The following is a 56,172-nucleotide window of genomic DNA, read 5'->3' as shown; positions in this document are numbered from 1 at the left end:
ACCAGGTGCTGCAGGGCGGCGTGCAGGGCATCACCGACCTGATCACGACCCCCGGCCTCATCAACGTCGACTTCAACGACGTGAAGTCCGTGATGCAGGGAGCGGGCACCGCGCTCATGGGCGTGAGCTCCTCGCGCGGCGAGGGACGCGCGCTGTCGGCCGCTGAGGGCGCAATCTCGTCGCCCCTGCTCGAGGCCTCCATCGAGGGCGCCCACGGCGTGCTGCTGTCGATCGCGGGCGGGTCGAACCTGGGCATCAAGGAGGTCGAGATCGCGGCGCGGCTGGTCCGCGAGGCGGCCCACCCCGAGGCGAACATCATCTTCGGAACGGTCATCGACGACTCGCTGGGCGACGAGCTCCGCATCACCGTGATCGCCGCCGGCTTCGACGGCGGTTCCCCGACCGTGAGCCATGCGGCCGGCGCCTTGGGCATGGTGGACGGCGCTCGCGCGATGCGATCCTCCGCCGAGACCGATCCCGTGGACGCCCCCGTCGAGGAGTCGTCGATCCCGCAGGCGATCGAGGCCGACGTGGACGAGCCGCCCGCGCAGACCGACGCCATCGACGTCAAGCCCGTGCGCCGCGACGCCGAGGCTCTCGACGTTCCCGAGTTCCTCCGGTAGTCCCGGAACGGTCGGCCCTGCGTGATCGACCTGCAGTGATAGATGCGGCTCTGCCCGTCCGGGCCTTCTTCACCACGCGCGAGGGCGGGGTGAGCGCTGCACCATACGAGTCGCTCAACCTCGCCGTCCACGTGGGCGACGAGCCACATGCCGTCGCGACCAATCGCGCCCGCGTGGGAGATCTCGCGGGCGCGCCGGTGTCGTTCCTGGTCGCCGAGCACGGCATCGCCGTCGGGCGCGTGACGTCGCCCGGTGAGACGCCCACGACGGCCGATGCGCTGGTGACGGCGACCCCGGGCGCAGCCATCGCCGCGATCGCTGCGGACTGCGTCCCTTTGCTGTTGCACGATTCCGCCACGGGAGCGGTGGCAGCCGTCCACGCGGGACGCGAAGGCGTGTTCGCCGGCGTGGTCGACGCCGCCGTCGCCGCGCTTCTCGACCTGCGCGGAGGGACGCGATCGCACGGCAGCATGCGGGCGAGCATCGGCCCCGCCATCTGCGGACGCTGCTACGAGGTGCCGCAGGAGATGCGCGAGCGCGTCGCCGGACGCCACCCGGCGGCGTTCGCCGCCACCCGCGCTGGAACCCCGGCGCTCGACCTGCCGCGCGCGATCGAGACCCGACTCGGCGAACTGGGCTTCGCCGGCATCGTCCGCACCCACGAATGCACCGCCGAATCACCCCGCCTGTTCTCGCATCGTCGCGACGGCATCACGGGTCGTTTTGCCGGGATCGTCGTCTGCGAATGACTGAGCGGCGTGTCGCTCCGCGTCTGGCCACCGGGCCCGGCCTACCGTTCTAGCAATAGCGAGTTCACTTCAGAAGGAGCCATCCATGAGCGCAATGCGCAAGGCGATTCAGTACCTCGGCTTCGACGTGAGCCAGCACGAGGAGTACGACTACGCCGATGAGGAGCTCGCACCTGTGACGAACCTGCACGACGTGTCAGAGGTCCGCGAGAAGCACGAGTCGCGGGGAGCGCGCGCAGAGCGTCAGCGCACCCCTGGCAGCCCAGTGGCCGCGACGGACCTGCGCCGCATCCAGACCATCAAGCCGCGCACCTACAACGACGCTCGCCTCATCGGCGAGGCGTTCCGCCAGGGCGTGCCGGTCATCATGAACCTCACCGAGATGTCGGATGCGGACGCGAAGCGACTGGTCGACTTCTCTGCAGGCCTGTCCTTCGGCCTGCACGGCTCGATCGAGCGCGTCACGACATCGGTGTTCCTGCTGTCCCCGGCGCACGTCGAGATCGGCATGGACGCCGAGCCTCCCGCGCCCAAGCAGGAGAGCGAGTTCTTCAACGAGCGCTGACGTCGGTTAGGCTCACCGGGTGGAATTCGTCGCACCAGCCCTTCGCTTCGCGCTGTTCCTTTTCATGCTGGTGCTGTTCGCCCGCATGATCCTGGGCTTCGTGATGTCCTTCTCGCGCGAGTGGCGCCCTCAGGGCGCGATGCTCGTGGTGACGGAGGCGGTGTTCACGGTGACTGACCCCCCACTCAGATTCCTGAGACGGTTCATCCCCCCGCTGCAGTTCGGCCAGGTGCGGCTCGACATCGCGTTCCTGGTGCTGTTCTTCGGCTGCTCGATCCTGTACCAGGTGCTGTACTTCGTCTGATGCGGTGATGGGCGCGTCGCTTGTGTCCCGTTTGTGGCGGGTTCAGGTGGGTGCCGATACCTATTGATGAGTACAGTGACGATTATCGACGCGCTGGCCGGTTCCCCGGCTACGACTAGACACAAGGTGGTTTGCACATGGCACTGCTGACGGCAGAGGACGTGCTGAACAAGGCGTTCTCCAAGACGAAGTACCGCGAGGGCTTCGACCAGGACGAGGTCGACGACTTCCTGGACGAGGTGGCGCACACAGTTCAGTCGCTCACCGCCGAGCGTGACGACCTCGCCAAGCGCCTCGCGCAGGCCCAGGCGGGCGCACCGTCCTCGCCCGAGGCGAGCGCGGCGCCCGCATCGGAGCCGTCGACCGAGGGTGGCCTGCTGGCCGCCGCGACCGACCCGACGCCGCCCAGCGCGACCGGCATGCTCGCGATGGCACAGAAGCTTCACGACGAGTACGTCCACGCCGGCGAGGCCGAGCGCGATCGCCTGATCGATGACGCGAAGACCAAGGCGGAGTCGATCGTCGAGCAGGCCGAGACGGACGCCAAGGCGCGCATGGACGAGTTGGTGTCCGAGCGCAGCGACCTGGAGCGCAAGATCGACGACCTCCGTCGCTTCGAGCGCGACTACCGCGCTCGTCTCAAGAGCTACCTCGAGAACCTTCTCGGCGACCTCGACCACGGGGGGAAGGCCGAGCCCGCGGGCGCGGCGCCCGCCTTCGGCACAGGGTTCGGCGCAGGCGTGACGGCCTCCGACGACGCCTCCGACGGCGGCGACGCTGGCTCGCACGATGATGGCGAGCCTCAGCACTCGGTGCCCACGTTCGAGCAGTCCTCCTCCGGCGGCGCGTTCGCTCCTGCGACCGAGGCCTCCGCTCCGTCCGCCGGCGACGACGACCAGCCGCTCTCGGCTCCCTCGAGCCCGTGGGCGCAGGTGCGTCCCCAGGACGGCGGCTCCGCCGCTCAGGCCGCCGACGAGCAGCCTGCTCCGTGGGGCGCATCGGCGTACCAGCCGCTGGCCGGCCCGCCTCACGACGACGCCACGCCGACGTTCGGAGCGCCTTCCGCGCAGGACGGCGACGACAAGAACTCCTGATCCGAGCCGCCGCCGCGGCTCGAACGCTCAGCGCCACGCCATCATCTGATGGCGTGGCGCTTTGCGATGCGACGCAAAGCGGACTACTCTCACGACACTGACCAGATTCGAGGATGTGTGATGACCAGCACTGACGTGACGATCGTCGTCGTGGACCCGGCGGACCTCAAGCCCGCCGACGCCAAGAAGCTTGCCGTCCGCGAGGGCGACGAACCGTGGAAGATCGCGGAGCTTCGTGGGATCGTCAAGACGCTCAACTCCGACGTGGAGCGGCTGGTCGCGGAGTATCGCGGCGCCGAGCACGAGCTCGACGACCTGCTCCACACCTCCGAGGGCGCAGGCGACGACCAGGCCGACGCCGGCTCGACGGCGCTTGAGCGCGAGCAGGAGATGTCGATCGTCAACAACACGCGCGACATGCTCGAGCAGAGCGTCGACGCGCTGCGCCGCGTGAAGAGCGGAACGTACGGCGCATGCCAGGTGTGCGGCCAGGGGATCGGCAAGGCCCGCCTCGAAGCGTTCCCGCGTGCCACCCACTGCGTCACCTGCAAGCAGCGCGAGGAGCGTCGTTGACTTGGCGACCAGCCCTGTGGCTGGTCGCCCTCGTCGTCATCGCGCTGGATCAGCTCACCAAGCAGTGGGCGCTGACTGCCCTGGAGCCGGGGGAGAAGCACGCCGTTCTCGGTGACCTGCTGTCCTTCCAGCTCGTCTTCAACTCAGGCGCCGCATTCTCGTTGGGCGACGGCTACACCTGGGTGATGACCATCGTGGCGGTGATCGTGACGATCGGCATCGTGTACTTCGCCCGCCGCGCGCAGTCCCGTCTCGCCATCGCGCTGTTCGGCATCGGCCTTGGCGGCGCCGTGGGCAACCTCATCGACAGGCTGCTGCGCGAGCCCGGTTTCGGCCAGGGGCACGTGGTCGACATGATCAACTACAACGGCTGGTTCGTCGGCAACGTCGCGGACCTCGCGATCGTGGGCGTCGCGGCGGTGGTGCTGGTCATGAGCCTGACGAACCGTTCGCTGCTCGCTCCCGCCCCCCGCCATGAGAGCGCCGACGAGGCACAGTCCTCGGACGCGACCGTCGGCGAGGAGCCCCGTGGCTGACACCCGCTACCTTCCTGTTCCCGATGCCCTCGTGGGCGAGCGGGTCGACGCGGGACTCGCCCGCATGCTGGGGTTGAGCCGCACCAAGGCCGCCGAACTGCTGGCGGCCGGCGCCGTCGAACTGGATGGCCGCGCGCTCGGCAAGTCCGACCGGCTGGCCGAAGGCATCCTCGCGGTCGACATCCCCGACGAGCGCGAGCCGGTGGCCGAGCCGTCCGTGCCCGGTGGCCTGGTGCTGGTCTACGAAGACGACGACCTCGCGGTGGTCGACAAGCCGGTGGGCGTCGCCGCGCACCCGTCGCCCGGCTGGACGGGACCCACCGTCGTGGGCGCCCTCGCATCGGCCGGCGTCCAGCTCGCGCAGTACGGACCCGCGGAGCGCCAGGGGATCGTGCATCGGCTCGATGTCGGCACGACGGGTCTCATGGTGGTCGCGAAGTCCGACACGGCGTACACGGCGCTCAAGCGCGCCTTCAAGGAGCGCGAGGTCGAGAAGGTCTACCACGCGGTCGCGCAGGGGCACATGGATCCGACCGAGGGCACCATCGACGCGCCCATCGGGCGCCACCCCACGGCGGACTACCGGTTCGCCGTGGTGCAGGGCGGCAAGCCCTCCATCACGCACTACGTGGTGCTCGAGATGTTCCCGGCTGCCTCGCTGGTGGAGGTCCACCTCGAGACCGGCCGCACCCACCAGATCCGCGTCCACATGGCCGCGATGCGCCATCCGCTCGCGGGCGATCTGACCTACGGCGCGGACCCACGGCTCGCTCAGCGCCTCGGCATCGAGCGTCAGTGGCTCCACGCGCGGGAGCTCGCGTTCGAGCACCCCACGCGGGGCGAGGAGCTCCGGGTCGTCAGCGAGTACCCCGCCGACCTGCTGGCGGCGCTCGAGGTGCTGCGATCGTGACCGTCGAGGTCAAGGCGGTCACCACGGAGGCGGAATTCGCCGACGCTCTCGAGGTGCGCTTCGCGGTGTTCGTGCACGAGCAGGGAGTGTCCCCTGATGGCGAGCGCGATGCCCTGGATGACGACCCCCGCACGCTCCACGCCGTGGCCTACGACGCCCACGGCAGGCCGGTGGGAGCCGGTCGCCTGCTCGCGCCGCACACGGACACGGCCCACGGCCAGGGCACCTCGCACGGCGCGATGGATCCCGCGAACCCGCACATCGGCCGCCTCGCCGTCACCGAGGCTGCGCGCGGCACCGGCGCGGGCCGCGCGCTGATGGAGTTCCTGGAGGCCGCCGCACTCGAGCGGCACGGGGCTCATGGGGGAGTGCGCGTCGAGCTGTCGGCCCAGGACCAGGCGATGGCGTTCTATCAGCGGCTCGGGTACGCGCCATACGGCGACGGCTACCTGGACGAGGGCATCTGGCACCACGACGCCGCCAAGGACCTCACCGCCTGACCGTGGCCGGGCCTGGTGAGCGTCACGCCAGCAGCGCCCGGATCCGCTTCTCGCTCACCGGCTCGCTCGTGCCGAGCCCCTGCGCGAACAGCGACACCCGCAGCTCCTCGAGCATCCAGCGCGCGTGCTCGAGGCGCTCTGCACGCGTCGGGTCCGGTCGCCCGGCCTCGTAGGCCTCCTGCACGCTCGTCACCTCGTTCGTGACCTCGCGCACCTTCCACATCGTGGCCGCGTCCCGGTGCGGGTCCGACTGCGCCTTGTCCAGCCGCAGCGACGCGGCCTTGAGGTAGCGCTCCAGGTGCGGCAGGCGCGTGACGGGGGTGCGCGCCAGGAAGTCCTCGCCGACGAGTGCCTCCACCTGTGCGCGGATGTCGGTGACGACGGCGAGCAGCGCCATGCTGGTGGCGGCCGTGAGCGCCGCGTCAAGATCGCGCGACGCGTCGAGGGCCGCCGCGGCGAGACCGGCGACGCGGTGAGTCTCGTCCTCGAGACGGGCGCGCACGTGGTCACGCGCGCCCGCATAGGACGTCGCGTCGCGCACCAGCGCCGCGTCCACGTCAGGTCCTGAGGTGAGCGACCGGATCGCGGCCTCCTGGAGCGCCGTCACCAGCGCCTCGGTGCTGCGGTAGGGCGACGCCGCGAGGCTCAACGACAGTGGAGCGGCCCAGCGGGTGGTGATGCGCTTGGTGGGCAGCGCGCATTCGGTGAGGAGCAGCCGCCTCACGCCTCCGGCATGAGCGGCCTCGCGTGATGCGGCATTCGCGAGCACCCGCAGTGCGGCCTCGCCCTCGTCGACGATGGCGGGATAGCCGCGCACCGTCGCGCCCCCCACCTCGCCCGACACCTCATCCGGCAGGGCGCCGCCCGGGAGCTCGGGCCAGCTGGCCAGTCCGGTCTGCTCGGGCAGCCCTGTTTGCCCGGGCAGCGCCGTGGCGCTCGGGCGCCCCGGCGACGAAGGCGACCCAGCCCCGATGCCGGCGCCACCACCGGACGCACCGTCCCCACGCGATCCCTCAGCAGCCGCACTGGTCGCATCGGCCGCCGTGTCGCCACCACCGTGGGGGCGACGCAGCCCGCCGCCCGCCGCCGCATCGGCCGCACGCTGGACGGAGCTGCGCTGCATCGCGGCGCTGACGGCGGCCTGCGACTGCGGCGCGAGCGAGCGCTGCAGGCGTACGAGGTCGGTGGACTCGTCGAGCACGGCGCCTGACTCGTCCTCCACCCGGAAGGTGAGGCGCAAGTGGGACGGAAGACGCTCGTCGAGCCCCTCCCAGGCGTCCGCAGGCACCTCGACGCCGCGTGTGTCGCGCACCGCCCGGGTGAACGCGTCGCGGTAGCGGCCCGCCATGTCTCCCGCCCGCGCCATGTCCTCCCACGCCGGCGTCTCGCGCGCGAGCCACGCCGCGACGTCGCGCGCGGTGTCGGGAGCAGGCACCAGCAGCCGGCGCACGGTCTTGGGCAGCGCGCGGATGGTCGCTGTCGCGAGTTCGTCGGCGAGCCCGGGAACCATCCAGTCGAAGCCGTCCGGCACCACCCGTGGCAGCACCGCGACGGGGATGTGCACGGTCACGCCGTCCGCGTCGGAGCCGGGCTCGAATTGATACGTCAGCGGCAGCGCGAGGTCGCCCTGCGGCCACACCGTGGGGAAGGCATCGGTGTCCACGTCGCCGTGCTCGGGCGCCACGGTGTCGAGGGTGAGGGTGAGCAGGTCCGGATGACGCGTGCGCTCGTCCTTCCACCACCGGTCGAAGTGCCGGGCGGAGACCACGGTGTCCGGAACGCGCTCGTCATAGAAGTCGAACAGCGCCTCGTCGTCCACCAGCAGGCCGCGCGTGCGCGATCGCGCCTCGAGCTCCTCGGCCTCGGCCAGCAGCCGCTGGTTGTCCTTCCAGAAGCTGTGGTGCGTCTCCCACTCGCCCTGCACGAGCGCGTGGCGGATGAACAGATCGCGCGCTTCGATGGGTCGAATGCGGCCCCACAGCACGTCGCGATCGGCGACGATGGGCATCCCGTAGAGCAGCACCTTCTCGGTCGCGACGGCCGCGCCGCGCTTCTTGGACCAGTGCGGGTCGGCATAGGTGCGCTTTGCCAGGTCCCCCGCGAGCTCCTCGGCCCACTCGGGCTTGATCGCCGCGACGTCGCGCGCCCACAGGCGGCTGGTCTCGACGAGCTCCGCGGCCATCACGAAGGCCGGAGGCTTCTTGGACAGGGGAGAGCCGGGGAAGATCGCGAAGCGCGCTCCCCGGGCGCCCAGGTAGTCGTTCCGCGCCTGCTTCTTGGCGCGCCTGACGGCGGCTTCGCGCGCACCGCCTCGCAGGTGGGCGAACTGAGAGGCCTTGGGCTCCCCGGTCTCCTGCATGCCTAGCTGCGACAGCAGCCCCGCCAGGATCGAGCGGTGAATGTCGTCGGCGTTCCACAGATAGCGATGCGCCTGACTACCAGGACTCGACGTGGCGGCGTCGTCTTCCTTGGGAGCGACGGGCCGCGCCTCTTTGCGGGCCATCTCGATGCCGAGCGGCTTCGCGGTCTGGCGGATCTGCTCCACCACGTCCTGCCACTCGCGCACGCGCAGAAAGTTCAGGTACTCGGCGCGGCACTTGCGACGGAAGGCGCTGCTCGAGAGTTCGTGCCGCTGTTCGCGCAGGTACTCCCAGAGATTCAGGTAGGACAGGAGGTCGGATGCGGGCTCCGCGAACCTGCGGTGCAGCTGGTCGGCCTTCTCGCGCTCCTCGGCGGGGCGCTCGCGCGGGTCCTGGATGCTGAGGGCCGCGGCGATGATGGCCACCTCGCGCGCGACGCCGTGCCCCTGCGCCTCGACGATCATGCGCGCCTGGCGCGGGTCCATCGGCAGGCGGGACAGGGTGCGTCCAATCGGGGTGAGGCGGGTGCGCCCGTCGTCGCCGAGGTCGAGTGCGCCGAGCTCGGTCAGCAGCTGCACGCCATCGCGGATCGAGCGCGTGTCCGGCGGCTCGACGAATGGGAACCGCGCCATGTCCTCCGGACCGGTCACGACGCCGACCGCGATCATCTGCAGCAGCACCGACGCCAGCGACGTGCGCAGAATCTCCGGTTCGGTGAACTGCGGTCGACTGTCGAAGTCCTCCTCGGCGTACAGGCGGATCGCGATGCCGTCGGCCAGTCGACCGGCGCGCCCGGCACGCTGGTTGGCGCTGGCCTGGCTGATCGGCTCGATGGGCAGCCGCTGGACCTTGGTGGCCTTCGAGTAGCGGGAGATGCGCGCGGTGCCCGGGTCCACCACATAGTGGATGCCGGGCACGGTCAGCGAGGTCTCGGCGACGTTCGTGGCGAGCACGATGCGGCGGGTGCCGTGGCTCTCGAACACGCGGTGCTGCTCCGCAGAGCTGAGCCGCGAGTACAGCGGGATGATCTCCACCGCCTGGGGGTGGCGCGGGTCCCGGGCGCGGGGACCGAGGCTCCCGGCGAGCGCATCGGCCGCATCGCGGATCTCGCGCTCGCCCGAGAGGAACACCAGGATGTCACCCGGACCCTCGCGCATCAGTTCGTCGCACGCGTCGACGATGCCTGTCATGAGGTCGCGTTCCTCGCCACGCGTGGCGCCCTCGAGCGGGCTGTAGCGGATCTCGACGGGGTAGGTGCGGCCCGTCACCTCGATCACCGGTGCGGTGGGATTCTCGGCGGCCGATGCGGGGGCTGGGCTCTCCGCCTCGTCCAGGCTCACCGGGGGCAGCGGACCGCCGGGCGCAAAGTGCCTCGCGAACCGGTCCGAGTCGATCGTCGCCGAGGTGATGATGACCTTCAGGTCGGGGCGCCGCGGCAGCAGGTTGGTGAGGTAGCCCAGCAGGAAGTCGATGTTGAGGCTGCGCTCGTGCGCCTCGTCGATGATGAGCGTGTCGTACGCGAGCAGCTCCGGGTCGCGCTGGATCTGCGCCAGGAGGATGCCGTCCGTCATGACCTTGACGAGGGTGCGCTCCGACGACTGGTCCGTGAAGCGCACCTGGTAGCCGACAATCTCGCCGAGCGTGGTGCCGAGCTCCTCCGCGATGCGCTCCGCGACGGTGCGGGCCGCGATGCGCCGCGGCTGCGTGTGGCCGATCTGGCCCGCCCGGCCGCGGCCCAGGTCCAGCACGATCTTGGGCAGCTGCGTGGTCTTGCCGGAGCCGGTCTCGCCCGCGACGATCACCACCTGGTGGTCGCGGATCGCCGCCGAGATCTCCTCGCGGCTCGCGCTCACGGGCAGCTGCTCGGGGTAGACGATCGGGTCGAGAGGCACGTTCTCGCGCGCGCGGGCGGCGGCCTCGAGCGCGGCGCGGCTCACCGGCCGGTGCGGGTCCCCGCCCTTGCCGCGTCCGCCCTGCTTCGTGGCCGAGCGACCCCTGTGGCCGCGGTCCTTGGCGTCGCGGCCCTTGCTGCCGTGGTGCGGCTCGCCACGGCCTCGCTGCGGGGTGCCGGTGGCGTCCGTCGGCTCGCTGGCGTCAGCCGTGCCCCCGCCGGTCGTGGCCGCAGGCGTGCCGGAGCCGCGCCCACGGCGCCGTCCACGACGTCGACCTCCGCGAGTGCCGGCCTTCTCGCCGGACGCACCAGCGCGCGCATCGGCCGAGCCGTTGCCTGCCGCATCGGGCGCCTTGCCGGGACCCGCATCGGCCGTACTGCTGTCGCGACCACTGCCCTGGGGCGCACTGCTGGCAGGCGTGCTGCGGGGGGACGGGTCACTCACGCCGACCATTGTCCCAAGCCCGCGCGTCCCCGCCCACCACCCGTCTCTCCTTCACTGCGAACCCGAATCCGGAGCGACACGCCGAGCCAGCCCGCGCATCGGCCGTGGTGCCCCGGCGTGTCGCTCGAGAAGTGGTTCGCAGTGTGGGGCGATGCCTGTCGACTTCTGCACACGCCTGTGCCGCGTGGGACACCCGTGACCCGTGTGACGGCACTCTCGTCACACCTGTCGCAGCCGTCACTGCGGTGTGCAGGAGTGGCTCGTAAAGCCCAGCGCGAGCGACTCTCCCGACACTGCGAACCCCAATCCGGCGCGACACGCCGAGCCGGCCCGTGCATCGGCCGTGGTGCCCCGGCGTGTCGCCTCCAGATTGGTTCGGAGTGTCGGGGAGGTGGGGGGTGACGTCGGTCGGGACGCCTAGAATCGGTTGCCATGTCCGGCAGCGATTTTGTTCACCTCCATGTGCACACCGAATACTCGATGCTGGACGGTGCAGCGCGACTGGACGACCTGTTCTCGCACGCCAAGGAATTGGGCCAGACGGCCATCGCCACGACGGACCACGGGTACATCTTCGGGGCCTACGACTTCTGGGCCAAGGGCAAGGCTCACGGGGTCAAGCCGATCATCGGCGTCGAGGCCTACCTGACCCCCGGCACGGCCCGCCAGGACCGCTCGCGCGTGCGGTGGGGCGACCGCGGCCAGGAGTCCGACGACGTCTCGGCAGGCGGCGCGTACACGCACATGACCATGTGGGCGCAGAACACCGAGGGCATGCACAACCTGTTCCGGATGTCCTCGTACGCCTCCTTGGAGGGCAACTTCCACAAGCCCCGCATGGACCGGGACCTGCTGCAGCGGTACGGCAAGGGCATCATCGCCACCACGGGCTGCCCGTCGGGCGAGGTGCAGACCCGGCTGCGGCTCGGCCAGTACGACGAGGCGCTGCGGGCGGCGGGGGAGTTCCAGGACATCTTCGGCGCCGAGAACTTCTACGTCGAGCTCATGGACCACAACCTCGACCTCGAGAAGCGCGTGCGCGAGGACCTGCTGCGGCTCGCCCATCAGATCGGCGCCCCGCTGGTCGCGACCAACGACTCGCACTACGTCAAGAAGGAGGACTCGACGGCTCACGAGGCGCTGCTGTGCGTCCAGTCGGGATCCAACCTGAATGAGCCCACCTCCGATCAGGGCGGCAAGCGGTTCGCGTTCAGCGGCGACGGGTACTACCTCAAGAGCTCGGCTGAGATGCGTCAGCTGTGGCACGAGCTGCCCGAGGCGTGCGACTCGACGGTCGAGATCGCCGAGCGGTGCGAGGTCGAGTTCAACACCAAGGCCGACTACATGCCGGTCTACGACGTGCCCGCCGGCGAGGACGAGAACTCCTGGTTCGTCAAGGAGGTGCAGCGCGGACTGGTCGAGCGGTTCGGCGAGGCCGTGCCGACCGAGGTCCAGGAGCGCGCGAACACCGAGATCGAGGTCATCACCGACAAGGGATACCCCGGGTACTTCCTGGTGGTCGCGGACTTCATCAAGTGGGCGAAGGAGCAGGGCATCCGGGTGGGTCCCGGGCGCGGCTCGGGAGCAGGCTCGATGGCCGCCTACGCGATGCGCATCACCGACATCGACCCGCTGGTGCACCAGCTGTACTTCGAGCGGTTCCTCAACCCCGAGCGCGAGTCCAAGCCCGACTTCGACATCGACTTCGACGAGCGCAGGCGCGGCGAGGTGATCCGCTACGTCTCCGACAAGTACGGGGAGGACAAGGTCGCGATGATCGCGACCTACGGCACCATCAAGGCCAAGCAGGCGCTCAAGGACGCCTCGCGAGTCCTGGGCAAGCCGTTCAGCCTGGGTGAGCAGCTCACCAAGGCGTACCCCGAGCCGCAGCAGGGTCGCGACATGCCGCTGTCCGGGCTGTTCGACACCAAGCACCCGCGATACAACGAGGGCGGCGACCTCCGGGCCATCATCGAGGCCGATCCCGACGCTCAGCAGGTGCTGGAGCTCGCGCAGGGCCTCGAGGGGCTCAAGCGCCAGTGGGGCGTCCACGCGGCCGGCGTGATCATGTCGAGCGATCCGCTCATCGACATCATCCCCATCATGCGCCGCGAGCAGGACGGTGCCGTCATCACCCAGTTCGACTACCCCACGTGCGAAGAGCTGGGGCTGGTCAAGATGGACTTCCTGGGGCTGCGCAACCTCACGATTCTGGACGATGCGCTCTACAACATCGAGAACAACGGCAAGGAGCCGCTGGTGCTCGAGGACCTCGAGCTCGCGGACGAGGAGACGTTCAAGCTCCTGGGTCGCGGCGACACCCTCGGGGTATTCCAACTCGACGGCGTGGCCATGCGCCAGCTGCTGCGGCAGATGCGCCCGGACACGTTCGAGGACATCTCCGCCGTGCTCGCGCTGTACCGCCCAGGCCCCATGGGCGTGAACTCGCACACCAACTACGCCGAGCGCAAGAACGGCCGTCAGGCGGTGGACTACATCCACCCCGAGCTCGAGGCGCCCCTCAAGGAGGTCCTCGAGGTCACCCACGGGCTGATCGTCTACCAGGAGCAGGTCCAGAAGATCGCGCAGATCGTCGCCGGCTACACGCTGGGCGCCGCCGACCTGCTGCGGCGCGCGATGGGCAAGAAGAAGCCTGAGGTGCTGGCCAAGGAGTTCGAGCCCTTCAGCGCGGGCATGCGCGAGAACGGGTTCTCGGAAGAGGCCATCAAGAAGCTGTGGGACACGATGGTCCCGTTCGCTGACTATGCGTTCAACAAGGCGCACACCGCCGCCTATGGCGTGCTGTCGTTCTGGACCGCCTACCTCAAGGCGCACTACCCGACCGAGTTCATGGCGGCGCTGCTCACCTCGGTCGGCACCGACAAGGACAAGTCGGCGATGTACCTGGGCGAATGTCGCCGCATGGGCATCACCGTGCTGCCGCCCGACGTGAACGAGTCCATCGCGTACTTCTCCGCCGTGGGCACCGACGTGCGATTCGGCCTCACCGCCGTGCGCAACGTGGGCTCGAACGTGGTGGCCGAGATCATCAAGGCGCGCGAGGCCAAGGGGGCCTTTGAGTCCTTCCAGGACTTCCTGGACAAGGTGCCTGCGACGGTGTGCAACAAGCGCACGATCGACTCGCTCATCAAGGCCGGAGCTTTCGACTCCATGGGCTACACCCGCCGCTCCCTCAACGCGGTCCACGAGCAGGCCATCGACTCGGTGGTGGGGGTCAAGCGCCAGGAGGCCACGGGGCAGTTCGACCTGTTCGGCGGCGATGCCGAGCTGGGCGGGGGAGTGACCGTGCTCGTGCCCACTCTCGAGGAGTGGGACAAGAAGACGCTGCTCAACCTCGAGCGGGACATGCTGGGGCTGTACGTCTCGGACCACCCGTTGGCTGGGCTCGACCACATCATCCGTTCCGAGGCGACGCACCAGATCCTCGCGGCGACGCCCGCCAACGGCGTGGGAGACGGCCAGCAGGTCGTGTTCGCTGGGCTGGTCACGCGCGTCGACCGCCGGGTCGCGAAGTCGGGCAACGCCTACGCGATCGTGACCCTCGAGGACCTCACCGGCGAGGCCGAGATCTCCTTCTTCGGGCGCACCTACGAGACCTACGCCCGCGACCTCGCGGACGATGCGGTGCTCACCATCAAGGCGCGTGCCCGGGAGCGCGGCGACGGCGGACTGCAGTTCAGCGCCGTCGAGCTGCGCGTGCCCAACCTCACGGTGGTGGACAACTCGCCGGTCTCGATCACGCTGCCGGCCACGCGGGTCAACCCTGCGATGGTCGAGGAGATCAAGAGCATTCTGCGCTCGCATCCCGGCTCCGTCGAGGTGCGCATGGTGCTCACCGGCAGCGGCGAGTCGATCACCATGCGCCTCGGAGACGAGTTCCGGGTCGACCGGTCGAGCGCGCTGTTCGGAGATCTCAAGGCAGCGTTCGGTCCCAGCTGCCTCGCTCCGGCCTAGATCGGTCTGCACCCACCGCGCGTCCCGCCACAGGGACGTCCCGGTCGGGACTCAGGGGAGCGTCGGGGTGGTCGCGAGCAACACGCCGCCCTCGTGAGCGAAGGTGGCGGCGCCTGTCGTGGCGATGGCGCGTGGGACCGCGATGGTCCCCTCCATCGCGGGTTCGTAGCCAGGATTGGCGGCACCGGTGAGCGTGTTGTGAACGTGGATGGTGTCGCCGTCGCGCAGATAGGCCTGGGCGCCTCCAGCAGAGACGATGCGTGCGTCGGGGGACGCCGGAACGTCCCAGGAGGTCTCTCCGGTCTGCGCATCGACGGCCCACGCTCGTGTGCCATCCGTGGCGACGAGCGTCCCTGTGGTCGCATCCCATGCCGCACTCGTGACGTCGGTGGCGACCACGGCGCCGGTCGTGAGATCGACGATGGTCGAGCGCTCGTCGGCGGTCCTCAGCGCCAGCATGGCGCCGGCCAGGGACTGACCCGGCGGGGACTGGGCGCGGTCCACTCCCTCAGGCACGGGGATCTCCCACAAGACGCGGTCACCCTCGGTGGCTCGCAGCTGGTCGCCCTCCTGCAGCACCACGGTGCCGTGACGCTCGGCCACGACGCGAGCCGTGCCATCCCGCTCGTCCGCGATGACGCGCCCCGAGGCGGCATCAAGCGCGAGGCGAGGACCGGTCTCGCCCATCGCCTCCGCGGGCGGAGAGGCGTACACCAGGCCCGGACCCTGATGCGGTCCCGGCACGTCCACGGGTCCCCACACGCGTTCGCCGGTGCGGAGGTCGTACGCGGTGGCGGTGGTCGCCGACAGCGCGTCAGCGGTGGGCGTCGAGTCATTGAGGACGGCCAGCGGCGCACCGTCGGCCCCGAGGGTGAGGGTGAAGCCCGCGCACGCGAGCGGCCGCCTCGCCGTCCACAGCGCCGTGCCGTCCGAATCGATGGGCGTGAACGCGAGGGCCCCATCGGACTCGACCGGGGCGAGGAAGATGCCCTCCAGGTGATGCGGGTCGACCTCCCAGCCCGGGTCCACGGCGTCGGAGCCGTCGAGCTGGAGCGGCATCCGGAGGCCGGTCGTGTCGACCGGGACGGGGTCCATGGCTGGTCCGGGGCTCCCATCGAGCGGGACCCGTGGCGTCGGCTCGGCGTCGAGCTCGGGGTCTGACGGCGCACATCCGGCCAGGACCAGCGCGGCCAGGGCCAGGGCGACGGCGCGCCTCGGCGGCCGATGCGGGGGCCGAGTCACGTGTCTCTCCGGGCCCGGGCGCTGCCAGCCGCGGAGCGCCGGTCGGGTGGTGCGTCCGGCGCGGTCTCGTTCTCCGTCGCGCTTGCAGTCGCGGTCACACTCGCTGCACGGCGACGCACGACATGGCGCCACGCGAGGAGCGCGGCGGCCGTGGCGGCCACGATCAGCGCGACGTCCGCCCCCGGTCCGGTGAGGGACGATGCGGCAGCCTGGAGAGATGCCTGAGCGTCGGCTGGCACCAGGGACGGCGCGGACACGAGCCCGTTCGTGGCCCAGAACGCGGCGCCGAGTGTGATCATAAGCGCGCCGGTGATCACCGACGTCGAGTGCCACATGCGTCCGAATGCGCGGAACGCCCGGCCCCGCAGCACCGACCGTCCGCGCGTGCCCAGCCGATCCCACGTTGCGGCGAGTACGAGCATCGGCGCGACGATGCCGGCAGCGTACGCCGCGAGGAGACTGCTGGCGGCCAGCACATCGTCCTGCGCGGCCGCGACGGTGAGCACGGCACCGAGGATGGGTCCCGCGCAGAATCCCGCGACGCCGCCCACCGCGCCGAGCAGGAACGTTCGTACGATCCCGACGCTGTGCGCGGCGCGCGTCTGGACCGAGCGGGCTCCGGGAAGCACCCGGGAGACGTCGAAGCCCCACCCGGCAGCCTGGGCGATCCCGGTGATGACCAGAACCGCGGCGGTGCCGATCACCATGGCCTCGCGGTGCGTCGCGAACAGCCGTCCCAGCACGCCGGCACCCGCGCCGAGGGGCACGAGCACGGCCGCGATGCCGAGGTAGAACACGAGCCCGTGCACGAGGCGTCGGGAGCCGTGCCCCACGCGGGAGGCGAAGTAGGCCGGCAGGAGCAGCGCCCCGCAGGGGCTGAGCAGCGCCAATGCGCCCCCGAGGAAGGCTGCGACGAGTCCGATCTCCATCGGCTAGTCGCCCCGGGGTGCGGATTCGAGGGCCGCGTCGAGGAGATCGACGAACACGGCGGTCGGCTGCGCCCCGACGATCGGCTGCCCGTCGAGAACGAAGGCGGGCGTCGAGTACACGCCGAGATCGAGCCCGAGCTGCTGGTTGCGCGCCACCTCGTCCGCGGTGGCCTGCGAGCGGTAGTCCTCCTCGAACTGTGAAGCGTCGAGACCGAGGTCCGCCGCCAGCGTCAGGAGCGCGTCGTCGGTCAGCTGGGTGCCGGCACGCGCCATGCCGTCTGCGAACAGCGCATCGTGCATCGCCGTGAACTCTCCCTGCATCGCGGCGGCGTAGGCGGCACGCGAGCCCCGCACAGAGGCATCGCCGAACACGTTGACGTCGCGGAACTCGATGCGCAGGTCCCCGGCCTCGGCGTACTCGCGCAGCGTCGGGAGGGTGTCCGCGCTCCACTTGGCGCAGTAGGGGCACTGATAGTCCGAGAACACGACCAGGACGACGGGGGCATCCACGTCCCCGTAGGCGAGCAGGTCTTCCGGGTCACGACGTTCGGCCGCCGACAGGTCCGGCGCGTCCTCGCCGCCCACCGCCGTGGGGGCGTCCTCAGCCGTGGGCGGGTCCGCGACCTCCGTGGCGGTCGGGGTCGCGCTCGCCGGCGGCGGCGCGGCAGTCCCGGATGGGCTCTCGGGACGCTGGACCACGAGCACCAGCACGATGGCGACCGCGGCGATCGCCACGATCATCACGGGCACCCACCAGGCCGGGGTGCGACGGTGTGGGGACGGGGACGCGGTCATGGCTCTCCTTGCAGGGATGATGCGGCGGCACTCGGGGAGGTGTCACCGGGGTCATTACTATCTTTCTTAGTCGACTATGCCTCATAGTAATCGTGATGCATAATGGGGCGATGCTCTCCACCTCACTGCGGACTGCCCCGCTCGAGTCGATTCGGCTGGCCTCCCAGGCGCTGCGCGAGTGGACCGCACGGACATGGACAGTGGCCATCGTGGCCGGCGTGCTGGTGGCGCTCGTCGTCGGTGCCGCGACCGTGCTGATCCCGAACCCCGTCTTCGGGCGCGAGATCGCGCCGGTGTGGTGGAACTATCCGGTCTGGCTCGTCACCTCAGCGCTGTCCGGGATGCTGCTCGCCACCTACGTCCGCGGCGGCAGCGATGGAGTGGCGGAGGTCGACGATGCGCAGGCCGAGCGCACTGGGCGTCTCGGCATGGCGGGAGCCGTCATCGCCTGGTTCGCGGTGGGGTGCCCGGTCTGCAACAAGATCGCGCTCATCGCGCTCGGGTACTCGGGTGCGCTCACGTGGTTCGCTCCGTTCCAGCCGGTGCTCGCGGTCGCAGCGCTGGTGCTCACCGGCGGAGCGCTGATCGCGCGACTGCGCGGCGAGATCGCGTGCGCCGTTCCCACCGTCCGAGCGCAGGTGTCCGCATGACCGACGCCACGACCGACCCGTCCTGCGAGCCGCCGCGCCTGGGCGCCCTCGAGGCGCAGGTGATGGATGTGCTGTGGGACCAGGGGCCCGCCCGGATCCGCGACATCATCGACGTGCTGCCGCAGGACTTCGCCTATACGACGATCGCGACCGTGCTGGGCAATCTCCAGCGCAAGTGCCTGGTGGTGCCGGAGCGCTCGGGCCGCGCCGTGCACTTCGCCGCGCGTGTGGCGCGCGAGGAGCACACGGCTGCCGTCATGGCCCACGCTCTCGAGTCCAGCCCGAACAGGGCGGCATCCATGCTCCACTTCGTCGAGTCGATGAATGAGCGCGACATGGCGCTCCTGCGCGACTACCTGCAGCAGCGTGGAGGAGAGGCACAGCGATGAGCCCGATGACGGCCTCTCTCGCGCTCGCGGTCGGCCTGGCGGGCACCGCCGTCCTGGGTCCGCACCTCCTGCAGCGTTCCGCCCCTGCGCTGATGCGCACGCCCCGCACCGCCGTCGCGATCGTGGCCGGCGGCGTCGTCGCCTGGACGGCCGCGCTTCTGGCACTCGGCCCCATGGTCGCGTGGGCCGCGGCGGGCCCGGCGCTGCTCGGCGGCGGAGCAGGGGAGGTGTGCCAACGCTGCCTAGCCTCGGCCAACCCCTTCTCCGGCACCGCATCGTCCTTCGCGCTCCCCGCCGTGGTCCCGATCGTTTTCGCGGCTCTTGCTGCGCTCGCCGTCGCTGGAGCGGTCGGGGCGGAGCTCCTTCGACGTCACAGGGAGGGACGCGGCGCAGCGCAGTGGCTACAGGTGGCCGCGACTCCAGCGACCGTCGGCGGGCACCGGGTGCTGGTGGTGCAGGACGATGCGCCGTTCGCATGGACGCTCCCCTCGCGCCACGGCGGCGTGGTGGTCTCGTCAGGCGCGATCGCCGCGCTCACCGGGAGCGAGATTAGCGCGGTGCTGGCGCACGAGCACGCGCATCTGCGGCAGGGCCACCACGCGGCCGCCGCACTCGCGGCGGGGCTGCGCCGCACGCTCGGGTGGGTGCCGTACGTGCGGAGCGCGACGGAAGCCCTGCCGCATTATCTCGAGATCGCCGCGGACGCACACGCCCAACGGGTCGCAGGGACACCCGCGCTCGCGAGCGCGCTGCTGGCGCTGGGTCCGCCCGCGACCATCGCCGGGACTCCGGCGGGCCGCCCCGCGATGCCCGTCCTTCACGCGGCCGGCCCCGAGCGCATCGGCCGCCTGGTCGGCGCTGTCACCACCCGTGGGGGCGGCGTGTCGGCCGCCACGGTCGCGGGCGTGAGTGTCGCGTATGGACTGCTGGGACTCGCGATCCTCACGCCCTACGTCATCGCGGTCGCCACCGGCTGCGCGTAGGGCCCACAGCGCTCAGTACAGGCTGAGCCCGCCGTCGGACTTGATGACCTGGCCGACCACCCACGCGCCGTCGTCGGTGGCAAGCCAGCCGATCAGCCGGGCGGGGTCGGCGGGCTCGCCGAACCGTCCGAAGGGTGTGCGGCGACGCCACTCGTCGATCTCGGTGAGGTCCCGGTCGGTGCCCTCGGGGTCGAGGTAGCCGGTGTTCACCGGTCCCGGGTTGATGGTGTTGAGGATGATCCCGAGGTCGAGCAGCTCGGCCGCGACGGTCGCGGTGATGCCGGAGAGCGCCGCCTTGGAGGCTGCGTACGCCACCTCCCCGCGCATCGGCCCGTCGCCCTGGCCGGAGGTCATCCAGAACACGCGGCCCACCGGGGCCGCGAAGGGCTCGCGGTCACTGGCGCGTTCGCCGGGCCGGCTGGCCGAGGCGCCGGGGGCGGCCGCGTCATCGGGGACGGCCGCGTCATTGGGGACGGCGACGAGCGCCGCGAACGCGCGCGTGAGCAGGATCGTGGCGCGAGTGTTGGTCTCCCACATCGCGCTCAGCCGCTCCGCGGTCATGTCGAGGATCGCGCCGTCGTCCCCGCTCTTGGCGTGGTTGCACACCAGGATGTCGAGCCCGCCCGTGAGCGAGGCGGCGTCGCGCACCAATGCGGCGGGCGCATCGGCCGCTCGCAGGTCAGCGTGCGCGCTGCCCAGGCGGGCGCCCTCCGTGCGCGAGGACTCGAGTGCGGCAAGCACCGCCTCGATGTCGTCGCCGCCCCAGGGCTGGGCGGTGTCGTGGGGAGAGAAGTGCTGGACGAAGACGCTGGCGCCCAGCTCGAGCAGCCGAGTGGCCGTCGCGAAGCCGATGCCCTTGCGGCGGGAGACGCCAGTCACCAGAGCGGTCTGGCCGGCGAGCGGAAGAGAATGAGTCATGAAGAGTCCTCAGGGTGGTCGTGACGAATGAGGTCCTGGCGCGTCGGCTACCGAGGAGGGGTCGCGAACGGAGCCGCGAGCACGGGTCACAGGGTCTTCATGCGGGACAACCTATCAGCGCCGGTCGTACGATCGCCCCATGACTCCCGTGACGTGGCAGCGCCTGGAGGGAGCGGCCCTCGCCCTCGTGGCGCTGGCGGCCGCCGCGATGCTGGAGGGCTGGTGGTGGCCGCTGGCACTGTTCCTCGTGTTCGACCTCAGCGCGCTGGGGTATGTGGCCGGCACCCGCATCGGCGCCATCGCGTACAACGCCGGGCACTCGCTCGTGGGGCCGAGCCTGATGGCGGGCTGGGCGCTCGCGAGCTGGGGCTTCGGCGCGCCCGGTGGACGGGTCGCCGCCCTGGTAGCGGCGGCGTGGGCGTTCCACGTCGGCGTGGACCGGGCGCTCGGGTACGGGCTCAAGCACGCGGACTCCTTCCAGCACACCCACCTGGGGTGGATCGGCAGGTCCCGGGCGGGGGAATGACGCCCATCGCGGCACGGTTCTTCCTGGCAGGACATCGAAGGAGATCTCCATGACCATCGCCGTCACCGCCGCGTCCGGGAGCCTGGGGCCACTCGTCATCGACGAGTTGCTCGCGCGCGGCGTGCGACCCAGCCAGCTCGTCGCGGTGGTCCGCGATTTGGGCCGGGCGGAGCAGATGGCGGCCCAGGGCGTGACCGTCCGTCAGGGGAACTACGACAACCCGCCGAGCCTGGTCGCCGCGCTCGAGGGCGTGAGCCGTGTGCTGGTCATCTCGGGCACCGAGCGGGGGCGGCGGGTCGTACAGCATGCCAATGCGATCGACGCGGCGCGCGCCGCGGGCGTGGGCCTGATCGCGTACACGTCGGTCCTGCGCGCTGGGGAGGCGACCCTCAATCCGCTCCTCGAGGAGCACGTGGGGACCGAGCGATACCTCGAAGCCAGCGGCGTTCCCTTCGTCATGCTTCGCAACGGCTTCTACACAGAGAACTACGTGCCTCAGGCTCGTCGGGTGCTTGCGTCCGGCGAGCTGCTGACGAGTGCGGGGGAGGGGCGCACCGCATCGGCCTCGCGCAGGGACTTCGCCGCCGCTGCGGCCGCCGTGCTCACCACTCCGGGCCACGAGGGTCAGCGCTACGAGCTCGCAGGTGGGACGGGGTGGACCATGCATGATCTCGCCGAAGTGATCGGCCGCATCGGGGCCAGGCAGGTGCACGTGCGCCAGGTGGATGCGCCGTCGCATCTCGAGGCACTGCTGGGCGCGGGGATGGCGCAGCCCATGGCGGAACTGACGGTTGCGATCGACCAGGCCGTGCGCGCCGGGGAGCTGGACACCAAGGGCGGCGATCTCGAGCGACTGGCGGGACGCGCCACGACTCCGCTCGAGGACGGACTGCGCGCCGCGATGGCCTAGCAGCGAGGGCGCCCGGCGGGGATAGGCTGGTGGGCGTGCTGAGCCGAATCGACCTGCGTGACCGTGACCTGACTGCTCGCGAGCTGCTCGCGATCGTCCCCCGAGCCGACGTCAACGTCGCCGATGCGCGCGCCGTCGTCGAGCCGATCCTCCACGCCGTGCGCGAGCGCGGTCTCGACGCGATTCGAGAGCTCGGCGAGCGCTTCGATGGCGTCAACCCCGAGTTTCTGCGCGTTCCCGCCGAGCGCATCGAGGCTGCCGTCGCGACTCAGGACGATGCCGTGCTCGACGCGCTGCGCGAGGCGATCGCCAGGGTGCGGACGTTCCATGAGGCGACCGTGCCGCCGCCAGTCTCGGTCGAGGTGGCTCCCGGAGCGACGGTGTCGCAGCGGTGGATCCCCGTGGGACGCGTGGGGCTGTATGTCCCCGGCGGCCTCGCGGTGTACCCCAGCTCGGTCGTGATGAACGTGGTCGCCGCCCAGGCAGCTGGCGTCGAGTCCATCGCGGTCACGACTCCTCCGCAGAAGGCGTTCGGCGGCGAACCGCACCCGACGATTCTTGCGGCGTGCGCACTCCTGGGCGTGGACGAGGTCTACGCGGTGGGCGGCGCCCAGGCCATCGGCATGCTCGCGTACGGCGTCGACGGACTGTGCGACCCGGTGGACGTCATCACGGGCCCGGGCAACGTCTATGTCGCGGCTGCCAAGCGGGCGGTGAACGGCGTGGTGGGCATCGACTCCGAGGCCGGCCCCACGGAGATCGCGATCATCGCCGACGACAGCGCGGACGCCGACTTCGTGGCCGCCGACCTCCTCAGCCAGGCCGAGCACGACCCCATGGCCGGCTCCGTGCTCATCACGGATTCCGAGGACCTGGCCGAGCGGGTCGAGCAGGCGCTACAGCGAAGGGCCGATGCGACTAAGCACCTCGCGCGCGCCAAGGAGGCCCTCACGGGTCGTCAGAGCGCGGTCATCCTCACGACCGGCATCGACCAGTCGGTGCAGGCCGCGGATGCCTACGGCGCCGAGCACCTCGAGATTCACACCCGGGATGCGGCGGCGGTGGCGGAGCGCATCCGCAACGCCGGCGCGATCTTCGTGGGACCCCACAGCCCCGTGTCATTGGGCGACTACATCGCGGGGTCGAACCACGTGCTGCCCACCGGCGGCACGGCGCGCTTCGCCAGCGGGCTCAACACCGCGAGCTTCCTCAAGGCCGTCTCGACCATCCACTACACGGCCGATGCGCTCGCAGCGGTGGGGGACAGTGCGGTCGCGCTCGCGAACGCCGAGGACCTTCCGGCTCACGGCGAGGCGATCCGGGCGCGGTTCGAGGGCTGAGACCCGAAGCGGGTCAGTCCGGTGGTGGCGCGTCAGAGGCGCGATCGCCCGATGCGGGGTCGACGAGTTCCTCCGACAGCATCACGATGATGCCCTCGGGGCCGCGCACGTAGCAGAGCCGGTACGCGTCCTGGAAGGTGACGACGTCACCGACCAGTGCTATGCCGCGCGCTGTCAGCCCCGCCACGCTCGCGTCGATATCGTCGACGGCGAACGCGATGCGGCGGATCCCGAGGGTGTTCGCCGGAGCGGCGCCCTCGCCCGGGTGAGCCGTGGGTCGGGCGAACCGCATGAGTTCGAGCCGTCCGTGACCGTCGGCCGTCTGCAGCATCGCGATCTCGGAGCGCACCTGATCGAGACCCACCACGCGGTCCACCCAGTCGCCCTCGACGGTGGCCTCACCCAGCAGCGTGAGCCCCAGCTGCTGGAAGAAGTCGACAGCGGCCTTGAGGTCCTCGACCACGATCCCGATGTTCTCTAGGCGGCGAATCGTCATGCTTCGACGCTCACGGCCGCCCTCGAGACTCGCCACCGCACTCGCGGCCTCATCGGACGCCCAGCACGAACGGGTGGACCGCGGCGGCCCCCGCGCGCAGGAGCAGCCGTGAGGCGACGGTGAGCGTCCACCCGGAGTCCGTGTAGTCGTCCACCAGCAGCACCGACTTCCCGCGAAGCCCCTCGAGCGCGGCGTCCTCGAGCTCGAGGGTCAGGCGTCGCGACACCGATGCGAGACGCTGAGCCGAGTTGACGTCGTGCCTGTCCGGCTCAGGTCGCGAGGACGCGGGGCCCAGGGACCCTACGAATGGCACCTTCAAGTACCGCGCGAGTCCCGGGCCCAGGTGATCCATGAGCTGCGGCCTGGTCGCCGACCGCACCGACACCACGCCGTGCACCGCGAGCGACGGCGACGGCCCCGTCACGCCTCCCCACAGCTCCTTCCAGTCCTCGAGCGTGCGCACGGCCGCCTCGCGCAGGGGAGGGGGCGTCTCGCCGTCGACGGGGGCACCCGACTCGTCGCGCGACTCGAACAGGTCTCGCAGCGCCCCCGACCACCCGAGCCCGTCGAGGCGGGCGATCGCGCGGCCCGCCGCAGCCTGCTCGTCCGCGGGGATCTTCCCTCGCAGGTCCACGCCGAGCGCATCCATGCCGCTCGGCCACTGCCGACGCGGCACGATCTCCACGCCCACGCGGTCCATCCCGTCGCGCGCCGCCTCCACGGCCGAGCCATCCGGCACCGCGGGCAGGTCCACTCCGCCGCACACGTCGCAGCGCCCGCAGCGCCACTCCTCGGTCAGGTCCGGGTCGTCGAGCACGCGGCGCAGGAACGCCATGCGGCACGTCTCCAGCCGCTCGTACTCGAGCATGGTGCCCTGCTCAGCGGCGCGAGTCTCGGCGACCCGGGCATAGCGGTCGGCGTCGTACGCCCACTCCTCGCCGGTGGCCATCCAGCCGCCCTTGACGCGCCGCACCGCTCCGTCGACGTCGAGCACCTTGAGCATCGACTCGAGGCGGCCGCGCCGCAGGTCCACCTGCGTCTCGAGGGCCGCGACCGACGTGGGCTGCGCCGTCCCCAAAGCGCCAAGCGCTGCCCGCACCTGGTCCTCGGGCGGGAACGCCTGCGAGCCGAACCACTCCCAGATGGCGCGATCCTCCGTGCCAGGCAGCAACACCACGAGCGCGCGATCCACGCCACGGCCCGCGCGTCCCACCTGCTGGTAGTAGGCGATGGGGGACGACGGCGCCCCCAGGTGGATCACGAACGCCAGATCCGGCTTGTCGAAGCCCATGCCGAGAGCGGACGTCGCCACCAGTGCCTTCACGCGGTTGGACTTGAGGTCCTCCTCGAGCTGTTCGCGCTCGGCCGGGTCGGTGCGACCCGTGTACGCGCCCACGGTGTGGCCCGCGGCGCGCAGCTGGGACGCCACCTCCTCGGCCGCCGACACCGTCAGGCAGTAGATGATCCCGGAGCCGTCGATCTCGCGCAGCGCCGATGCGAGCCACGCCACGCGCGCAGCGGGATCCGGCAGCTGCACCACACCCAGGTGCAGCGACTCGCGATCCAGCGCCCCTCGCAGCACCAGCACGTCGTCGTGCCGATCCAGGCCGCCCGCCTCCGCGTCCGCCCGGCGCACGCCCAACTGCTCCGCGACGTCGGCCGTCACTCGGGAGTTCGCGGTCGCCGTGGTCGCGAGCACGGGGATGCCGTCCGGCAGCTCCGAGAGCAGGGTGCGGATGCGGCGATAGTCGGGCCGGAAGTCGTGTCCCCAGTCCGAGATGCAGTGCGCCTCGTCGATGACGACGAGTCCCGCATCGGCCGCAAGCCTGGGCAGCACCTCGTCGCGGAACTGCGGATTGTTGAGGCGCTCCGGCGAGCACAGCAGCACGTCGATCTCGCCGGCCGCGATCGACGCATGCACCTGGTCCCACTCGGTCACGTTCGCGGAGTTCACCGTGGCGGCCCGGATCCCGGCCCGCGACGCCGCCTGGATCTGGTCGCGCATGAGTGCCAGCAGCGGCGACACGATGATGGTCGGCCCCGCGCCCCGCGCACGCAGCAGCATCGTCGCCACGAAGTACACGGCGGACTTGCCCCAGCCGGTCCGTTGCACCACGAGCGCCCTCGCGTGCCGGTCGACGAGTGCCTCGATCGCTCGCCACTGGTCGTCTCGCAGCGCGGCGTCGTCGCGGCCCACCAGCGCCCGCAGCGCGGCCTCGCCCTCGGCCCGCAGCTCGGTGGACCCGGCCGATGCGGTGGCCGGCTCGGTCTCGGACGCGGACGGAGGAGCGGGGTGAGAAGCCATGACCCCACCGTAGGGGCGCACGCTGACACGGCCGTTCGACGCGGGGCAGCCGCGCGACCCGTTCTCGCCGGCTTCCGGCGCGATGTGAGAAAACTCACCGCTCCTGCGCAGTGCCGAATATCAGCGACGACAGTGCCACGGTCGCCGAGTCGACGTGCTGGGGATCGAGCCGGGGCCCCACGATGCCGATACTTGTGTCGCGGAACCTCAGGACCGCACCAGATGAGTGGAGGTCGGGCCGTGAGCAGAGCGATCATGAGGCGCGTGCGGACGTGGGGGTCGGCGCTGACAGCGGCGATCGCGATCACGGTGCTTGCGGGAGGACTCGCGGCTCCGGCGGGCGCGGCCACGGTGAGCACGTCGAAGGCGGTTCCCTCGATCGCCCAGCAGACCAACACGCACCGGGCCGTGAACAGCCGCTCCGCTCTCACCAACGCGACCAGGCTCAACGAGGTCGCCCAGGCGTGGGCCAGGCAGCTGGCGGCGTCGGGATCGCTGAGGCACAACCCGCAGTACTCGTCGCAGATCCCGAGCGGTTGGCGCAGCGCGGGCGAGAACATCGCTTACAACTGCGACGCTTCGCCCGTGACCCGCATGATGTCGCAGTGGAAGACGTCGGCCGGCCACAACCGGAACATGCTGAACTCCGCCTTCACGCACCTCGGCGTCGGGTGGGCCACTGACGCGCGCGGCTGTTCGTGGGGCGTGCAGGTCTTCGCGGGCTACCCGTCCACGGTGCGGCTCGCCGCAGCGAGCTCCTCGCTCAAGACGATCACCGTCGCCCCCAAGCCCACCATCGCGGGCGCGGCGCAGGTGGGACGGAAGCTCACCGCGAGGCCGGGGACGTGGACCTCCTCGGTGACGCTCAGCTATCAGTGGCGCCGCGACGGCAGGAACATCACGGGTGCCACCCGCTCCACGTACATGGTGACTCCTGCGGACGCTGGGCACCGGATCACCCTGAAGGTCACGGGAAAGCGCGCCGGCTACGCCACGCGCGCGCAGTACTCGCCTCCCGTGGGACCGATCCGCAAGGGCGAGATCAGGGTCACCGGCGCGAAGGTCTCCACGGCGACATCCGTCGGTTCCGTCCTCAGAGTGAGCACGCCCACCGTCGCGCCGACGTCCGCGACGCGCACGATCCAGTGGCAGCGGAACGGAGTGCCGATCCCGGGCGCGAGGGGGTCGGCATACAGGCTCACCCGTGCCGACATCGGCGCGCGCGTGACAGCGAAGGTCGCGTTCCGTGCGTCCGGGTATGAGTCCACGTTCATGTGGTTTCACCGCTACCCGCGCGGGTAGTCCCATCGCCGGCGCCGGCCGTCAGCGCCACTAGACTTCCTGCCATGACTCTGCCCCTGCGCCCGGAACTGATCGGGCTGGAGCCATACGGCGCCCCTCAGCTGGACGTGACCGCACGCCTCAACGTCAACGAGAACCCGTACGCGCCACCGCCCAGCGTCGTCGACGCGATCGCCCAGGCCGTCCGCAAGGCCGCCGAGGGTCTCAACCGCTACCCGGACCGCGACTTCACCGCGCTGCGCGCCGACCTCGCGCACTACCTCGAGGTCGAGAGCAACGTCGACTTCGTCGAGGTGCGCAACATCTGGGCCGCGAACGGCTCGAACGAGGTCATGCTGCACCTGCACCAGGCCTTCGGTGGGCCCGGTCGGCGGGTGCTGAGCTTCGCTCCGACGTACTCGATGTACCCGGAGTATGCGCGCGACACCGTCACGGACTACGTGACGCTGCCGCGCCGCGACGACTTCACGCTGGACATCGCCGCCGCTCAGGCCGCGATCCGCGAGATGGGGCCCAGCCTGGTGCTGGTCGCGAGCCCGAACAACCCCACCGGCACCGCGCTGAGCCTCGACGACGTGCACGGGCTCATGGCCGCGGCTGACGACGTCGAAGGCGGCTGCGTGGTGGTGATCGACGAGGCATACGCGGAGTTCCGACGCGCGGGCGTGCCGAGCGCCGCCACGATCATCCCGGAGCACCAGAACCTCGCGGTGAGTCGCACGATGTCCAAGGCCTTCGCGCTCGCGGGCGGGCGCCTGGGCTACCTGGTGGCCCACGAGCCCGTGATCGATGCCCTGCGCGTGGTGCGGCTGCCGTACCACCTCAGCGCCGTCACGCAGGCGACTGCCCGCGCCGCGCTGGCCCACCACCGTGAGCTGCAGGCGCAGGTGGACGAGATTCGAGCCGAGCGCGATGACACCGTCGCGTGGCTCACCGATCAGGGCTATACGGTGGCGGAGACGGACGCGAACTTCGCGCTCTTCGGCCCGTTCGAGGATCGGGAACGAGTGTTCGAGGGGCTGCTCGAGCGCGGCGTGCTGATCCGCGTCACGGGTCCCGAAGGTTGGCTGCGGGTGTCGATCGGCACTCCGCAGGAGATGGCGCTGTTCCGCAGCGCGCTACTGGAGGTCACCGCATGAGCCGCACCGGACGCATCGAGCGCGCCACGAGCGAGTCGCAGGTGCTCGTCGAGCTCGACCTTGATGGCTCGGGCGCCACCGACATCGACACGGGCGTGCCGTTCTACGACCACATGCTGACCGCGCTGGGCAAGCACTCGCTGATGGACCTCACGGTCAAGGCGACGGGCGACGTCCACATCGACAGCCACCACACCGTCGAGGACGTCGCGATCTGCATCGGTGAGGCGCTCAAGCAGGCGCTGGGCGACAAGGCCGGCATCTCGCGGTTCGGCGATGCCATGGTGCCGCTCGACGAGGCGCTCGCGCAGTGCGTGGTCGACGTCTCGGGACGTCCGTACTGCGTGCACATCGGCGAGCCCGTGGGGCAGGCGACCCACCTGATCGGCGGCAACTTCGCAGGATCGCTCACGGGCCACGTGCTCGAGTCGATCGCTCACCACGCGGGCATCTGCGTGCACATGCGCGTGCTTGCTGGCCGCGACCCTCACCACATCGTCGAGGCGCAGTTCAAGGCGCTCGCGCGTGCGCTGCGCGCCGCGGTGACGGCCGATGCTCGGGTGAAGGGCATTCCCTCCACGAAGGGTGCGCTGTGACGGACGACGGCGACGTCGACATCCCGGACGACCTCTCGAGCCTCGCTGATGCGAAGCCGATGGGGGAGACAGGGCCTCACGTCGAGAAGGACACCGTCGCGCTGTTCACCCCCATCCAGAACGGCCGGGTGCTCGCCGCGGTGTGCGCGCTCAACGGCGTGCGGGGTCAGACCATCGAGACCTCGGCCGGCGCCTTCGCGGTGCTCGACGACACCAGTCCCGGTGCCGTCGACACGGCTGGCGAAGTGGTGAGCGCATTCGTCAAGACCCAGGCGATCTTGGCGATGGAGCGGCGAGCGGGACAGATCACCGTGCGCCGCTGGTTCGAGGGCGTCAAGGGCGACACGGTTCCTCCGGGCTTCGCGCTCGACGAGGCGCCGGGCGTCATCACGACGCTGATGACCGGCACGCAGACCATCGACGAGATCGCCCTCACGCACCCGGGCAAGGTCTTCCAGGCACGCATGTCGCGCATGAAGGCGTTCCGTGAGCTGCGTCGCGCCGCGAAGGACGCCAAGCGTCAGTTGAAGGCGCGCGAGCAGAACACACGTGACTCGAACCCGGACCCGAGCGGGGACTGAGCGCCCGCATCGGCCGCCCCGCCACACGCGTGCGCTCCCCACGCCGCTCCTGCCGAGTGTCGATTTCTGTGTGCTCTGGCACCCAGGACTGCACGGATCTCGACACTTGCGGTGGACAGAGCAGGCGCACGTGGCCAGGAGCGACCGCATGCTGTCGCGTCTAGACTGGGTCGCGTGACCTCCCCCCTCGTGACCGTCCTCGACTACGGCTTCGGCAACGTGCGCTCCGCAGTGCGCGCGGTCGAGCACGTCGGCGCACGCGTGTCCCTGACGGCGGACCGCACGATCGCGGAGCACTCCGACGGACTCATCGTCCCTGGCGTGGGCGCGTTCGAGGCCGTCATGAACGGACTCCGCGAGGTGCGGGGCGACCAGATCATCGGCCGCAGGCTCGCGGGCGGGCGCCCCGTGCTGGGGATCTGCGTGGGCATGCAGGTGATGTTCGAGCGCGGCGTCGAGCACGGCGTGGAGACCGAGGGGCTCGACCAGTGGCCGGGCACCGTCGAGAAGCTGCAGGCCCCCGTGGTGCCCAACATGGGCTGGGCGACCGTCGAGGCGCCCGAGGGCTCCGTGCTGTTCGACGGCATCGCCGACGAGCGGTTCTACTTCGTCCACTCGTATGGCGCACGCGCGTTCCCGCTGGGGACGACCGAGGACACGGGCCGCTTCCAGCCGCCGCTCGTCACGTGGTCGGAGGCCGGACCGGCCCACGCTGCGGACAGGTTCGTCGCGGCCGTCGAGAACGGCGCGCTGACCGCCACGCAGTTCCACCCCGAGAAGTCCGGCGAGGCCGGCCTCCAGCTGCTGCGCAACTGGGTCGCGTCGCTCTAGCGCGCGTCAGGCGAGGAGCGGCGGGCAGCCTTCACGCGCAGCCGTCCTCGCAATCGCAGGACTCCTGGCCGTGCAACAGCGCTCCCGAGGTGGTGGCGCATCCGTCGCCGCGCCAGGCCTCGAGGCCCTCGCGTACGGCGAAGCCTGCGATGACCAGCGCCGCCAGAGGATCCGCCCACCACCATCCGAGCAGGGCGTTGAGCGCGAGGCCCACGAGCAGCGCGGCCGAGAGGTAGGAGCAGATCACGAGCTGGCGGGCGTCGGCGACCGCGGTGGCCGAGCCGAGCTCCCGACCCGTGCGACGCTCGAACCACGCGACGGTGGGCATGATGGCGAGGGAAAGCGCTGCCAGCACGATCCCTACGCTCGAATGCCCCGGGGCGTCGCCTGAGATCAGGGCACGGGTCGCATCGGCCGTCACGACGAGGGCCAGCGCGAAGAAGGCCCCCGCGATCAGGCGCAGCGTGATCCGCTCGCGCTGGCGCGGGTCGGGCGCGGAGAATTGCCACGCCACAAAGGCCGCCGAGGCGACCTCCACCACGGAGTCCAGTCCGAACCCGAGCAGCGCGCTGGAGGACGCCGCGGCGCCCGCCACCAGGGCGACGGCGGCCTCGACCACGTTGTAGGCGATGGTGAGCGACACGATGATGCGGATGCGTCGGCGCAGGGTCGCCGCTCGGGCGCCGGTGAGGATGGCGGTGGTCATCAGCAGGTGCACTCCTGTCCAGAGCAGCAGTCCGGGTCAAGCGCGAGCGCGAGGCCGAGCATCGCGTCGAGCGCGGCGGCCACGTCCGTGTGCGCCAGCGAGTAGTGCGCGTGACGGCCCGACTTCTCGGCCACCACCAGCCCGCAGCTGCGCAACGTCGTGAGGTGATTCGACATCGACTGGCGGCTCACGCCCTGCTCGGCGGCGAGGTCCGCCGGGCACTTCGCGCCTCCCCTGAGGGAGAGCAGGATCGCGGATCGCGTCGCGTCGGACAGCGCGTGGCCCAGGTGGGCGAGCGCGGCGGTGTGCGTGGGCGTCGCCGTGCGCGGTGTCGCAGTGGTGAGGGCCGATGCGGGGGCGGGGGCCGATGCGCGCGCGGCCTCGGTCGAAACTGTCATGTCTCGAGCGTAGTACATCGTTTGCTGTACTGTCGCCTGCTCGTGGGGGAACGGGTGGCGCAGTCGCGGCGCGGTAGCCTGGTGCCCGCGCGCAGGCGCCCGGCGCACTGGGCCGGGCCCGCGCATCGGCCGTCTCATACGAAAGCGAGATCATGACTGACTCCCCGCGCCTCGAGCTGCTGCCCGCCGTCGACGTCGCCGACGGCCAGGCCGTCCGCCTCACCCAGGGAGAGGCAGGCACGGAGACGGGTTACGGCGACCCGCTGTCCGCGGCGCAGGACTGGGTCAACGGCGGCGCCGAGTGGATCCACCTCGTGGACCTCGACGCAGCGTTCGGGCGTGGCTCCAACGCCGAGCTCCTCGAGCGCGTGGTGAAGTCCGTCGACATCAAGGTCGAGATGAGCGGTGGCATCCGCGACGACGAGTCGCTGGAGCGCGCGCTCGCGACCGGGTGCGCCCGCGTGAATATCGGCACTGCGGCGCTCGAGAACCCCGAGTGGACTGCCGCGGCGATCGCCAAGCACGGCGACCGCGTGGCCGTGGGGCTGGACGTGCGCGGCACCACGCTGTCCGGGCGCGGCTGGACCCGCGACGGCGGCGACCTGTGGGACGTGCTCGCGCGACTGGACCGCGAGGGCTGCAGCCGCTACGTCGTCACCGACGTCAAGAAGGACGGCATGCTGTCCGGTCCCAACACGGGCCTGCTGATGGACGTGTGCGAGGCGACCGATGCGGCGGTGGTCGCCTCCGGCGGCATCAGCTCTCTCGAGGACATCGCGGCGCTGCGGGCCATCGTGGACCGTGGCGTCGAGGGCGCGATCGTGGGCAAGGCGCTGTACAACCGCAACTTCACGCTGCCGCAGGCCCTGGACGTCGCCGGCCGCCCGTAGGGTCGCCCGGGCCACGTCAGGGCCGGCGCGTAGCATCGTGACCATGAGCGACACCGGTGGGGCCGAGCCTTTCAAGGAGATCCCGGAGTCCGTCTTCGCGGACGACGACGGCAGCGCCGATGCGCGCCTCGCCCAGGCGCTGATCCGCTACTCCCACGCGAAGACTCCGCTCACCGAGGTGGTGGACGCGCTGGCGTATGCACGCGTGCTCATCCCCGTGATGGCGAGCGGCGAGCAGCGCGTGATGGGCGACTACGGCGTGGAGAAGGACGAGGTCGCCTCCACCGGAGTCGTCGCGGTGCAGATGCCCGACGGCCGCGCCGCCCTGCCCGTCTTTACGGACGTCGATGCGGTCAAGGCATGGAACGAGAAGGCGCGTCCCATCCCCGCGGAGGGCCCGCGTGCGGCGCTGGCCGCGATCGCGGAGAGCTGGGCGAGCCTCGTCATCAACCCCGGCATGGAGACCGTGGTCATCCCGCGGCCGGCCGTGTGGGCACTGGGTCAGGGGCTGACCTGGCGACCCGCCGTCGTGGACGGTCAGGTGAGCGCAGAGGTGCGCGACGCCGTCACCAGCGCGGTGACCACGGATGCGGCCCTGCGTGGGGTCGAGGCGGTCGCGGGCAACGGGGCCGAGGTGGCCGTGGTGCTGCGGCTCACGCCGGGGCTCACGCAGCCCGAGGTCGACGACGTCGTCCAGCGCGTTCAGCGGGAGATCGCCCACGCGGACGTCGTGGCGCAGCGCGTCGACAGCCTCGAACTCCGGCTCGCGACGGCATAGGCGCCGGCGCGCAGCGATGTCAGCCGGTCACCACTCGCATTCGGCCTCGTTGGGCACCTGCGCCGACTCGGTCTCGAGGAAGTGGGTGAGAGAGTCCAGCGTGACCGCATACGACCACCCTGCCGCGCCGGCGGCGTACGCCACTCCCACCACGTCCCCCACCTCGTCGACCACGGGGGAGCCGGAGTTGCCTGGCTCGATGGGGGCGTCGAGCTCGTAGACGTCGTCCTGGCCCGTCTCGATGGTCTCCGGCGTCGTGCCCGTGTAGGAACCGGCCGTGCTGGTGAGCCGGCCACCCTCGGGGTAGCCGACCACGTGAAGCACATCACGGGCAGCGGGGCCGCTGTCCGCGATGCTCGCGGTCTCCGGGAACGTGCCGTCGATGTGGACCAGCGCCAGGTCGGCGGTCTCGGACAGCACGGACGACGTGGCGGTGTAGTGACGCCCGTCGTAGCTGGTGAGACCGATCTCGAGCGCGCCTTCGATCACGTGCCGGTTCGTCACCGCGGTGTTCTCGTCGAGCACCCACGCCGAGCCGTTGCCGTACTTCTCGCAGGTCATGACGGACACGCGCAGCGCGATCCGCTCGACGGAGGTGAAGCCGTCGTCTCCCACGGGGATCGCGGGCCCGGGCGTCGCCGCCGCGACCTCGGGGACGAAGGTGTCGGGGAGCGGCGGCGGGGCCGTCGGCAGTGCGGCGCAGGCGCTCAGCGTGAGGGCGGCGACGGCGGCGGCCGCGGCCACGCGCGTGCGGGACCGTCCGGTCACTCCTGCGCGTCCAGGTGCTCGGTCCACGCGCTGTCGAGGCCGTCGCAGAACTCGTCGATGCTGCGTTCGGCCTCGCGCAGGCTCGACGCGGTGTAGCGGGACGACTGCTTGAGGTAGCCGATGAGCTCCTCGCGCTCGTCCGCGCAGGACCGGAACTGCTCGACCATGTCCTCCGCGTACGTCAGGTCGTCGGTCGCGTTGGCGTCCTGGTCCGCGAGCGTCGAGACCTTCTCCTTCGCGACGATGAGGTGCGACTGGGCGGTGCTCAGCTCAGCCGCCGTGCTCTCGAGCTCTGCGGTGGCGGTGGCGAGCTGAGCGCCCAGCTCGAGCGCCTCCGCCCGGAGCTCGTCGTTCTGGTCCTGCCACTGGGACTGAGTGATCCAGAGGTAGCCGCTCAGCCCGGTCAGCGCCGCGACTCCGGCCCCGGCGACGGTCCACGCGATCGCTCGCGCGGCGCGGCGTGTGCGGCGGGGTCGCGCGGGAACGGTCTCGGCTGGCGCCGTGGAATCGGTGGTCTCGATCTCTCTCGAATCCCACTGGTCCGGATGCTCCACGGTCGCTCCTCCTCGGACAGGGCCGGCTGTCAGGCGGTGATAGTAGCGCGAGCGCTTCTACGCGTCGCAGTCGACGGGCTCGGGCACCAGCAGCGCGGGCTGCGCCAGCAGGGTGTTGAGCACGGAGACCGGCACGATGAAGCTCTGGTTGGAGTCGTTCTTCGCGTAGACCACGCCCACCACGTCACCGGCGTCGTTCAGTACCGGCGAACCGGAGGATCCGGGCTCGACGACGGCCGTGGTGGCGAGCACCGTGTCGACGGCGGAGCCGAGCGGGTCCTGCACCGGGCCCAGCACCACGCCGGAGACGGTCGTGAGCTTGCCGCCGTTGGGGTAGCCCACCACCGTGATGACGTCGCCCTCCTGGGGGTCCTCCTCGGCGCGCGCGGCGAAGGCCCCGCCCAGGGACTCCTGAGTGGTGATGATCGCGATATCCGCGACGGTGGTGCTCGACGCGGCGGTGGCATCGATGGACCGGCCGTCGTGCGTCGAGACCTGGATGTTCTGAGAGTCGTCGATCACGTGGCGGTTGGTGACCAGCGTGAACGCGTCGAGAGCGAAGCCGGTGCCGGTCTTCACGAATCCGCATCCGATGTTGCGCACGCGCACGGTCATGCGCTGCGCGGCCGAGAAGCCGTCGGGGGACAGGCCCACGCTCGAGGTGACGGGGGTCGCGGTGGGGGCGGGCACCCAGTCGGACGGCATGGGCGCCGGCGGGTGGGGGAGCGCGGCGCAGCCGCTCAGGGCGAGGGCCGATGCGACCGCCAGGGCGAGCCCGCGGCGTGCGGCGGCGAGGGGACGGCCGGTCATTCGTTCAGCGCTTCCTGGAGCCGGTCGTTCGCGCCTTCGGCCTCGGCGCACAGGTCGCGGACGCTCTCCGAGAAGTCCTCGAGCTCCTCCGGCTCGTAGTTCTCGGCGTCGCGCAGGTAGGTCACGAGCTCCTGCTGCCCGTCGACGCAGCGGTGCAGGGCGTTCGCCACGCCCGCTGCGCTCGAGACGCTGGTCTCGAGCGCGTCGATCTCCTGCTGGTAGACCGCCGACTCGTCGACGGCGCTGGCCTTCTCCGAGCTCAGGTCCGTGACCTTCTGGTTCGAGGTCGCGAGCTGCTGGGTGAGCAGGTCGATCTCGGACGTCAGCTGAAGCGTGGTCTGCTGCTCCGACGAGAGGCGTTCGCCCAGGTCATAGTTGACGGCCGTGAGCATCTCGGCGCGCTCCTCCCACTCGTCGGAGGTGTTCCACAGGTACCAGTCGAGGGCGGCCGCGCCGCCGAAGAGCAGCACGAACACGATCGTGGCGGCGATCCACCCGCGCCGGCCCGGCGTGCGGCGTGGGGCGGGCTCGCGGTCGACCAATCCATCCGAGCGTCGGCGTCGCTGCGCATTCGCGACCTCGCGGACGCCGCCGTCGATCCGCTTGCGGCTGCGCGTGGGGGGTGAGACAGGGAGGGCGATCGGGGTGGTCGCGGGGTCGTCCGTCTCGTCGGCCTCGGAGGCGTCGGACTCGTCCTCGCCCTCCGGGGTGCCGTCGTCGCTGTCCTCGAGACCGGTGCGCCACGGGGCCGATGCGGGGGCCGGGCCGTCACTGCGGACGCGGATCTGCTCGGGATCCAGGAGAGTCGAGTCGTCGATGTCAGGGTCGGGCCGCGCGGCGGTGCGGGGGGCCTCGTCTACCGCAGGCTCCGCGCCCGCGCGGTCGCTTCTGCGACGCCCGTGCCCGTAGTCATCGGTATCGGTGCTCATTCCCTACGTGACCGCCCCCGTGTACTTCTCGCCCGGGCCCTCGCCGGGCGCGTCCGGAATGGCCGACGCCTCCCGGAATGCCAACTGTACGCTCCGCAGTCCGTCACGCAGCGCGCGCGCGTGGGTGTTGCCCAGGTCGGGTGCCGATGCAGTGATGAGGCCGGCCAGCGCCTCGATCAGCTTGCGCGCCTCGTCGAGGTCCTGGTGCTCCTCGCCGTCCTCGGCGAGCCCACATCGGAGGGCGGCAGCGCTCATCAGATGCACGCCTACAGTGGTGATCAGCTCGACGGCGCTGACCTCCGCCATGTCCCTGGCCGCCGATGTCGACGCCAGGCCCGGGGGGTCGGAGTCCGTTCCTGCACGATTGTCGCTCATGGTGGTACCCTAGGTGACTGACCGGCTGGGGATCACTTCCCAGCGCACAAGTGGAGTCCACCTCCCACCCTCGGGCCAGCATATGGGCCAGGGTCTGGTCACGGCAGTCGCAGCGCTTCTTGCGCAACGCGGCGGTCGTGGACCCGGTGGCCTCCGCTCGTGTTCGAGCAGGGGCCTTTTTTCTTGCCCGGCGGCAGCAGATTCGACAGAAGGAGCCACCCATCAACGAGCCCCGTATCAATGAGCGCATCCGCGTTCCTGAGGTCCGCTTGGTCGGACCGAACGGTGAGCAGGTCGGAATCGTCCGGATCGAGGACGCGACCCGCCTCGCGCAGGAGTCGGACCTCGACCTCGTCGAGGTGGCGCCCAACTCGCGCCCGCCCGTCGTCAAGCTCATGGACTACGGCAAGTTCAAGTATGAGGCGGCGGTCAAGGCTCGCGAGTCCCGGCGCAACCAGGCGAACACTGAGATCAAGGAGATGCGGTTCCGTCTCAAGATCGATGAGCACGACTACGAGACCAAGAAGGGCCACATCATCCGCTTCCTCAAGGGCGGTGACAAGGTCAAGGTCACGATCATGTTCCGTGGTCGCGAGCAGTCGCGTCCTGAGATGGGTCGCCGTCTGCTGCTGAAGCTGGCGGACGAGCTACAGGATCTCAGCGTGGTGGAGAACATGCCGTCCCAGGAGGGGCGCAACATGTCGCTCGTGCTCGGCCCTCTGAAGAAGAAGGCCGAGGCCATGGAGGAGCAGCGCAAGGCCCGCGAGGAGCGCAAGGCCGCCGACAAGGCGGATCGTGCTGAGCGGGCGGCTGCCAAGGCTGAGAAGTCTCCTCAGGCCGACGAGGCCCCGGCAGTCGCCGAGGCTCCGGAGCCCCAGGCGGCTGCGAAGGTCGACGACACTGCGCAGGCTGACAACGCTGCGAAGGTCGACGACACCGCAGAGGTGGACGAGGCTGCCACGATCGAAGAGGCGGCGGAGCCGGAAGCGGCTGCGGAGCCCAAGGCGCCCACGGAGCCCGTGGAGCCTGCTGAGCCGAAGGCAGCTCCCAAGCCGAAGGCGGCCCCGAAGCCCAAGGCCGCTCCAAAGCCCAAGGCGACGGCGAAGCCGGCTGCGAAGCCTGCCAAGCCTGCAGCACCGAAGAAGACCGACACCGAGACGTCCGGCGAGTAGCCCGGGAACTATCCGTTCGCTCCACGTGGGGCGAGCATCACGTAAGGAAGGGCAGTCATGCCGAAGAACAAGACCCACTCGGGCGCCAAGAAGCGCTTCAAGCTCACCGGCACCGGCAAGGTGAAGCACGCGCACGCGATGAACGTGCACAAGTTCGAGGAGAAGACGTCGTCGCGCAAGCGTCGTGTCGCCGTCCCCGCAATCCTGTCGGATTCGGACTCGAAGAAGATCAAGAAGCTGCTGGGCAAGTAAGCGCCCGAGAATCAAGGAGTAGAACATGGCACGCGTCAAGCGGGCGGTCAACGCCCAGAAGAAGCGCCGCAGTACCCTCGAGAGGGCCCAGGGATACCGGGGCCAGCGCTCGCGCCTTTACCGTAAGGCGAAGGAGCAGGTCACCCACTCGATGGTCTACAGCTACAACGACCGTCGCAAGCGCAAGGGCGACTTCCGCAAGCTGTGGATCCAGCGCATCAACGCCGCGGCTCGCGCCAACGGCATGACCTACAACCGCCTCATCCAGGGCCTCAAGGCCGCTGGTGTCGAGGTGGACCGCCGCATGCTCGCTGAGCTCGCGGTGCACGACGGAGCCGCCTTCGCCGTTCTCGTGGAGACCGCCAAGAAGGCGCTCCCCGAGGACGTGAACGCGCCCGCCGCGTAAGCGCACGTCGCATGACAGGACGCCCCGCCGGCCCCGACGACCTGACCCTGACGCTCGAGAACCCTCGAGCGGAACGGGTCAAGAAGGTCGCCGCGCTGGCGGGGCGTTCTGCGCGTTCCCGCGCCGGAGTGCTGCTGGTCGAAGGGCCGCAGTCCGTGCGCGAGGTGGTGCGCTTCGCGCCCGAACGCGTCCGTGACCTGTACGTGAGCGCCGATGCGCTCGAGCGTCACCGCGAGATCGTCGCCGAGGCGCTTGCCGCCGAGCGGTGGGTTCACCTGGGCACGGATGCCGTCCTCCACGCGATGAGTGGCGACGCCCAGGGGATCCTGGCCGTCGTCGACGAGACGGGCGTCGCGCTGGACGACGTGCTCGCGCAGAGCCCGCGTCTGATCGCCGTCCTCAGCAACGTTCGTGATCCCGGCAACGCCGGTGCCGCGATCCGCGCCGCCGATGCCGCTGGCGCCGACGCCGTGATCCTTGCCGGCGAGTGCGTGGACCCGTCGAATCCCAAGGTGGTGCGCAGCGCCGCCGGGAGCCTGTTCCATCTGCCCGTCGTGCGCGCGCTTCCGCTGCTCGACGCGATCGTCGAGCTGCAGGATGCGGGATTGCGCGTCCTCGCCGCTGACGGCGCGGGCACTGTCACCCTCGGTGGCCCGGGAGCGGATGCCGAGGCGCTGGCGGTTCCCACCGCATGGGTGCTGGGCAACGAGGCCTGGGGCCTGTCTGCCGACGAGCGAGACCTCGCCGACGAGGTGGTGCGCATCCCCATCTATGGCCGCGCCGAGAGCCTGAACCTGGCCACCGCGGCGTCCGTCTGTCTGTACGCCTCTGCAGCCGCGCATCGCCAGGCGTGACGAAGCCCACACCGCAGGTCTCGTAGGAGACGACCGTCCTTCCGTAGCCTTGTCGGATGCTCCGACGGCCCAAGGACACGTCCTTCGCACGGTCGCGTGCGTACGGGTTGGCAGTCGGGCTGATCGTCACCATCATCGTGCTGCAGATGATCACCACCGTGACCGGTGCCATCGTGGCGGGCCGACAGTTCGAGCGCGTGTCAATCGACACCTTCGAGTACGTGGGCGAGCTGACGGCCGAGCGGGTCGCGCGGTTCGCAGAGGGCGCGCGGGACGTCTCCGAAGGCACGGCCAGCGAGATCGAGATCCTCGGCGCCGACGTGGACCGCGCTGCGTTGGAGTTCTCGATGTACCAGCGGCTGATGCGCGAGCCTTCGGTTCGGGCCGTCTACGCGGGATGGGTCGACGGTGAGTTCCTGGTGCTGCGCCGCGAGGGCGGCTCCTTCCGCTCGCAGCGAGGTGGCGGTGGCCTCGGCCCCGAGATGACCACTCGGGTCTACGACGGTTCGTACACTCTGCTGTCGAGCCACACGGTGTCCTCGGACTATGAACCCCGTACCCGGCCGTGGTACGTGACGGGACTGACGGCGCACGAGACCCGATGGAGCCACCCGTTCGTGGACTACTTCAGTGGAGAGACGCTGGTGTCGACGGCCCGTGCCGCTCGCGAGGCGAACGAGGTAGTGGCTGTGGTCGGCGCCGATCTCGACCTCAACGGGCTCGGCGACGTGCTCGATGGCCTGCCATATGGCGACGGTGCGGAGGCCTTCGTGCTGACGCAGCAACTGCAGATCATCGGGGCGCCGAGCGACTATCGGGCGCAGATCGCAGCCGTCGTCGAGGCGAAGGGAACCGTGGCGCGCGCCCCGGACATCGGGCTGGGGATCGATCCCGTGCTCGTCGCGCCCGGCAATGCCCGGTTCAGTCGCGACTTTGATGAGATCGTGCTCGACCGCTCGTTCACGACCGAGGAGACACTGCCCTGGCGCCTCCACATACGTGCCTCGGACGACGAACTGTCCGCAGGTCTGGGCGCCCTCGGCACGATCGTGCTGTGGATCACCGGGTTCTCGTTCGCCATCGTCGTGATCGCCGCGGGAGTCGTGTGGTGGGTGAGACGGCCCTTGAGCAGGATGCGCGAGCGCGCGATGACCGACCCGCTGACGGGCCTGCTCAACCGCCGCGAGTTCTTCCGTCGCGGCGCGCTGATAGCGGCACGAGCCGTCGATCGCGGAGACGTGCTGATGGTGACGGTGCTGGACCTTGACGCGTTCAAGAGCCTCAATGACGACCACGGGCACGGTGCGGGGGACCAGGCGCTGACCGCCGTCGCGGCCGGCATGACAGGTGCCGCCCGCGCTGGCGACCTGACGGCACGCACCGGCGGGGACGAGTTCGCGGTGCTGCACGTGCTTCGCGCGGGAGATCAGCCGCTGCGCGTGGCCCAGCGAGTGCGTGACGCAATCGAGCACGAGATCCACACCCGCGTCGAAGGCTCGGACGGCGTGGGTGTCACCGCCGGCTACACGACCGGCGGCCCGGATGCGGCGGATGTCGAGCTGCTCGTGGCCTACGCGGACAAGGCTTTGGTCGAGGGCAAGCGGATTCAGAAGGGCCGTGTCTACGCAGCGGCGGAGGGCGGAGGCGACGTCGACAGGCGACTGGCCGCACCGGACGCCGACCCCGACAGTCGCGGTGACTGAGCAGCCACAAGCGTGGCTCAGGAGTGACCAAGTCGTCATGAACGGATCGGGTGGCCGCCGCCGCTCGTCCGTACGCTGGACCCATGCTCCGGAGCCCCAAGGACGGGACGCTGACGCGTTCTCGCGCGTACACGTTCGCCGTGTGGGCGGTGGCGGCCATGATCGTGCTCCAGATGCTCACCAGTGCGATCGGACTGACGGTGGCGAGTGGACAGTTCGAACGGGTCTCGATCGACACCTTCGAGTATGTGGGGGAGCTCACCGCCGAGCGGGTGTCCCGCTTCGCTGAAGCTGCCACTGATGTCGCCGAGGGTACGGCGAACGAGCTGGAACTCGTGGGTGCGGACGCCGACCGTGCCGTGGTGGAGGCGTCGCTCTATCAGCGCCTCGTGCGCGAGGGTGCAGTCCGGGCCGTGTACGTGGGATGGCCGGATGGGGAGTTCCTGGTGCTGCGCCGCATGGGAGACGGTTTCCAATCCCAGAGTGGCGGCGGTGCCTACGGGAATCAGCTCAGCAACCGACTCTATGACGCCGAGTTCGCGCTCGAGTCCCAGGCCACCGAAGAGACGGACTACGACCCGCGCACTCGGCCGTGGTATTCGACCGGTACGGCGACGGCGGAGACCCGCTGGAGCGATCCTTACGTGGCCTTCGATTCACATGAGACCTTGGTCTCGGCAGCGCACGCGGCACGAGAGTCCGGGGAGGTGACGGCCGTCGTCGGTGCTGACCTCAACCTGGATGAGCTCGCCACCGTGCTGGACGGCATCCCCTATGGCGACGGCGCGGAGGCGTTCGTCCTGACTCAGGACCTGAAGGTCATCGCGGCGCCGTCCTCGCATCACGAGCGGATCCTGGCACAGGCGGAGTCCAGTGGGAACGTGGCGCGAGCGGCGGACCTTGGCATCGACGTCGATCCCACCTCGGTGGGGCTGGGCACGGTGCTCTTCACCCGAGAACGCGACATGGTGGTGCTGGACCGTGGCTTCTCCGTCGACGAGGGTCTGCCGTGGCGGCTGCACATCGTCGCGTCGGACGATGATCTCTCGGCCGGGTTGGGCACCTTGGGATCGGTCGTGCTGTGGTTCAACGTGGGCTCGTTGGTGATGGTCACGATCGCCGCCATCGTGCTGTGGCGGGTGAGGCGCCCGCTCGGCAGGCTGAGGGAACGGGCGATGACGGATCCGCTCACCGGGCTGCTGAACTACCGCGAGTTCTATCGGCAAGGGCGCCAGATCGCGCGGCGCGCCAGCGAGCGGGGCGACGTGCTGACGGTCACGGTGCTCGACCTGGATGAGTTCAAGGACCTCAATGACACGCACGGCCATGGCGTCGGAGACCGATGCCTCGAGGCGGCCGCTGCGGGACTCACCCGCTCGGCGCGTACGGGCGACCTTGCGGCACGCATCGGCGGCGATGAGTTCGCGATGCTCCACGTCCTGCGCGCGGACGACCGCCCGCTGCGGGTGGTCCAGCGGGTGCGGGACGCGGTCGAGCACGAGATCCACGTGCGAGTCGAGGGTTCGGGTGGCGTGGGCGTCACCGCTGGCTTCGCGACGTCGGGAGTCGGTGCGGACGACTTCGACGCGTTGGTGGCTCACGCGGACAACGCGCTGGTCGCGGGAAAGCGCGTCGCCAAAGGCAGAGTCCACGCCTCGGGAGAGGACGACATCGACGTCGACAGGCGCCGAACTGCTCCGGGCGCCGAGGTGGATGAGGGGCGCTCAAGGTCCGCAAGCCGACCTCGCTGATGCCGACGGAGGCAGTTTCTTGGCCCGCACAGACGGGGATGACACGCGTTGTGTCATAAATCACACACACCCCTCGTAAAAGGACCCATCAGTTCTCTAGAGTCAGCCCTGTGTCGTCACGTACCCGCATCCCTCGCCATCTTGGCGCGCGCGGCTACACCGTTGCGTCGGGGCTCATCGTGGGAGTGGTGCTGATCCAGCTCACTGCGATCGTGGTGGCGGCCGGCTTCGCTGGACGGCAGGTCAACGAGGCCGCCGGAGACACCTACAGCTACGTGGGCGACCTCACCGCCGCACGCGTCGCGCACTATGCCGATTCCGGCCGCGACCTCGTGGACGACACCGCGCTGTTCCTCACGTACGCGAGCGACCTCGACCGCGAGGCCCTGACGGCCTCGATGGTGGAGCGACTGTCGCGCGCGGACAGCGTCCGGACCCTATACGTGGGGTGGGAGGACGGCCGATTCCTCGCGGTCAGCCGCACCGAGGACGGCTACCAGTCGCAGTGGATCGAGCAGGAGAGCGCCAGCGAGGTGGTGACGCGCTACGACGCGCAGATGGTGCTCATCGATCAGTCGACCTTGGCCAGCGACTACGACCCCCGCACTCGCCCCTGGTACGTCACGGCGACCTCCGCGAACGCGGGCGCGTGGACTCAGGCGTACTTGGACTACGGCAAGCACACCACGCTCGTGTCTCCCGTCGCCGCCGTGCGCACGGAGGGCTCGACGTTGGGAGTGGTCGCGGCGGACCTGGACCTGCCGACGCTGCGGTCCATCCTCGATGACCTTCCCTATGGCGCCGGCGCCGAGGCCTTCGTGCTGTCGCCGAGCCTCGAGGTGATCGGCGCTCCCTCGCGCTACACCGAACGTCTCGAGACTCTCGCGGAGGAGTCCGGGGGCGTGCCGACGGCCGCGGACCTCGGCATCGACGTGGGCTCGGCGGCGCTCGATCCCGGCGATGCGCTCTTCACCCGGTCCGACAGCATGATGGTGCTGGATCAGTCCCTGCCGGCGACCGCATCGGTGGACTGGCGCATCCACCTCACCGCCGAGACGTCGCAGCTCTCCGCCGGTCTCAGCCGCGTGGGATCGGCGCTGTGGTGGGTCTCCGGACTGTCGATCGTGCTCAGCGCCATCGCAGCCATCGTCGCGTGGAACGTCAACCACTCGATGAGGCGCATGCGTGTGCGAGCCAGCACCGACCAGCTCACCGGGCTCGCCAACCGTCACGAGTACGAGCGCGCCGGGCGCAGCATGCTGCTCCAGGCGGCCATCCGGGGCGAGCGCGTGCTCGCCGTCGTGCTCGACCTCGACGGCTTCAAGGCGATCAACGATGCGCTGGGCCACGACGTGGGCGACGCGGCGCTCGCCGCGACGGGCGAGGCGATCAAGTCCTGCGTGCGCGCCGAGGACGTCGCGGCCCGGCTGGGCGGCGACGAGTTCGTGGTGCTTCAGCCTCTGGGTCCGCAGGACGATCCTCACGCGATCGTCGAGCGCCTGCGAGAGACGGTGGCGCGTCAGCTGGCCTGGCTGCCGGCCGAGGGAGTCAACGCGGGCGTCACCGTGGGCTACGCCCTGAGCCGGCCCGGCATGGACCTCAAGGGGATGGTCGCGCTCGCGGATGCCGCCCTCCTGGAAGGCAAGCGCAACGCGAAGGGGACCGTGCACCGCGGTTGACCTGAAAGGGCGGCCGAGCGCGCATCGGCCGCACGCGGGTCGCGTCCCCGCCGTTCACATGCCCGACACGCATGCACTGGTAGCCTCGCGCCAGACACCTGAAGGAGCATCATGAGCGACGGCAAGGCCCAGATCAACGACACTGTGGCGCTGGACATCCCGGGAGCGCGCGGCAACGTCACCGTGACCGGTGCGGACCGCATCTTCTACAAGGTGCTGATCGACGGCGAGCCCATCAAGCGCAGTCGCGGCGGCTGGGAGATCCCGCTGCGCAACGGCGACGCGATCAAGGTGCAGGCCCGGGGGTTCATCCCCGGCTTTCAGACGCTGTACACGGGCGACCGCGAGCTGCTGCGCATGGGTGGCCACGTGGGGCTCGCGGAGCGCATGGCGATGTTCATGCCGCTGCTGCTGGTCATCTTCCGGTTCCCCGGCCTGGTGCTGGGGCTCCTGCTGTTCTTCATGAACGTGATGGCGGTCAAGAACCCGCTGATGCCCAAGGCCGTGCGCATCGGCCTCCCGATCGCGAACACCCTCGCGGGCGCGTTCATCCTGCTGCTGCTGCCCAGCGTCGTCGGCTAGTCGGCCTTTCCGTCGGCGACTTCGCTGTCGATCACGGTGCCGTCGGTGACGGCGTCGGAGGCGTTGAGGTCCGCGGGCGTGCCCTCGACCAGCGCGACCAGCGCCGCGATGTCCGCCTCGAGCGCGCGCTGCACGTTGGCGCGGAACTCCCGCTCCAGGTCGGCGGCGCGCGGGCCCTCGAGCCATGCGCGCAGCTCCACGCGGGAGCCGCCGTCGTGGGGCCGAGCCTCGTGGTGCACCGTGAGCTCGGCCCCGTCCAGCTCGGTGGTCTCCGAGTAGACGTAGGGGCGTTCCAGTCCGGTGATGCGCACGGGCAGCGGCTCGCCGGTGGTCGACTTCACCTTGCCGCGCGCGCCGATCGCGATGGGCTCGTCGAGGTGCATCCACTCCCGGCTCGACGCCCACTCGGCGTGCGTCTCGGGAGCGATCCAGCGCTCGAAGAAGGCCTCCGGCGGTGCGGAGGAGCTGACGACCACGTATCCGACATCGATCATGCTCCCCACGCTAACCCAGGCACCTCCCGTCCGCCCCCCGCGCCCCACTCCGGGTCCCCATCCGCGCAAGTGTCGACATCCGTGCGCTCTGGGGCCGGAGACCGAGCAGGAATCGACACCTGCACCGCGGCGCGAGGTGGCGAGGGCGACGGGCGGCCGATGCGGGGGCTGGGCCCATCCGCACGCTCAGGGCTACAGTGGTCACCATGAGCACGAGCGAGCGTCCCGCCATCGCGGTCGATGCACGCCTGCCACGGGAGCCCGAGGCGGCAATCCGCCCGGCACCTTCGCCGTTTATCTAGGCCCAGGGAGAACCCCTGGGCCCACGCGCGCAAGCCCGCCCCCGCATCGGCTGGGGGCCCGCCACGCGCCGGTAGACTTCCCGACGGACACCCGAACCCCCTGGAATGGCACTCATGACTGACCTGTCTCCCCTCGACGCCGCTGGCGTCGACGCGGCCGTTGCCGACGCGCTGAGCGCGATCGCCGCCGCCACCACGCTCGAGGAGCTCAAGGAGGCGCGGCTGGCCCACACGGGCGACAAGGCCGCGCTGAGCCTCGCGAACCGCGGCATCAAGGACCTGGAGCCCGCGGACAAGGCGACGGCCGGCAAGACGATGGGCCAGGCGCGCGGTCGCGTGCAGCAGGCCATCGCGCAGCGCCAGGAGGAGCTCGAGGCCGAGCGCGACGCGCGCGTGCTGGTCGAGGAGACCGTGGACGTCACGCTCCCCGTGAACCGCGCGCTCACCGGCGCCCGCCACCCGCTGGAGACCATGCAGGAGCGCATGTGCGACACGTTCGTCGCAATGGGCTGGGAGGTCGCCGAGGGGCCCGAGATGGAGGCGGAGTGGTTCAACTTCGACGCCCTCAACTTCGACCCGGACCACCCGGCGCGCGAGATGCAGGACACGTTCTTCATCGACCCGCCCGAGTCCGGGCTGCTGCTGCGCACCCACACGTCGCCCGTCCAGGTGCGCGCCGCCATCGAGCGCCGCGACGCCCTGGTCGATGAGGGCCGCGGCATCTACGTGGTGTGCCCGGGCAAGACGTTCCGCACCGATGAGCTCGACGCCACCCACACGCCTGTCTTTCATCAGATCGAGGGCCTCGCGGTCGACAAGGGCCTCACGATGGCTCACCTCAAGGGCACGCTCGACGCCTTCGCCCGGAGCCTGTTCGGGCCCGATGCGGTCACGCGACTGCGGCCGAGCTTCTTCCCCTTCACGGAGCCGAGCGCGGAGATGGACCTGCGCTGTTTCGTGTGCCAGGGCGAGGACACGAACTGCCGCACGTGCTCCGGCACCGGCTGGATCGAGTGGGGCGGCTGTGGAATGACGCACCCCAACGTGCTCATCGCCGCGGGGATCGACCCGGAGGAGTACACGGCGTTCGCGTTCGGCATGGGGATCGAGCGCACGCTGATGTTCCGCCACGGGGTGAAGGACATGCGCGACATGGTCGAGGGCGATGTGCGCTTCTCACAGCAGTTCGGGATGGAGTTGTAATGCCCAAGATTCCGCTCAATTGGCTCGCGGAGTCCGTGGACCTCGCTCCCGGACACTCCGCCGAGGATGTCGCCGCCGCGCTCGCGAAGGTGGGGCTCGAAGAAGAGGGCATCGAGGGCGGTGGCGTCACCGGTCCGCTGGTCATCGGCCGCGTGCTGTCCGTGACCCCCGAGGTCGCCTCCAACGGCAAGACCATCAACTACTGCCGCGTCGACGTAGGCGGCCACAACGACCCCGCCGGCCCCGGTCATAAGCCCGACAACAAGGACGAGTACCCGGAGTCCAAGGGCATCGTGTGCGGCGCGCACAACTTCGCTGAAGGCGACTACGTGGTGTGCATCCTGCCCGGCGGCGTGCTGCCCGGGCCGTTCCCCATCGGCGGGCGCAAGACGTACGGGCACTGGTCCGACGGCATGATCTGCTCGGCCAAGGAGCTGGGCCTGGGGGAGGAGTCGGGCGGCATCGTGGTGCTCGCCTCGCCCTCCGGCGCGTCCGAGGTCACCATGCCCGGCGTCGTGGCCGACGAGGACCTGGTCCCCGGCAAGGACGCGATCCCGCTGCTGGGACTCGACGAGCAGGTGCTCGAGATCAACGTCACGCCCGACCGCGGCTACAGCTTCTCCGTGCGCGGAGTCGCGCGTGAGTACTGCCACGCCACCGGTCAGACGTTCACGGACCCCGCGGCCATTGAGGTCACGGGAAGTCGAGTGGCCGATGCGGCACGGACTGACGCCTTCGAGGTCACCATCGACGACAAGGCGCCCGTGCGCGGCACGGTCGGCTGCGACCGGTTCGCGACGCGCGTGCTGCGCGGCTTCAACCCGGCCGCGCCCAGCCCGTCGTGGATGAAGCGCCGCCTCGAGCAGTCGGGCATGCGCTCGATCTCGCTCGCGGTGGACGTCACCAACTACGTGATGCTCGAACTGGGCCAGCCGCTGCACGCCTACGACCTCGAGAAGGTCGTGGAACCGATTGTTGTGCGCCGCGCAGTGAAGGGCGAGGTACTGGAGACTCTGGACGACGTGGAGCGCAAGCTCGACCCGGAGGACCTTCTCATCACAGACTCGGCCGGTGGCGAGGGCTACCGACCCATCGGCATGGCCGGAGTCATGGGTGGAGCGCTCACCGAGGTGTCGGCGTCGACCGTGGACATCCTCCTGGAGGGCGCGCACTTCGACCCGATCACCGTCGCGCGCACCGCCCGCCGTCACAAGCTCGGCTCGGAGGCGTCGCGCCGCTTCGAGCGCGGCGTCGACACTGCGCTCGCGCCGATTGCGGTCGAGCGCGCGCTGCGGCTCATGCAGGAGTTCGGCGGCGGCGAGCTCGACGAGCTCTGGACCGACCTGGACCTGACGGTCGCCCCCACGCCGATCGCGATGGACGCCGGTTATCCGTCGCGCATCGTGGGCGTCGAGTACACGGCCGATGCGGTGGTTGAGGCCCTCGAGATCGTGGGCTGTGCGGTGACGCGCGAAGGCGATCAACTGTCGGTGACGCCGCCCACCTGGCGCCCGGACCTGGAGCTGCCGATCAACCTGGTCGAGGAGGTCGCGCGCCTGCAGGGCTACGACGACCTGCCTTCCGTCTTGCCCGTCGCGCCCCCCGGGCGTGGCTACACCCACGGCCAGCGTCTGCGCCGCTCGGTGGCCAGGACCCTTGCGGAGTCGGGCCTGACCGAGGTGCTGACGTACCCGTTCATGTCGGAGACGCGGCTGGACGAGATGCGCGTGCCGGAGGGCGACATCCGTCGCGACTCGGTGCGCCTGGCGAACCCGCTGAGCGCGGAGTACCCGCTGCTGCGCACCACGCTGATGGCCACGCTGGTGGACTCGGTGAAGGTCAACCTGGCGCGCGGCGCTCAGGACGTGGCCGTGTACGAGCTTGGTCGCGCCTACCGCGCCTCGCGCATGTCGGAGATCCCCAAGGGCTTCACTGGTGACACGATCACCCCGGACGACGTTCAGGCCCTTGACGCGGCGCTGGGCGAACAGCCCCGGCGTGCGGCGGGCATCATGACGGGTCACCGGGTACGTGCGGGCTGGAACGGCCACGCGACGTCCTGGGACTGGACCGATGCGCTCGCGGCGGTCGAGCGGATCATCGGCGTCGCCGGTGTCGAGGTCCGCGTCGTGGCCGATGCGGTCGAGCCCTGGCACCCCGGCCGATGCGCCACGTACTACTTGGGTGACAACCTGCTCGGGGTAGCGGGGGAGATGCACCCCAAGGTGCTCGAGACGCTGGGCCTGCCGCCCCGCACGGTGGCGTTCGAGATCGTGCTCGACCCGCTGATCGAGGCGACCGAAGGCGCGATCTACGCGGCCGAGGCCGTGTCGCAGCAGGTGCTTGCGAAGGAAGACTTCGCGTTCGTGGTGGCCGAGGACGTGGCCGCGGGCGACCTGGTCAGCGCGGTGCGCGACGCCGGAGGAGACCTGGTCGAGTCCGCGCGCGTCTTCGACGTCTACACGGGCGAGCAGGTGGGCGAGGGCAAGAAGTCGCTGGCCGTGAACGTCGTGATGCGTGCCGCGGACCACACCCTGAGCGCCGACGAGGTACTGGGCGTGCGCGAGGCAATCATCGCGAAGGCGGAGAGCGACTTCGGGGCTGTGCTGCGGTGACCGGAGTCGACTACGAGCTTCTCGAGCAGTGGGAACACCAGGGGTACTCGAACTCGCATCACCGCCGAAAGCCGGTGCGGCTCAATGATCGTGAAGCGCTCCTGGCGCTGCTACGCATGTTTGAGAGGTTCGCCGGCACCAATGAGTTCATGGTGTCAGCCAACGAAGAGGATTTCGACTCCACACTTCCTTTCGACGAACTTGTCAATATCTTTCCGAAGTACGTGACTGTCTTCCATCTCCAGCACAATGAAGACCCGCATATGGTTGTGAGACTGACCTCCTGGGCCGGTGGGCAAACATGGGTCGATGCGCCCGGAGGCGACGCCTTTGCAAGCCCGCTTCGCAGTCTCGTTGGAGTCGTAGAGAGCAACTCTCGACCGCTTGGAATACGGCACCGAATCTCCAAGTCGAAGTGGAAGTGGCTCGCTAGGAAGTCTCGAGTTTCCGTTATCGAGCGCTCGGGTCGCGATGTTATCGCCGAGCGTCGCCATGATCTGCGGACCGCCATGATCGGTGGAGGCTTCGGCCTGTTTGGTGGTGTGCTGGGGGCGCTGATCGCTTTCACTCTCGACGCGTAACACAGGGCGCTGGCTATCGGATTGTCGGATATCCCAACTTACAAATCTCTTGCGTGTGCACCGCACAGATCTGTGCACCTATCTTCGTGTGTCAGGGTCCAACGGTGATCGTCCACGACCGCAGGCCGAGCCCGTGGAGTCTCAGGTGGTGTCCGTGCAGCACGTTGGATCGCGGCATCAAGACCGAATGGGAATTAGCAATCTGGGATACTCAGCCTAGCGTGCGGAAAGGAGTTTGACACCCATCTTCTACCCATTTAATCACTTCGTGTCGCCGATGCGATGCGCTTACCCAAGACACAGTCCTGAGCTCTGGTACCTCACCTTGTAGCTGCGCCAGCAGGTCACGCTGCTTGTCATCTCGTGACACGACTGGGGCGCCTGACGCTATAGCCGTTTCGGACAGGTGAAAGTCTTTCGTGACTTCGTGGGCGACCTCCCTTGAAGCGCTTTCCACAGCGGCGCGGAGACTCGCACATCGAACGTCTCCTCGTGAGTCGATGCGTCGCTTGGACTTCATCGTCGCCAGGAACCTCGTGGCGATCAGGCCACGACAGACGTCCTCCCATTCGATCTGCCACGTGGGAGTCGCAACGAGTACCACACTCTTTTCGGGCGACTTGCTAGATATCTCCGTGAGTATGCGCACGCAGGTTGTGGCGTCTGCTGTTAGTGCCGTCGTAGAGGCTGTCCTGCCGATGCTTGCATCGACAATGACGCTGGGTCTCACCCTGACTCTCCCTCACTTGCGGCCTCGAGGTACTGCCAGTCCGCCGCCGCCGCGACGTCGTCAAAGTCGACAGGCCACTCTCCCACGGAACCATCGTGACCAACGTCTGCTGTGCTCACCCGCGCAAAGCCGCTGTCGGTGTCGCGTTCGAACCAGTTCATCGACACTTTCCGAGGGTCAATGTCCGTACGGGCAATCTCGGTTTGAATGCTTCGTAACAGCAGCGAGCTATGTGTCTCAATAATGACAAGCACGCCTCGTGAAGCCGCTTCCATCAGGATACTTCCAAGTGCATACTGAGCCCGCGGATGAAGGTGGAGTTCGGGTTGCTCGAGTAGAACGTGCTGACCTTTCTTCGCGGCACGCAACGCGACCAGGACGGGCAAGACTTGGCTCACGCCGAAACCGACGTCTGCGAGGCTCACAAGGTCCTGAGCCCCACCCCGACCCGACTGCAAGGTGCGTCCCACTCGCAGTGCAAGTCGCACGTCGTCGAGCTGGTCCGCAGTGACCTTCCACGTCAGGCCCAGTGTCTGGAGGTCTTCGCCAAGTTCCCTCAGGCGGATGTCGTGCCGTTCGGACCAGTCGTAGATGATGCTCGCGACGTAGTCGTCGAACGCACCGGGGAATCGAGTCGAGACCGCCGTTCTTGGGTACTCCCGTTCGGGATTACCGCGCAGACCGGGTACGTGTATCAGATTTTGCAGCATACCCGGCCAGTCGAAGCCGAGTGGAGGGCCCGCGAGAGTGTGTTCGAAGCGTTCGTCCCCGTTCTCCCCCAGAGAAATGTGCATCTCGGCTTCCATGAAGCACCGGTTCCTGCGCGTCGTCGCCCTGGGTGTCCATAGCGGTCCAAGATCCTTATCATCGTTCCCGCCCAAGAACTCTAGGAAGCGATCCTCGAGATTCTTCTTCGCAGTCTTCGAGAGTTCCGGGCCGAGCGCATAGGTCGCAGAATTTGTCTTCACGACATCGCCACGAATCTCAAGTGCCCCATCATCCCTACCGTAGGTGACCGAGCGTGTGTCGTTACCGCGCGCGAATGAAACGGCGAACTGAACTCGGGGGCTACCGCCTAGCCGTTTGGAGAAGAGTTGGTCGACTTGCGTAAACCGTGCGTTGGGTCCATGGAGGAGTAGCGGGCCAGGATCGAAGGTGGATTCTAGTGTCTGCTTCATGAGCAACAGTGGCTGCAAGAAACTCGACTTGCCGGCGCTATTGGCTCCCGCCAGAACAGTCAAGGGCGCAATCTCGATTGTCTGCTCGTCACCAATTGACTTGAACCCCGAGACGGTGATTCGAGTGAGCGGGTCCTCTCTTGCAGTGGCTGAGGAAGTTGAGGCTGTTTCCGGCATGCGTTTAACTTACTGGTTCACGCATCTGAATGCACGGAGTCTTGCGCGAACCATGTGGCTCGAGCTCCTCCAAGCCTGCTAGCAGTGGCAAACTCCCTGGCGTCGGCCTAGATCCACCCCTGCTCACGCGCATACCGCGCGGCATCGTGACGTGTAGTGGTGTGCGTCTTGCCGATCGCGCTCGACAGGTAGTTGCGGACGGTGCCAGGCGCGAGGTGAAGGCTCTTCGAGATGTCGGTCACCGAGTAGCCGTCGCTCGCGACTCGCAGCACGTCCTTCTCGCGCTCAGTGAGGGGCGAGTCGTCGATCAGCGCTTGAGCGGAGACGCTCGGGTCGACATGGCGACCGCCGCCGGCGACGTGCGCGATCGCCTCCGCGATGGTGTCCGGTGCGGAGTGCTTGCCGAGGAATCCCCGCACTCCCAGCTTCAGCGCGCTGCGGAGCATGCCGGGGCGAGCATGGCGCGTGAGCATGAGGATCGACTGATCGGGGTGCTCCGAGAGGACGGCGCCTGCGACGTCGAGCCCGTCCAGTCCGGGCATCTCGAGGTCGAGCACCAGCACATCGGGCAGGTGTTCTTTGAACGCAGCCAGTGCCTGGTATCCGTCTGATGCCTCCGCGACGACCTCGATGTCTCCCTCAAGCGGGAGCAGAGTGGCAAGGGCGGTGCGGATTAGGCCCTCGTCGTCGGCCAGCACCACCCGGATGGTCATGCCGTCACCCGGCCGCACGTGAGGTTGAGCGTGAACGCATCGGCCTCATGCGAAACCTCCAAGGTGCCCCCAGACTGGGCCACCCGCTCGCGCAGGGCCGCGAGGCCCCGCTCAGGCCGAACCGTGCCGGTGGCGCCGTCGTTGCTGATGGTGAGCGCATCGGCCGTAATGGAGATGTCGACGTTGCGCGCGACCGGGTGCCGCAGGATGTTGGTGGTCCCCTCGCGCAGCACGAGCGCGAACAGATCCTCGTTGGCCGTGATCCGCGTGTCCCCACCGGTGACGTCGACCTCCATGCCGGCCGCCGTCATGAGCGCGGTCGCGTTCACCAACTCAGACGCGAAAGACAGTTGCCGGGTCGAGTTCACCAGCTGCTGCGCCTGATCGATGGTCTCTCCGGTGAGTCGCTCGATCTCGGCCAGTTCGGCTGCCACGCGCTCGGGGTCGGTGTGCTGGAGTCGCGCCGCGACGGCCGCCTTGAGCTTGATGACGTGGAGGGTGTGGCCCTGGATGTCGTGGAGGTCGGCCGCGAAGCGCATGCGCTCCTTGACCACGGCAAGCTCTGCATCCGACGCGCGCATCTCGTCGAGCTCGGTGAACAGCCGCCAGGCGATGTCGTTGATCCAGAAGGTGGAGACGAAGATCACGCCGTAGAACAGCGAGCCGAAGACGTTGCTCGCGGTCGACTCAGGAGAGTTCACCAGGCTCAGGAACGCAGTGGCGCCAATCATCGCGAGGAGCGCGACGGCCTTGGGAAGCCGAGAGCCAGCGGAAGTCGCGACGGCTATCCCGCCGATGGTGGCGACGGGGAGCGACGCCGGGATGCCCGCGCCCACGAGAACCGCGACGGCCCACGTGACCTCTGCGAACAGCAAGGCGGCGACGAGAACGGAGCGCCGGGGGCGGTCATGCCACCTGCTTGCGACCCACACGGCGAGGACGAAGCTCGGCGCGACGAGCACGACATGCCACCACGCTGTCGCACCCAGGATCAGCGCCAGGCCGCCGACGACGCCCACGGTGCCCACCATCACGGCGGTGGTGATGTTCCGCATGCGTGTGAGCGGGCGCACTTCCGGGGTGGTCATGGGAGTGGTCGCGATCCCTTCGGGGTGGCGTGTTCGTTGGGTGGTGACACCCATCCTCGCCTGTCAAGCGACCTTGCACTAGTGACGCTGTGTCACGTCCAGGTGGTGACGTGGCGACACTTCTGCGGAGACGTGAATCCAGGGATTCTGATGCCGTCCAGTTCCGCGGGGCTCTCGACCGAGAGTGCCGCGGCCCTACGTCAGTGAAGGATCAATCATGTTGTTTGACGGAATCGGAGACTTCTTCCTCCAAATGCTCGAGTTTGTGTCCGACCTTGAGTCGTGGCAGCAGATCGGGGCTCTGCTTCTTGTGAGCGCCATCCCCTTCATCGAGTCCTATTCGGGCAGCTTCATCGGTATCCTGGTCGAGATGCAGCCGGTCGTCGCCGTCTCGGTGGCGTCGGTGGGCAATGCGATTGCGACCTTCCTGCTGATTGCAGGTGCCAGCCGCGCTCGCGCCGCCGTTCTCAACGGACGCAAGGGCGGCGATGCGGGGGTGCCGTCCAAGCGCCGGCAGAAGATCTCCAAGTACATGGAGCGCTTCGGCGTTCCCGGAGTCTCGCTGCTGGGCCCGCTCGCCCTTCCCAGCCAGTTCACCGGACCCACCATGGTCGCGCTCGGCGCCTCGGCGCGCAGTGTGTACTTCTGGATGGGGATCTCGATCGTGGCCTGGGGCGTGCTGTTCGGGTTCTTGACCGAGTTCGCGATCCGGTGGCTCGGCTAAGTCCCAGCGAGCCTCGTCCGTGAGTGCATCGGCTGCAAGCTGGCCGATGCACTCGCGGCTACCGAGACTCAGCGGATCGCCCGAACGCGACCGCCTGAGTCGGACACGTTGGCACAGACATGCTCCCAATGGAGTCCCCGTGTGCCCCTCGGGCCCCCGCATCTGAGTGCTGGGGACTGGGTGCCCGCTGAGCGGTCGGCCGCCCTCTCCCAGTGGAATCGTTGCCTGACCGCCCAGAGGCTCGGGCAGCATCGGCTGCCCGAGCCTCCCGACTACTTAGGTGAGGTCCGGATCATCCCCAGGGGGCGCATCGGCAGCCTTCTCGACCTGCGCTCGGGTGAAGAAGCCCGTCTGCCACGGCTGCAGTTGGTCCGGCGCGGGGCATTCAGTCCAGTGCTCTGGTGAGGTGTGGGAGATGAACTCGTCACCGACCCTCGCAAGCCCGTGCTCATAACTCAAGACCGTGGTGATCCGGTTGGCGCGAGCGGCTCGGACTACGTCGCGCCACTCCTGATGCATGCACCACACCGCAATGTGATCGAGAGTTCCGACAGGTGCGACCGTGATGCCGTCGGGGTGCTCGCCGACGATCTGCATGATCTCTGGTTCGCTTGCCCGAAACGCGAGCTTGTACTGGATGGGGTGCGTCATGTGGCCCGAAGCGGAGTAGCGGCAGCGGACAGGGTTGGCATCAGCCATGGTTCTCTCCTTGAGAATCCGTTCTTCCCCGCGTGGGTGTCACGCGGGGCGGATCTTCTTCCAGGGGCACCGTGTCGGAACGCGGTTGCCAGCTGGCCAGCTGGAAGGCTTGACGGCCAGACTTCTTGATCCGGTACGACCGTATCAGTGAGGCATGACAGCGGCGTGGGCCGCATCCGCACCTCGGTGGGTCGACAGGCCACTCGGCCCGCGCATCGGCCAGCCGCAGTGTGCGTCAGCCCTCCTGGCCCCCGCTGCGCCTGCGCCAGAGCGCCACTCCGCCGCCCGCGAGGGCGAGCGCCCCGACCGCGACGGCGGCGATCGCGCCGGCGGGCAAGCCGCCGTCCTCGGCGCCCGCATCGGCGCTCGCCTCCGCCGTGGGGCTCGGGCTGAGTGCGCTGCCTGACGGGCTCGGGCTGGGAGACGTAGACGCGGATGGCTCGGGCGCGCCCGCCCGATGCAGCACCACCTCGTCGTAGGCCTCGCCCGAGTCGGTGCGATAAGTCTCGATGGTCATCTCGTCCCCGGAGACCACCACGTGCGAGAAGCTCGGGACCTCCTCCTGCCACGTGACCTGGGCGAAGTCGAAGCCCTGGGAGTCGGC

55 protein-coding genes and 1 riboswitch (2 of these 56 cut by a window edge) are annotated in these 56,172 nt (G+C 69.6%); of the genes, 35 read left to right on the top strand and 20 right to left on the bottom strand.

Annotated features, from left to right (window positions below; translation table 11 throughout):
* The 9 genes from ftsZ to QQX02_RS01035 form a co-directional block, all read left to right on the top strand.
* Positions 1-623, top strand: the 3' portion of a protein-coding gene (gene ftsZ / locus QQX02_RS01075) for a cell division protein FtsZ (RefSeq protein WP_301140676.1). It extends 550 nt beyond the left edge of the window; 623 of the gene's 1,173 nt are visible here — the last part of the coding sequence; its start codon lies beyond the left edge, outside the window; it ends in the stop codon at positions 621-623.
* Positions 624-658: 35 nt separating this feature from the next.
* The gene (gene pgeF, locus QQX02_RS01070) at positions 659-1,372 is read left to right on the top strand and encodes a peptidoglycan editing factor PgeF (RefSeq protein ID WP_436968490.1); all 714 of its coding nucleotides are present in this window, start codon (positions 659-661) and stop codon (positions 1,370-1,372) included.
* 85 nt (positions 1,373-1,457) lie between these two features.
* Positions 1,458-1,937: a cell division protein SepF gene (locus QQX02_RS01065; protein ID WP_301140674.1), complete on the top strand. Its 480-nt coding sequence runs from the start codon at positions 1,458-1,460 to the stop codon at positions 1,935-1,937.
* Positions 1,938-1,956: 19 nt separating this feature from the next.
* Positions 1,957-2,241 (top strand): YggT family protein, encoded by a 285-nt coding sequence (locus tag QQX02_RS01060; RefSeq protein WP_301140672.1) that lies wholly within the window; start codon positions 1,957-1,959, stop codon positions 2,239-2,241.
* Between the two features lie 137 nt (positions 2,242-2,378).
* Positions 2,379-3,335 carry a DivIVA domain-containing protein gene (locus QQX02_RS01055; RefSeq protein ID WP_301140671.1) on the top strand — a complete coding sequence of 319 codons (957 nt, stop codon included), beginning with the start codon at positions 2,379-2,381 and terminating at the stop codon, positions 3,333-3,335.
* A 120-nt stretch (positions 3,336-3,455) separates the two neighbouring features.
* Entirely contained in the window at positions 3,456-3,908 is a 453-nt protein-coding gene (locus QQX02_RS01050) for a TraR/DksA family transcriptional regulator (protein WP_301140670.1), read from the top strand.
* Positions 3,905-4,444 (top strand): signal peptidase II, encoded by a 540-nt coding sequence (gene lspA / locus QQX02_RS01045; protein WP_301140669.1) that lies wholly within the window; start codon positions 3,905-3,907, stop codon positions 4,442-4,444. The genes QQX02_RS01050 and lspA overlap by 4 nt, the downstream gene beginning before the upstream one ends.
* Positions 4,437-5,354: an RluA family pseudouridine synthase gene (locus tag QQX02_RS01040; protein WP_301140668.1), complete on the top strand. Its 918-nt coding sequence runs from the start codon at positions 4,437-4,439 to the stop codon at positions 5,352-5,354. Before lspA ends, QQX02_RS01040 begins: the two co-directional genes overlap by 8 nt.
* Complete coding sequence (locus QQX02_RS01035) at positions 5,351-5,854, top strand: GNAT family N-acetyltransferase (protein ID WP_301140666.1); 504 nt, start codon at positions 5,351-5,353, stop codon at positions 5,852-5,854. Before QQX02_RS01040 ends, QQX02_RS01035 begins: the two co-directional genes overlap by 4 nt.
* 22 nt (positions 5,855-5,876) lie before the next feature.
* On the opposite strand, the gene hrpA is transcribed toward QQX02_RS01035, so the two are convergent.
* The gene (hrpA, locus tag QQX02_RS01030) at positions 5,877-10,151 is read right to left on the bottom strand and encodes an ATP-dependent RNA helicase HrpA (RefSeq protein WP_436968519.1); all 4,275 of its coding nucleotides are present in this window, start codon (positions 10,149-10,151) and stop codon (positions 5,877-5,879) included.
* Positions 10,152-10,982: 831 nt separating this feature from the next.
* Here hrpA and dnaE point away from each other — a divergent pair.
* Positions 10,983-14,525 (top strand): DNA polymerase III subunit alpha, encoded by a 3,543-nt coding sequence (dnaE, locus tag QQX02_RS01025; protein ID WP_301140663.1) that lies wholly within the window; start codon positions 10,983-10,985, stop codon positions 14,523-14,525.
* Positions 14,526-14,576: 51 nt separating this feature from the next.
* On the opposite strand, the gene QQX02_RS01020 is transcribed toward dnaE, so the two are convergent.
* The 3 genes from QQX02_RS01020 to QQX02_RS01010 all read right to left on the bottom strand — a co-directional run bounded on the left by QQX02_RS01020 (position 14,577) and on the right by QQX02_RS01010 (position 17,491).
* Complete coding sequence (locus tag QQX02_RS01020) at positions 14,577-15,620, bottom strand: outer membrane protein assembly factor BamB family protein (protein ID WP_301140662.1); 1,044 nt, start codon at positions 15,618-15,620, stop codon at positions 14,577-14,579.
* Positions 15,621-15,763: 143 nt separating this feature from the next.
* Entirely contained in the window at positions 15,764-16,696 is a 933-nt protein-coding gene (locus QQX02_RS01015) for a cytochrome c biogenesis CcdA family protein (RefSeq protein WP_301140660.1), read from the bottom strand.
* Positions 16,697-16,699: 3 nt separating this feature from the next.
* Positions 16,700-17,491 (bottom strand): DsbA family protein, encoded by a 792-nt coding sequence (locus QQX02_RS01010; protein WP_301140658.1) that lies wholly within the window; start codon positions 17,489-17,491, stop codon positions 16,700-16,702.
* 110 nt (positions 17,492-17,601) lie between these two features.
* On the opposite strand from QQX02_RS01010, the gene QQX02_RS01005 reads away from it, so the two are divergent.
* From QQX02_RS01005 to QQX02_RS00995, 3 genes are read left to right on the top strand one after another with little or no spacing between them, the layout of a single operon-like run.
* Positions 17,602-18,141, top strand: a complete 540-nt coding sequence (locus QQX02_RS01005) for a hypothetical protein (protein WP_301140657.1) — start codon at positions 17,602-17,604, stop codon at positions 18,139-18,141.
* A complete protein-coding gene (locus QQX02_RS01000; RefSeq protein WP_301140656.1) occupies positions 18,138-18,530 on the top strand; it encodes a BlaI/MecI/CopY family transcriptional regulator in 393 nt (130 codons plus the stop codon). The genes QQX02_RS01005 and QQX02_RS01000 overlap by 4 nt, the downstream gene beginning before the upstream one ends.
* Positions 18,527-19,513 carry a M56 family metallopeptidase gene (locus QQX02_RS00995; RefSeq protein ID WP_301140655.1) on the top strand — a complete coding sequence of 329 codons (987 nt, stop codon included), beginning with the start codon at positions 18,527-18,529 and terminating at the stop codon, positions 19,511-19,513. The genes QQX02_RS01000 and QQX02_RS00995 overlap by 4 nt, the downstream gene beginning before the upstream one ends.
* A 12-nt stretch (positions 19,514-19,525) precedes the next feature.
* On the opposite strand, the gene QQX02_RS00990 is transcribed toward QQX02_RS00995, so the two are convergent.
* Complete coding sequence (locus QQX02_RS00990; protein ID WP_301140654.1) at positions 19,526-20,431, bottom strand: SDR family oxidoreductase; 906 nt, start codon at positions 20,429-20,431, stop codon at positions 19,526-19,528.
* A 139-nt stretch (positions 20,432-20,570) separates the two neighbouring features.
* Between QQX02_RS00990 and QQX02_RS00985 the strand changes: the two genes are divergently transcribed.
* The 3 genes from QQX02_RS00985 to hisD are packed head-to-tail and all read left to right on the top strand — an operon-like array spanning position 20,571 to position 23,207.
* Positions 20,571-20,957, top strand: coding sequence for a DUF4260 family protein (locus QQX02_RS00985; RefSeq protein ID WP_301140653.1), 387 nt, complete (start codon positions 20,571-20,573; stop codon positions 20,955-20,957).
* 49 nt (positions 20,958-21,006) lie between these two features.
* Positions 21,007-21,867 carry an NAD(P)H-binding protein gene (locus tag QQX02_RS00980; protein WP_301140652.1) on the top strand — a complete coding sequence of 287 codons (861 nt, stop codon included), beginning with the start codon at positions 21,007-21,009 and terminating at the stop codon, positions 21,865-21,867.
* 35 nt (positions 21,868-21,902) lie between these two features.
* Positions 21,903-23,207, top strand: a complete 1,305-nt coding sequence (hisD, locus tag QQX02_RS00975) for a histidinol dehydrogenase (protein WP_301140651.1) — start codon at positions 21,903-21,905, stop codon at positions 23,205-23,207.
* A gap of 13 nt (positions 23,208-23,220) precedes the next feature.
* Here the strand turns inward: hisD and QQX02_RS00970 are convergent, their stop codons facing one another.
* Complete coding sequence (locus QQX02_RS00970; RefSeq protein ID WP_301140649.1) at positions 23,221-23,703, bottom strand: VOC family protein; 483 nt, start codon at positions 23,701-23,703, stop codon at positions 23,221-23,223.
* A gap of 49 nt (positions 23,704-23,752) precedes the next feature.
* Positions 23,753-26,008 carry a RecQ family ATP-dependent DNA helicase gene (locus tag QQX02_RS00965; protein ID WP_301140646.1) on the bottom strand — a complete coding sequence of 752 codons (2,256 nt, stop codon included), beginning with the start codon at positions 26,006-26,008 and terminating at the stop codon, positions 23,753-23,755.
* 240 nt (positions 26,009-26,248) lie between these two features.
* Between QQX02_RS00965 and QQX02_RS00960 the strand changes: the two genes are divergently transcribed.
* The 5 genes from QQX02_RS00960 to hisH all read left to right on the top strand — a co-directional run bounded on the left by QQX02_RS00960 (position 26,249) and on the right by hisH (position 30,457).
* Positions 26,249-27,310, top strand: a complete 1,062-nt coding sequence (locus QQX02_RS00960; RefSeq protein ID WP_301140644.1) for a CAP domain-containing protein — start codon at positions 26,249-26,251, stop codon at positions 27,308-27,310.
* Positions 27,311-27,354: 44 nt separating this feature from the next.
* Positions 27,355-28,449 carry a histidinol-phosphate transaminase gene (locus QQX02_RS00955; RefSeq protein WP_301140642.1) on the top strand — a complete coding sequence of 365 codons (1,095 nt, stop codon included), beginning with the start codon at positions 27,355-27,357 and terminating at the stop codon, positions 28,447-28,449.
* Positions 28,446-29,045, top strand: coding sequence for an imidazoleglycerol-phosphate dehydratase HisB (gene hisB, locus QQX02_RS00950; RefSeq protein ID WP_301140640.1), 600 nt, complete (start codon positions 28,446-28,448; stop codon positions 29,043-29,045). The genes QQX02_RS00955 and hisB overlap by 4 nt, the downstream gene beginning before the upstream one ends.
* Positions 29,042-29,626, top strand: coding sequence for a hypothetical protein (locus QQX02_RS00945; RefSeq protein WP_301140639.1), 585 nt, complete (start codon positions 29,042-29,044; stop codon positions 29,624-29,626). Before hisB ends, QQX02_RS00945 begins: the two co-directional genes overlap by 4 nt.
* Before the next feature lie 174 nt (positions 29,627-29,800).
* On the top strand, positions 29,801-30,457 hold the full coding sequence (hisH, locus tag QQX02_RS00940) for an imidazole glycerol phosphate synthase subunit HisH (protein WP_301140637.1): 657 nt from the start codon (positions 29,801-29,803) through the stop codon (positions 30,455-30,457).
* A 31-nt stretch (positions 30,458-30,488) separates the two neighbouring features.
* Here the strand turns inward: hisH and QQX02_RS00935 are convergent, their stop codons facing one another.
* Entirely contained in the window at positions 30,489-31,163 is a 675-nt protein-coding gene (locus QQX02_RS00935) for a cation efflux transmembrane domain-containing protein (RefSeq protein ID WP_301140636.1), read from the bottom strand.
* Positions 31,163-31,561, bottom strand: a complete 399-nt coding sequence (locus QQX02_RS00930; RefSeq protein ID WP_301140635.1) for an ArsR/SmtB family transcription factor — start codon at positions 31,559-31,561, stop codon at positions 31,163-31,165. Before QQX02_RS00930 ends, QQX02_RS00935 begins: the two co-directional genes overlap by 1 nt.
* A gap of 152 nt (positions 31,562-31,713) precedes the next feature.
* Here QQX02_RS00930 and priA point away from each other — a divergent pair, with 152 nt between their 5' ends.
* Positions 31,714-32,451, top strand: a complete 738-nt coding sequence (gene priA, locus QQX02_RS00925) for a bifunctional 1-(5-phosphoribosyl)-5-((5-phosphoribosylamino)methylideneamino)imidazole-4-carboxamide isomerase/phosphoribosylanthranilate isomerase PriA (protein WP_301140634.1) — start codon at positions 31,714-31,716, stop codon at positions 32,449-32,451.
* Positions 32,452-32,494: 43 nt separating this feature from the next.
* On the top strand, positions 32,495-33,229 hold the full coding sequence (locus tag QQX02_RS00920; protein WP_301140633.1) for an SseB family protein: 735 nt from the start codon (positions 32,495-32,497) through the stop codon (positions 33,227-33,229).
* A gap of 27 nt (positions 33,230-33,256) precedes the next feature.
* Here the strand turns inward: QQX02_RS00920 and QQX02_RS00915 are convergent, their stop codons facing one another.
* Genes QQX02_RS00915 through QQX02_RS00895 form a run of 5 tightly spaced genes read right to left on the bottom strand, consistent with a single transcriptional unit; the run spans position 33,257 to position 36,665 of the window.
* Positions 33,257-33,997: a S1 family peptidase gene (locus QQX02_RS00915; protein WP_301140631.1), complete on the bottom strand. Its 741-nt coding sequence runs from the start codon at positions 33,995-33,997 to the stop codon at positions 33,257-33,259.
* Complete coding sequence (locus QQX02_RS00910) at positions 33,994-34,551, bottom strand: hypothetical protein (RefSeq protein ID WP_301140628.1); 558 nt, start codon at positions 34,549-34,551, stop codon at positions 33,994-33,996. Before QQX02_RS00910 ends, QQX02_RS00915 begins: the two co-directional genes overlap by 4 nt.
* A gap of 57 nt (positions 34,552-34,608) precedes the next feature.
* Positions 34,609-35,361: a S1 family peptidase gene (locus QQX02_RS00905; RefSeq protein WP_301140627.1), complete on the bottom strand. Its 753-nt coding sequence runs from the start codon at positions 35,359-35,361 to the stop codon at positions 34,609-34,611.
* Positions 35,358-36,290, bottom strand: coding sequence for a hypothetical protein (locus tag QQX02_RS00900; RefSeq protein ID WP_301140626.1), 933 nt, complete (start codon positions 36,288-36,290; stop codon positions 35,358-35,360). The genes QQX02_RS00905 and QQX02_RS00900 overlap by 4 nt, the downstream gene beginning before the upstream one ends.
* A gap of 3 nt (positions 36,291-36,293) precedes the next feature.
* Positions 36,294-36,665, bottom strand: coding sequence for a DUF1844 domain-containing protein (locus QQX02_RS00895; RefSeq protein WP_301140625.1), 372 nt, complete (start codon positions 36,663-36,665; stop codon positions 36,294-36,296).
* 269 nt (positions 36,666-36,934) lie between these two features.
* On the opposite strand from QQX02_RS00895, the gene infC reads away from it, so the two are divergent.
* From infC to QQX02_RS00855, 8 genes are all read left to right on the top strand, one after another.
* A complete protein-coding gene (gene infC, locus QQX02_RS00890) occupies positions 36,935-37,837 on the top strand; it encodes a translation initiation factor IF-3 (RefSeq protein ID WP_301140624.1) in 903 nt (300 codons plus the stop codon).
* Between the two features lie 57 nt (positions 37,838-37,894).
* Positions 37,895-38,089, top strand: a complete 195-nt coding sequence (gene rpmI / locus QQX02_RS00885) for a 50S ribosomal protein L35 (protein WP_301140623.1) — start codon at positions 37,895-37,897, stop codon at positions 38,087-38,089.
* A 25-nt stretch (positions 38,090-38,114) separates the two neighbouring features.
* Positions 38,115-38,495, top strand: coding sequence for a 50S ribosomal protein L20 (gene rplT, locus QQX02_RS00880; RefSeq protein WP_062134538.1), 381 nt, complete (start codon positions 38,115-38,117; stop codon positions 38,493-38,495).
* Between the two features lie 11 nt (positions 38,496-38,506).
* Positions 38,507-39,349, top strand: coding sequence for a TrmH family RNA methyltransferase (locus QQX02_RS00875; protein ID WP_301140622.1), 843 nt, complete (start codon positions 38,507-38,509; stop codon positions 39,347-39,349).
* Positions 39,350-39,405: 56 nt separating this feature from the next.
* Positions 39,406-41,052: a sensor domain-containing diguanylate cyclase gene (locus tag QQX02_RS00870; protein ID WP_301140621.1), complete on the top strand. Its 1,647-nt coding sequence runs from the start codon at positions 39,406-39,408 to the stop codon at positions 41,050-41,052.
* A gap of 83 nt (positions 41,053-41,135) precedes the next feature.
* Positions 41,136-42,803: a GGDEF domain-containing protein gene (locus QQX02_RS00865; RefSeq protein WP_301140619.1), complete on the top strand. Its 1,668-nt coding sequence runs from the start codon at positions 41,136-41,138 to the stop codon at positions 42,801-42,803.
* A gap of 110 nt (positions 42,804-42,913) precedes the next feature.
* Positions 42,914-44,482 (top strand): sensor domain-containing diguanylate cyclase, encoded by a 1,569-nt coding sequence (locus QQX02_RS00860; RefSeq protein WP_301140617.1) that lies wholly within the window; start codon positions 42,914-42,916, stop codon positions 44,480-44,482.
* 111 nt (positions 44,483-44,593) lie between these two features.
* Positions 44,594-45,064, top strand: coding sequence for a hypothetical protein (locus tag QQX02_RS00855; RefSeq protein ID WP_301140616.1), 471 nt, complete (start codon positions 44,594-44,596; stop codon positions 45,062-45,064).
* Here QQX02_RS00855 and QQX02_RS00850 read toward each other — a convergent pair.
* The gene (locus QQX02_RS00850; protein WP_301140615.1) at positions 45,061-45,558 is read right to left on the bottom strand and encodes an SRPBCC family protein; all 498 of its coding nucleotides are present in this window, start codon (positions 45,556-45,558) and stop codon (positions 45,061-45,063) included. The genes QQX02_RS00855 and QQX02_RS00850 overlap by 4 nt on opposite strands.
* 416 nt (positions 45,559-45,974) lie before the next feature.
* On the opposite strand from QQX02_RS00850, the gene pheS reads away from it, so the two are divergent.
* From pheS to QQX02_RS00835, 3 genes are read left to right on the top strand one after another with little or no spacing between them, the layout of a single operon-like run.
* The gene (gene pheS / locus QQX02_RS00845) at positions 45,975-47,063 is read left to right on the top strand and encodes a phenylalanine--tRNA ligase subunit alpha (RefSeq protein WP_301140614.1); all 1,089 of its coding nucleotides are present in this window, start codon (positions 45,975-45,977) and stop codon (positions 47,061-47,063) included.
* Positions 47,063-49,678: a phenylalanine--tRNA ligase subunit beta gene (gene pheT / locus QQX02_RS00840; RefSeq protein WP_301140613.1), complete on the top strand. Its 2,616-nt coding sequence runs from the start codon at positions 47,063-47,065 to the stop codon at positions 49,676-49,678. Before pheS ends, pheT begins: the two co-directional genes overlap by 1 nt.
* Complete coding sequence (locus QQX02_RS00835) at positions 49,675-50,259, top strand: hypothetical protein (RefSeq protein ID WP_301140612.1); 585 nt, start codon at positions 49,675-49,677, stop codon at positions 50,257-50,259. The genes pheT and QQX02_RS00835 overlap by 4 nt, the downstream gene beginning before the upstream one ends.
* A 726-nt stretch (positions 50,260-50,985) precedes the next feature.
* Here the strand turns inward: QQX02_RS00835 and QQX02_RS00830 are convergent.
* The 3 genes from QQX02_RS00830 to QQX02_RS00820 all read right to left on the bottom strand — a co-directional run bounded on the left by QQX02_RS00830 (position 50,986) and on the right by QQX02_RS00820 (position 54,145).
* On the bottom strand, positions 50,986-52,344 hold the full coding sequence (locus QQX02_RS00830) for an AAA family ATPase (RefSeq protein ID WP_301140611.1): 1,359 nt from the start codon (positions 52,342-52,344) through the stop codon (positions 50,986-50,988).
* A gap of 107 nt (positions 52,345-52,451) precedes the next feature.
* Positions 52,452-53,057: a response regulator transcription factor gene (locus tag QQX02_RS00825; protein WP_301140610.1), complete on the bottom strand. Its 606-nt coding sequence runs from the start codon at positions 53,055-53,057 to the stop codon at positions 52,452-52,454.
* Positions 53,054-54,145 (bottom strand): sensor histidine kinase, encoded by a 1,092-nt coding sequence (locus tag QQX02_RS00820; protein ID WP_301140609.1) that lies wholly within the window; start codon positions 54,143-54,145, stop codon positions 53,054-53,056. Before QQX02_RS00820 ends, QQX02_RS00825 begins: the two co-directional genes overlap by 4 nt.
* Before the next feature lie 217 nt (positions 54,146-54,362).
* On the opposite strand from QQX02_RS00820, the gene QQX02_RS00815 reads away from it, so the two are divergent.
* Positions 54,363-54,869 (top strand): hypothetical protein, encoded by a 507-nt coding sequence (locus QQX02_RS00815; RefSeq protein WP_301140607.1) that lies wholly within the window; start codon positions 54,363-54,365, stop codon positions 54,867-54,869.
* 276 nt (positions 54,870-55,145) lie between these two features.
* Here QQX02_RS00815 and QQX02_RS00810 read toward each other — a convergent pair whose 3' ends face one another.
* Both QQX02_RS00810 and QQX02_RS00805 read right to left on the bottom strand, forming a co-directional pair.
* On the bottom strand, positions 55,146-55,568 hold the full coding sequence (locus QQX02_RS00810) for a hypothetical protein (RefSeq protein WP_301140605.1): 423 nt from the start codon (positions 55,566-55,568) through the stop codon (positions 55,146-55,148).
* A gap of 15 nt (positions 55,569-55,583) precedes the next feature.
* Positions 55,584-55,699: riboswitch (SAM riboswitch) on the bottom strand.
* A 104-nt stretch (positions 55,700-55,803) separates the two neighbouring features.
* Positions 55,804-56,172, bottom strand: the final stretch of a protein-coding gene (locus tag QQX02_RS00805) for a purple acid phosphatase family protein (RefSeq protein WP_301140604.1). Its footprint extends 1,131 nt past the window's final position; only the last 369 of its 1,500 coding nucleotides appear in the window; the start codon falls outside the window, past its right edge — the gene reads right to left on this strand; it ends in the stop codon at positions 55,804-55,806.

The organism is Demequina muriae (assembly GCF_030418295.1).
In the GTDB taxonomy this organism is placed as follows: domain Bacteria; phylum Actinomycetota; class Actinomycetes; order Actinomycetales; family Demequinaceae; genus Demequina; species Demequina muriae.
This window is presented reverse-complemented; position numbering and strand designations above follow the sequence as displayed.

Bases quoted from the DNA above. Each gene is read 5' to 3' on its own strand.
- pheT (WP_301140613.1), top strand. From the start codon at position 47,063: ATGCCCAAGATTCCGCTCAATTGGCTCGCGGAGTCCGTGGACCTCGCT.
- dnaE (WP_301140663.1), top strand. From the start codon at position 10,983: ATGTCCGGCAGCGATTTTGTTCACCTCCATGTGCACACCGAATACTCG.
- rpmI (WP_301140623.1), top strand. From the start codon at position 37,895: ATGCCGAAGAACAAGACCCACTCGGGCGCCAAGAAGCGCTTCAAGCTC.
- QQX02_RS00825 (WP_301140610.1), bottom strand. From the start codon at position 53,057: ATGACCATCCGGGTGGTGCTGGCCGACGACGAGGGCCTAATCCGCACC.
- pheS (WP_301140614.1), top strand. From the start codon at position 45,975: ATGACTGACCTGTCTCCCCTCGACGCCGCTGGCGTCGACGCGGCCGTT.
- QQX02_RS01015 (WP_301140660.1), bottom strand. From the start codon at position 16,696: ATGGAGATCGGACTCGTCGCAGCCTTCCTCGGGGGCGCATTGGCGCTG.
- QQX02_RS00955 (WP_301140642.1), top strand. From the start codon at position 27,355: ATGACTCTGCCCCTGCGCCCGGAACTGATCGGGCTGGAGCCATACGGC.
- rplT (WP_062134538.1), top strand. From the start codon at position 38,115: ATGGCACGCGTCAAGCGGGCGGTCAACGCCCAGAAGAAGCGCCGCAGT.
- QQX02_RS00970 (WP_301140649.1), bottom strand. From the start codon at position 23,703: ATGACGATTCGCCGCCTAGAGAACATCGGGATCGTGGTCGAGGACCTC.
- QQX02_RS00995 (WP_301140655.1), top strand. From the start codon at position 18,527: ATGAGCCCGATGACGGCCTCTCTCGCGCTCGCGGTCGGCCTGGCGGGC.
- QQX02_RS00900 (WP_301140626.1), bottom strand. From the start codon at position 36,290: ATGAGCACCGATACCGATGACTACGGGCACGGGCGTCGCAGAAGCGAC.
- QQX02_RS00965 (WP_301140646.1), bottom strand. From the start codon at position 26,008: ATGGCTTCTCACCCCGCTCCTCCGTCCGCGTCCGAGACCGAGCCGGCC.
- QQX02_RS01020 (WP_301140662.1), bottom strand. From the start codon at position 15,620: ATGGACCCCGTCCCGGTCGACACGACCGGCCTCCGGATGCCGCTCCAG.
- QQX02_RS01005 (WP_301140657.1), top strand. From the start codon at position 17,602: ATGCTCTCCACCTCACTGCGGACTGCCCCGCTCGAGTCGATTCGGCTG.
- QQX02_RS00990 (WP_301140654.1), bottom strand. From the start codon at position 20,431: ATGACTCATTCTCTTCCGCTCGCCGGCCAGACCGCTCTGGTGACTGGC.
- QQX02_RS00980 (WP_301140652.1), top strand. From the start codon at position 21,007: ATGACCATCGCCGTCACCGCCGCGTCCGGGAGCCTGGGGCCACTCGTC.
- QQX02_RS00810 (WP_301140605.1), bottom strand. From the start codon at position 55,568: ATGGCTGATGCCAACCCTGTCCGCTGCCGCTACTCCGCTTCGGGCCAC.
- QQX02_RS00985 (WP_301140653.1), top strand. From the start codon at position 20,571: ATGACTCCCGTGACGTGGCAGCGCCTGGAGGGAGCGGCCCTCGCCCTC.
- QQX02_RS00820 (WP_301140609.1), bottom strand. From the start codon at position 54,145: ATGACCACCCCGGAAGTGCGCCCGCTCACACGCATGCGGAACATCACC.
- QQX02_RS00920 (WP_301140633.1), top strand. From the start codon at position 32,495: ATGAGCGACACCGGTGGGGCCGAGCCTTTCAAGGAGATCCCGGAGTCC.
- QQX02_RS00870 (WP_301140621.1), top strand. From the start codon at position 39,406: ATGCTCCGACGGCCCAAGGACACGTCCTTCGCACGGTCGCGTGCGTAC.
- QQX02_RS00905 (WP_301140627.1), bottom strand. From the start codon at position 35,361: ATGACCGGCCGTCCCCTCGCCGCCGCACGCCGCGGGCTCGCCCTGGCG.
- QQX02_RS00815 (WP_301140607.1), top strand. From the start codon at position 54,363: ATGTTGTTTGACGGAATCGGAGACTTCTTCCTCCAAATGCTCGAGTTT.
- QQX02_RS00875 (WP_301140622.1), top strand. From the start codon at position 38,507: ATGACAGGACGCCCCGCCGGCCCCGACGACCTGACCCTGACGCTCGAG.
- priA (WP_301140634.1), top strand. From the start codon at position 31,714: ATGACTGACTCCCCGCGCCTCGAGCTGCTGCCCGCCGTCGACGTCGCC.
- hisB (WP_301140640.1), top strand. From the start codon at position 28,446: ATGAGCCGCACCGGACGCATCGAGCGCGCCACGAGCGAGTCGCAGGTG.
- QQX02_RS01055 (WP_301140671.1), top strand. From the start codon at position 2,379: ATGGCACTGCTGACGGCAGAGGACGTGCTGAACAAGGCGTTCTCCAAG.
- QQX02_RS00855 (WP_301140616.1), top strand. From the start codon at position 44,594: ATGAGCGACGGCAAGGCCCAGATCAACGACACTGTGGCGCTGGACATC.
- QQX02_RS01000 (WP_301140656.1), top strand. From the start codon at position 18,138: ATGACCGACGCCACGACCGACCCGTCCTGCGAGCCGCCGCGCCTGGGC.
- QQX02_RS00865 (WP_301140619.1), top strand. From the start codon at position 41,136: ATGCTCCGGAGCCCCAAGGACGGGACGCTGACGCGTTCTCGCGCGTAC.
- QQX02_RS00930 (WP_301140635.1), bottom strand. From the start codon at position 31,561: ATGACAGTTTCGACCGAGGCCGCGCGCGCATCGGCCCCCGCCCCCGCA.
- QQX02_RS00850 (WP_301140615.1), bottom strand. From the start codon at position 45,558: ATGATCGATGTCGGATACGTGGTCGTCAGCTCCTCCGCACCGCCGGAG.
- QQX02_RS01010 (WP_301140658.1), bottom strand. From the start codon at position 17,491: ATGACCGCGTCCCCGTCCCCACACCGTCGCACCCCGGCCTGGTGGGTG.
- QQX02_RS00830 (WP_301140611.1), bottom strand. From the start codon at position 52,344: ATGCCGGAAACAGCCTCAACTTCCTCAGCCACTGCAAGAGAGGACCCG.
- QQX02_RS01050 (WP_301140670.1), top strand. From the start codon at position 3,456: ATGACCAGCACTGACGTGACGATCGTCGTCGTGGACCCGGCGGACCTC.
- QQX02_RS00935 (WP_301140636.1), bottom strand. From the start codon at position 31,163: ATGACCACCGCCATCCTCACCGGCGCCCGAGCGGCGACCCTGCGCCGA.
- QQX02_RS00895 (WP_301140625.1), bottom strand. From the start codon at position 36,665: ATGAGCGACAATCGTGCAGGAACGGACTCCGACCCCCCGGGCCTGGCG.
- QQX02_RS01065 (WP_301140674.1), top strand. From the start codon at position 1,458: ATGAGCGCAATGCGCAAGGCGATTCAGTACCTCGGCTTCGACGTGAGC.